This is a genomic window from Clostridium sp. TJA020, from assembly GCF_058310295.1.
Genome location: NZ_JBZEFC010000008.1, coordinates 1 through 57671 on the forward strand (window position 1 = coordinate 1; position 57671 = coordinate 57671).

Sequence of the window (57671 nt, forward strand, 5' to 3'; positions counted from 1 at the left end):
GACCAGGAAAAGAAGAAGAAGCACATGCTCCAAATGAAAAAACATGGAAAGCTGATTTAGTAAGATGTGCAGCAGTTTATGCAGCAGTACCAACAATTTATTGTAGAGATAATAAATAATTTTTAAAAATATTAGTTTAAGTAGTTTATTAGAACAAACATATAATTTATTAGAGAAAAGGGGAAAAGAAAAATGGCTATAATGGAAAAATATATAGAAAAATTAAACAGCTTAAAATTTGATGAAATGTATAATAATGATTTTATGTTAACTTGGGAAAAATCAGATGATGAATTAGAAGCAGTATTTACTATTGCAGAAGCTTTAAAGGATTTAAGAAAACATAACATATCACCAAGAATATTTGATAGTGGACTTGGAATATCATTATTTAGAGATAATTCAACAAGAACAAGATTTAGTTTTGCATCAGCTTGTAACTTATTAGGATTAGAAGTTCAAGACTTAGATGAAGGTAAATCACAAATTGCTCATGGAGAAACAGTTAGAGAAACTGCCAATATGATTTCATTTATGGCTGATATTATAGGTATTCGTGATGATATGTTTATTGGAAAAGGTAATACTTACATGAGAGAAGTATCAAAAGCTGTAAAAGAAGGACATGAAGATGGTGTATTAGAACAAAGACCAACACTTGTTAACTTACAATGTGATATAGACCACCCAACTCAAGCTATGGCAGATACACTTCATTTAATTAATGAATTTGGTGGAATTGAAAATCTTAAAGGAAAGAAAGTTGCTATGACTTGGGCATATTCTCCTTCATATGGAAAACCATTATCAGTACCACAAGGTATTATAGGATTATTAACTAGATTTGGTATGGATGTTGTACTTGCTCATCCAGAAGGATATGAAGTAATGGCAGAAGTTGAAGAAGTAGCAAAAGAAAATGCTAAAAAATCAGGTGGATCATTTACAAAAACTAATTCAATGGAAGAAGCATTTAAAGATGCTGATATAGTATATCCAAAGAGTTGGGCTCCATTTGTAGCTATGGAAAAACGTACAGAATTATATGCTCAAGGAGATCAAGAAGGTATAGATAAATTAGAAAAAGAATTATTAGCACAAAATGCTAATCATAAAGACTGGGCATGTACAGAAGAATTAATGAAATTAACTAAGGATGGAAAAGCACTTTATATGCACTGCTTACCAGCTGATATAACTGGAGTAAGCTGTAAAGAAGGAGAAGTTGATGGATCAGTATTTGATAGATACAGAGATCCTCTATACAAAGAAGCAAGCTTTAAACCATATATTATTGCAGCTATGATTTTCTTAAGTAAAGTAAAAAATCCACAAGAAGTTTTAGCTAAATTAGAAGCACAAAATAAAATGAGAGAATTTAAGTAAGAAATAATTCATTTAGGCTCTTATTAAATCAATTAAAAAAGAATTAGTAAGGGCCTAAATTTACTTTTAGGCTATAAATTTTAAATGGTATCAATTAGGGGGATAATTTATGAAAAAAATAGTAATAGCATTAGGCGGAAATGCATTAGGAAACAATTTAGAAGAACAAATGGTATCAGTTAAATCTACTGCTAAAGCAATTGTGGATTTAATAGAAGAGGGAAATCAAGTTGTTGTATCTCATGGTAATGGTCCACAAGTTGGTATGATAAATATTGCTATGAATGAATTTATTAAAAATAATCCTAAATATACTGATTGTCCAATGTCTGTATGTGTAGCAATGAGTCAAGGATACATAGGATATGATTTACAAAATAGTATAAGAGAAGAACTTTTAAATAGAAATATAAAAAAGGCTGTTTCTACAGTAATTACTCAAGTAGAAGTAGATCCTAATGATAAAGCTTTTGAAAACCCAACAAAACCAATTGGAAGCTTTATGACAAAGGAAGAGGCTGATATTGCTATAAAAAATGGAGAAAAAGTAATAGAAGATTCAGGTAGAGGCTATAGAAAAGTTGTTGCTTCACCAAAACCAGTAAGTATTGTAGAATTAGATACAATTAAGGCATTAGTTGAAGATGACCAAGTTGTAATAGCTTGCGGTGGTGGTGGAATTCCAGTTGTAAGAGAAGGAAATAGTTTACATGGAGCAAGTGCTGTAATAGATAAGGATTTAGCAAGTTGTACTTTAGCTAAAGATTTAGATGCAGATTGTTTAATTATTTTAACAGCAGTAGAGAAAGTTGCTATAAACTTTGGAAAAGAAAATGAAGAATGGCTTGAAGATGTAAATATTAATGATATGAAAAAATATTTAGATGAAGGTCATTTTGCTCCAGGTTCTATGAAACCTAAGGTTGAAGCGGCTGTTGATTTTGCTGAATCTAAACAAGGAAGATATTCATTAATTACCCTTCTTGAGAAAGCTAAGGATGGAATAGAAGGAAATACAGGAACTAGAATAAGAAATTTATAAACATTGATATAATATACATGTTTATGTAAACGTATAATATGTATATTAATTTATGGGGGGACTCTTATGCAATTAAATGAAAAATCTTTACTTTTCCAATTTAATGGAAGACCAAGTTTAAAAGAAATAATACCATTAGGGCTACAACATGTTGTAGCTATGATAGTAGGATGTGTTACGCCAGCAATTATAGTAGCAGGTGTATGTAATTTAGCACCAAATGATAAAATATTACTTATTCAAACATCACTTATATTTTCAGGAATTGCAACTTTAATTCAATTGTTTCCTTTATTTAGAAAGATAGGTTCAGGACTTCCAATAATAATGGGTGTTAGTTTTGCTTATGTACCAACTTTAACAGCAATAGCAGGTGAATTCGATATAGCTACTATATTTGGTGCTCAAGTAGTAGGTGGAGCTGTTGCTATTATATTTGGTATTTTTGTTAAGAAATTAGCCAAATTTTTTCCGTTAGTAGTAACAGGAACTGTTATATTTTCAATAGGATTATCACTATATTCTGTTGCTATTAAATATATAGCAGGTGGTGCTGGAAGTCCAGATTTTGGATCACCAAAAAACTGGGCAGTAGCCATGATTACTTTAGCAGTAGTTGTTTTTTTAAATCATTTTACAAAAGGTACATTAAAACTTGCTTCTATATTAGTTGGAATAGTAATAGGTTATATTGTTGCATTATGTCTAGGAATGATTTCATTTGATTCAGTTACTTCTGCTGGATATTTTGCAATGCCAAAATTTATGCATTTTGGTATGACATTTAATGCTACAGCGATTATTTCCATGGTTATAATGCATATTGTAAACTCAGTACAAGCTATTGGAGATCTTTCAGCTACAACAGGTGGTGGTATGGATAGAATGCCAACAGATGAAGAATTATCAGGTGGTATAATTGGAAATGGAGTATCAAGTATATTAGGATCTTTCTTTGGATGTATGCCAACAGCTACATTTAGTCAAAATGTTGGTATTGTAACTGTTAATAAAGTTATAAATAGATCAGTATTTGTTTTTGCATCTATAATAATTATTATATCAGGTATAGTACCTAAGTTTTCAGCTATATTAACTAGTATACCTCAATGTGTACTTGGAGGAGCAACTTTATCTGTATTTGCAACTATAACAATGACTGGTGTTAAGATGATTTCACAAAGTAAACTTACTAACAGAAATGTTGCAATAGTTGGATTATCAGTTGCACTTGGTGTTGGTATAGTACAAGTTCCTGATTCATTAGCATTATTCCCAAGTTGGGCTATTTCTATATTTGGTAAATCATCTATAGTTGTAACAACATTAGTTGCTATATTTTTAAATTTAGTTTTACCAAAAGATAAGGAGGAAACAACTCCAGAAAAAGATATAGAAAGTGCTGAAGAATTTGAGAAAGAACTTGAAGAGGAAAAAGAGAAAGTTATTCAAAAATAAAAATTAGTTTACATTTTAAATATTAGGTGTTAGTAAAGTGAATTGAATAACTTTCTAACACCTATTTTTATAAGAATAATTAATTATCAAGGAACTTGAAATATGAAGAATATATTTTTAACAGGAATTAGTGGTTGTGGAAAAAGTACTTTAATAAATAAAATATTAGATACTTTAAAAATTAAATATAGTGGTTATAGAACAAGACCTTATTTTATAAAAGATATAAATAAAGGTTTTTACATGGAAGGTTATATAAAATCTAAGAATAACTTCAGTCCTATTTCTGTAAAATTTGAAAATGAAAAACCTATTCCTATATTAGAGACATTTGAAGTTTTAGGGTGTGAAATATTAAGAGAAAGTATTAAGTATTCAAATACAAAATTAATACTTATGGATGAAATAGGTATATTAGAAGATGGCGCATTAGAATTTAAGAAGGAAATTATAAATTGTATTGAATCTAAAAAAATAGTATTAGGAGTTATTAAAAAGAAAGATAATAGTTTTTTAAACTATTTAAAGAATAGGGAGGATATAATCGTTTTTGATATAGAAAATAAAAATAATCAACAATTAGATGAAATATATTTTTATATTTTAGAAGAAATAAAAAAATATATGGGAAGGTGATGAGTATTATGAGGAGATATAAAAAGTTTACAGCGTTAATATTATGTATGATATTTTTTATGGGAGTTTTAGGTGGATGTAGCAGTTCTTCTAAAGATAATAAAGAAAGCAAAAGCAATATTGTAGTTACTGATGCTTTAGATAGAAAGGTTGAAATAAAAGGAACACCACAAAAAATTGCATCATCTTATTATATATCAACTGCTTTATTAGTTTCACTTGGAGTTCAAGATAAGTTAGTTGCAGTAGAAGGAAAAGCTAAAACTAGAGAGCTTTATAAAATGGCAGCTAAAAATATACTTGATTTACCATCAATAGGAAATGCTAAAAATATAAATGTTGAAGAAATTGCAAAGCTTAAAGCTGACTTAGTTATAATACCAACAAGATTAAAGAATTTTATTCCTAAACTTGAAAAACTAAATATACCAGTAATAGCTATTGAGCCTGAAACATTAGATGGTTTTATTAACACTGTAAATGTTATTTCTAAGGCTGTAGGAAAAGAAGAAAGAGGAAAAGAGCTAGTTGATTATTATAATAAAACTATAGATAAGGTAAAAGATTTAACAAAGAATATTAAAGATAAAAAATCAGTTTATTTATCAGGAACTAGTAATGTACTAAGAACTTGTACAGGAAAAATGTATCAAAATTATTTAATAAATACTTGTGGTGGAATAAATGTAACATCAAATTTAAAGGATGGATATTGGGCTAACATATCAGTTGAAGAGCTTATAAAATATAATCCTGATAAAATTTATATAGTTGAATATGCAAAATATTCAAAAGATGATGTTTTAAAAGATAAGAGACTTCAAGGTATAAAAGCTATAAAAAATAAACAAGTATATGTATTCCCATCAAAAATAGAACCATGGGATTATCCAACACCTAGTTCAGCACTTGGTATGTTATGGACTGTTAATAATTTATATCCTGAAGTATATTCAAGTAAAGATTATGAAAAAGCAGCAAAAGATTTTTATAAGAAGTTTTATGGTATTGAAGTAAATAAGGAAGACATAGGTTTATAATGAAAAAGCATAAAAAGATAATATATATAACAGTATTATTTTTACTTATATTTATTACTTTATTTACAGGTAGATATAAGGTTGATTTAAAAGATATTATAGTTAATTTTAGAGATAGCCAAGATTTTATGATTTTATTCAACATAAGATTACCAAGGTTAATTTTAGTTGTTATAAGTGGAGCTGCTTTGGCTTTGGCTGGAATGGTATTTCAAAATATATTCCAAAATCCATTAATTTCACCAGATGTGTTAGGATTAACTTCAGGGTGTTCATTAGGAGCTGTTATTGCAATACTTTTTATGGCAGCAAATCCTATAGCTATACAATTAAATTCTTTTGTTTTTGGAATTTTATCGGTAATATTTTCATTAGTCTTAGCTAAAAATGTTAAAGAAAATAGAATGTTAGCTTTAGTTATATCAGGAATTGTAACAGGTGCATTGGCATCTGCGCTTATAATGATATTTAAGTATTTTGCAGATCCATATAAGGAATTACCATCAATAGAGTATTGGCTTATGGGAGGTTTTCATAATAGTACATGGAAAGATGTTTTTTATGTACTACCAATAGTTGTAATTTGTGTAATTGCAATAAATTTAATTAAGTGGCAATTAAAGGTTGTTACTATGGGGGATACTCAAGCCAAACTTTTAGGTGTAAATTTAAAAAGAATTAGAATATTAGCTATATTATTTTCTACATTACTTGTATCTTCAGTAGTTTCTGTTGCCGGTATAGTTAGTTGGATTGGACTTTTAGCTCCACATATAGTAAAGCTTCATTCAAGCAATGATATAACAAAAACAATATTTTTAACTCTTTTAATGGGAGCAATTTTACTTCTTGTAGCTGATACTTTGGCAAGATCAATAAGTAGTACAGAAATACCTATAAGTATATTAACATCTTTAGTTGGAGCGCCATTTTTAGTGTATCTTATTAACAAAAGGGGCGATAAAAATAGAATTTAATGATAAGTTAATATTAAAAAATTTAAATGTTAATTATGGAAGTTTAAAAGTTTTAAAAGATATAAATATGATTTTAAAGCCAGGTGAAGTAAATACGCTTATAGGATTAAATGGAGCAGGTAAAACAACTCTTTTAAAATCTATATGTGGAATATTAAATAATGTATCTGGAGATATATTTTTCAATAATATAGATTTAAGAAAATTAAAAGATAAGGAACGAGGAAAAATGATATCTTTTATTCCTCAAAATATTCATAGCAATCAGGATTATTCGGTAGAAGATATAGTTACTATGGGTGTTACTCCTTATTTAAGCATGTTTGAAATGCCGTGTAGTGAACATTATGAAAAAGCTAGGGATATTTTAAAAGAATTGAATTTATATCATTTAAAGGATAAATGTATAGGCGATTTAAGTGGTGGTGAAAGACGTATGGTTTATTTAGGGCGCGTACTTATGCAAAGAAGTAAAATTGTACTTTTAGATGAACCAAATACATTTTTAGACTGCGTAAGGCAACATGATTTATTTAAGTTTATGATAAAGTTAATTAAAGAGAAAAACTTAATATCTTTATTTACATTACATGATATAAATTTAGCTCTTAGATATAGTGACAAAATATATATATTAAATGAAAATACAATTACACAAGTTATAGATTGTAGAAAAGAAGGGTATCAACAAAAACTTATTAATGAGCTTAGAAGAGTTTATTCAAAGGATTTTTCTATAATGGAAACAAAAGTAGGCCCCATGCTTATATATTAAATAAAAATTACCTCGTAACCTTAAATTGTTACGAGGTAATTTTTATTAATAGTGAACTCTTATAATCCAAAATTTCATATTTTTATCACTCCAACCTAAATCCCAAGGAACATCATTTCTATCAGTGTTATGACAAGTTACTAAAGGATATCCTTTAGAATCCAATCCTGTAACGACAGAAACATGTGTAATATCACCTTTTTTTTCGTATGCAACAAAATCACCAGGTAATAATTTAAATGAGAGTTTATAAACATTTTCATAATTTCCTCTAGCAATTAAGCTAGCTCTTCCGCTATAAAGCATATAGTTAGTAAATGTTCCAGCATTTATCCAAGGGGCTGTTGCACTTCCTTTTTCATCATAATTCCAAGTACGATTTTTAGGAAATTTTCCGCCTTCATATAAGGTTTGAGAAGCAAAATTTGCACAATCTCCACCTTCTGCATTGAAGTCTCTATAATTTTTGTTATATATTAATCCAAGTTTAGTATCATGAGCTAATCCACAATATTCTTTAGCATAAGCAATTGCACCTTTTCTTTTTTCGTTAAGATTAGAAAGATTTCTTGGAACTTGATTATTAATATATTTAGTTATATCGTTGGTTTTTAAAGATTCTAATTTTAATGAGTCTGCAAATGGATCTTTATACCATTCTTTAACAATTGACCATTTATTATTTTTTCTAACTATTTTAAGATAGTGATATGTTCCTATTTTAGATTTATTTATTTCCTTGGGAATATCTTTATAAACATAGTTATATTCTGTATTACATATTATAGCAAAGGAAGCTTCATCTTTTTTTATTGTAGATTTTTTTATTAGTATTTTTGGCTTTATAAGAGTAAATTCAACACCTTGTTTCTTAGCCCAATTATCTATATATTTAACTTTTTTTTCTTCGTATTCATATGCCCATTTTCCATACTTAGTTGATGTATCATATAGAGATTCTATTCCTTTTAAATCTTTTGTAAGTGTCCCTTTACTTCTAGTTAAAAATATATTTTTAACTAATTCATTCATTTCTTCTTTAGATGGCATATTTTCTAAGGAATTATTATCAGTTTTATTAAGGTCATCTTCTAAAAGTTTTGAAAAAGTAGTTGTATTATTTAATTTGTCTTCAATTAAGGAAATATAATTTTTATTTTCATCAGTTAAAGGAACTCCTTCAAACCAATTATCAGAAGAATTATTGTTTGCAAAGTACTTAGCTTTTAATATTATTTCAGGTCTATATTCAAAGTGAAGTATATCAAAGTATCCCCACTTTCCACCCCAAATAAAATTATTATCTTCAAATATTTTAACTAATCCTCTTGGATATTCAGATAATCTTTTTTCACCATTTTCTTTTGAAGTCCATTTCCAATAATCTCTATCATCACGTTTTAAATCAATAGCTATTCCATAAGAATGAGGACTTAATCTTGAAGTGCCTGATATAACTCTATAATTATAAGTTCCACTTGCAGGATATAATATATTATTTATATCAGTTCTTGTTTTACCAAGATTTATTGCTTCTCTAAGAGCATTTTCTAAAGATTTATTTGCATTATTTTGTTTATTGAATTGATAATTTGGATATCCATATTTTAAGTTAATTAAGTTTTTTTCAATAGAAGTTTTAGAGGAGCCATAAACTTCATTTAAGAGGCCGTAATGTCTTATTCTACCAGGATTAAATTCTTTAGATATAGTATCAGTTTTATCAAGTGGATAAACTTGTTCTAACATATCTTGTATATCAGGATTATTAAGTTTTTCATTTGGAGATTTTTCTTTTTTATCATCATAAATTATTTTTTTACCTGATTTTAAAATTAAATAAACTTTACTATCTTTAAGCTCTAAATCTTTTATATATCCTGGATAAGCTAACATTATAGATAATATGTCTTGTTTCATTTCTGTTAAATAATCTTTATTTTCTGAAGCTTTTGGTATAAGTTCAATGCTAAGACTAATGGATAAAAATAAAATAAATACTCTAAAAATTTTCTTCATATTATTACCTACCTTTTTTTAAAAGTATCAAAAATAGTTTAACCTTAATCAAATATTTTTATATATGGTAAAATAATAATAAAGTTAAAAATTATAGATGGAAGAGAGAAAAGATTATGAATTTACAAAATGTATATGAAGAATATAACAATGCGAGTAAGGAATATATAAATTTAATTAATAATATAGTTAAGGATGATTTAAAAGAATTTAATTATGAAACATTAGTTAGTCTAAAAGAATACAAAGAAAAGTTTGAAGTTTTAATGGAACGAGCTAGTGAAATTATAACAGGGGATGAAAATGAAATTAATTTAAAGGATTTAAAATATTTAATTTTAGATACAATATTTTTATCTTCAGATCTTATGTATTTTTATGATCTAAAAGAAACTGAAAGATTTAAAATGAGATTTGCTAATTTTTTAAATAAAAGAAGAAGAGCAGAATTTGGCTTTTAATAAAATATATATAAAGAAATTATAATATGAATAAATAGATTTTAAATTTTTTATAATAATATATTTTATAAATAATATTTTAAATTTAAAATTAATAATATAAAGTAATTTAGGGGGATTTAAATGAATGCTATAAAACACTTTAAAACAATAACTAATCATAAATTATTAGTTATGAAATATTGTTTTAAAATTGGACTTTATAAGCAAGGAATACTACATGATTTATCAAAATACTCATGGATAGAATTTAAAGCAGGAATAAAGTATTATAAAGGAATTGAAAGTCCAAATGGTATACAAAAGAAGGTAGAAGGGGTGTCTACTGCATGGTTACATCATAAAGGAAGAAATAAACATCATTTTGAGTATTGGATAGATTACGGTGTTAATCCTAATGATGGATTACAGGGAATGAAAATGCCTAAAAATTATGTAGTTGAAATGTTTATTGATAGAATGAGTGCTTCAATGAATTATCAAAAGAAAAAATATACTGATAAAAGCGCCTTAGAATATTATGAAGCAAGAAAGCAATATTATTTATTACATGAAGATACTAGGATTTTATTAGAACTTCTTTTAAAGAAATTAGCTAATGAAGGAGAAGATAAAACTTTAAAATATATAAAAAATGTAGTTTTAAAAGATGATTTTGTAGTTTAATTTTACAAATAAATTTATTTTTTAGGAGATATATTTATGAGATATGGTATCCTTTCCTTTATTTAAGGAAGCTTTTAATTATTTTAATGAAAATCCTTATAAATTTAATTGCTATCTTGATAATATATGTATATATAAATGGGAATATAACACTTGGAATTTACATAAAGAGTTTATTATAAAAAATAAATTTAAATTTTAAAAATAATTTAAATATGTTTTTTTATTACCGCAAATTATGTATAATAGTATAATCATAATTTAGGGGGAACAGCATGAAATTATTTTTAAAATCGTTATTAGGAATATTATGTATTTTATTAATATTAGTTATAGGTTATGTTATATTTATGATTGTATCTGATTACAGACCAGAAGCTGAAGAAAAGGTACAAATAGATAATAATCAAAAGAAAATATTAGAGTTTAAGAAGGAATATACGTTAACAACATTTAATGTTGGCTATGCAGGAATGGACAAAAATGTTGATTTCTTTATGGATGGTGGTACTATGTCAAGGGCCATAAGTAAAGAAGCAGTTTTAGAAAATTTAAATGGCATAGAGAATATAATGAAAAATTTAAATTCAGATTTTTATTTTTTACAAGAATTAGATAAAAAAGCAACTAGAAGTTATAAAGTAAATGAATATGAAAGTATAAAAGATAAATTCACAGATTATAGTACTTCTTTTGCAAAAAATTTTGATGTAGCATGGGTTCCGCTTCCATTAACACATCCACATGGTCAAGTTTTAAGTGGAATAATGACTATGTCAAAATTTGATTTTAATTCAGCAACAAGATATGACTTACCAGGAAAAGAAAGTTTCTTTAGACAATTAGGTGATCTTGATAGATGCATGTTAGTAAATAGAGCAAAACTTTCAAATGGCAGAGAACTTGTTTTAATAAATGCACACCTTTCAGCTTACGATAAAGGTGGAAAAGTTAGAAAAGTACAATTAGGATTTATTCAAGATTTTGTTGTTAATGAATATAAAAAAGGAAATTATATAATTCTTGGTGGTGACTGGAATCATGAACTTCCAGGAACTAATGCATTTAATTTTAAAACAACAGAGTCACATCCAGATTGGCTTCAAAAGATACCAAATAATTTTGTACCTTCAGGTTTTAAGATTTATGCAGATAAAGATACACCAAGCAATAGAACTGTTATGAATCCATATGTTGAAGGTAAAAACTTAAGATCAGTAATTGATGGATTTATGGTGTCAGATAATATAGAAGTTAAAAGTGTTAATGGAAAAGATTATAATTTTAGATATAGTGATCATAATCCAACAACACTTACATTTAGTTTAAAGAAATAATATAAATAAAGAATATAAAGTTTTATAAAACTTTATATTCTTTATTTTTTTTAGTTAATTATATATTGAATAGATAAGTTCAAATTAATAAATATTATTTTAGAATATAAAAGAGGTTTATAGATTATGATATTTACAAATTTATTGATATTTTGTTAATATATACATATATATAATATAGAAAATAAAGATAAAGAGGATATTTATGTTATTTTTTAAGTATGAAAAAAATAAAAGATTAAAAAGATTATCTATATTTGGATTTATTATATTATTAGTTGGAATATTTGCTCCTAAACTAGATAGATTTATTTATGAAAGAGATAGATATTTAGATTTGGTTTTAGATGATAATATAAATAATATAGATTTAAACTTAGAATTTGATAAAATATTAGATTTATTAAAAATTAATAATATCCCAAAAGTAAGGGAATTTTTATTGAATTATGATAAGTATGGAAAAATAAATAGTTTAAAAATAGATTTAATTGAAGAAAATAATAATGAAAAAGTTAATTATATTATAGAGTACTTACCTAGTGAGTCAAGATGTTATGTTAAAAAAAGTATATTAGATTATTGTGATAATAATCAGTATATGTATTTAAATAATTTTTTAGATGGAATAATGATACTAAAAAATATAAAACTTAAAATTGATAGTGATTTATATGAAATCAAATGTAGTGATGCAAGTTATATGTGTAGAGAAATAAATGATTCTAATATAAAGGGGGTAAGTATTTATGGGAAAAAAGGAGTTTATGATTTATATAAAGAGTATGAATATTTAAATGGTATAATTATTAATCACTATGGATATGATGATGAAATTATAAATGAAGATGGAATGATTATTAGACCATTTAGTACAAAAGTTAGAGTAGAATATATTATGTATATGTAAAAGTGTTGATAAATTCAATGGGTTATTATATAATAATTATTATTAAATAGTAATTTGGAAGGTGATAAAATGGAAAACAAAGTTTTAGAAGTTGGAATGATGGCACCGGATTTTTCTTTAATGGGTTCAGATGGAAAAGAACATAAATTAAGTGATTATAAAGGAAAGAGAGTAATACTATATTTTTATCCAAAAGATAATACTCCAGGTTGTTCATTAGAAGCACAAGATTTTAAAGCTCATCATGAAGCATTTTTAAATAAAAATACAGTTATTTTAGGTGTTAGTAGAGATTCATTAAAATCTCATGATAAATTTATAACAAAATATGATTTACCATTTATACTTTTATCAGATGAAAATGAAGAAGTTTGTAAGTTATATGATGTTTTAAAAGAAAAGAATATGTTTGGAAAAAAAGTTTTTGGAATTGAAAGAAGTACATTTGTTATAGATGAAGATGGAAAAATTCAAGATATTTTTAGAAAAGTAAAAGTAAAAGGACATGTTGAAAGCTTATTATAAATTTATAAGGTTTAATTAAAGTTAAAAAGCTAAGTAATAAAATTAAATTTTATTACTTAGCTTTTTAAATAATATTATAATAAAATGGATTATAATAAGGGTATATTTTTCTATTAAATTTATTAAAAATATATAAAATCGTAAAAAAATATTAATTTTATTATTATTTATAGAAAAATATATTTATATATGTCCTTTTTTGATATATACTATTAGTGGTATATATTTTATTAGTGTACTATATTCAAATAATGGAAAAGGGGATAAATAGATGATCGAATTAAAACATGACCTTGGATTAATAGCATTAAAAAGTTGTACTGAGCTAGGTAATGCTGTAGATAAATATATCCAAACTAAAACAAATACTAGCGAATCTTTTCTAGTTCCACTTGATGAAATAAGATTTGCAAATGGTGAAGGAAAAGTTAAAATTTCTGAAACTGTTAGAGGTAAAGATATTTATATTTTATGCGATATTGGAAATTACAGCTGTACATATAAAATGAATGGATTTGTAAACCATATGGGACCAGATGAGCACTTCCAAGACATAAAGAGAACTATCTCAGCTATAAAAGGAAAGGCTGCAAGAATTACTGTAATAATGCCTCTTTTATATGAATCAAGACAACATAGACGTAAAGGAAGAGAATCTCTAGACTGTGCATTAGCACTTCAAGAACTTGAGAGATTAGGTGTAGATGAAATTATAACTTTTGATGTTCATGATCCTAATGTACAAAATGCAGTTCCTTTATTATCATTTGAAAATATATATCCAACTTATGATATAGTTAAATCACTTGTAAGCAATGAAAAAACTTTAGAGCTTCATAGTGAAAATTTACTTGTAATAAGTCCTGACACTGGAGCTATGGATAGAGCTATTTATTATTCAAGTGTATTAGGAGTAGATGTAGGTTTATTCTATAAGAGAAGAGACCATTCATTAATAGTTAATGGAAAAAATCCTATAGTTAAACATGAATATATGGGTAGAGATGTTGAAGGAAAAGATGTATTAATAGTTGATGATATGATAGCATCAGGAGAATCAGTTCTTGATATAGCATCAGAGCTTAAAAAGAGAAATGCAAGAAACGTATATGTAGCAACAACATTTGCATTCTTTACAGAAGGACTTGAAAAGTTTACTGATTTCTATGAAAGAGGAATAATAAGCAAGGTTTACTCAACTAATTTAACATATGTTCCACAAGAATTAAGAGATTCTAAGTGGTTCCAAGCTGTAGACCTTTCAGAATTCTTAGCAAGAATTATAAATAGATTAAATCATGGAAAATCAATAGCTAAATATATGGATGCAACTGAAATAATACGTGATTTATTGGATTAGTTTAAATATAAATTAAAATAAAACTACTATAATTTTTAAAATTATAGTAGTTTTATTTTGTTTAAGGTAATATTTTAGTATGGAAAAATACAAATATTAAATATAGCATTACTTAAATAATGTAAAAATATTAATATAATAATAGGAATGAGAGTAATAACTTATTATATATATTTATTAGAAGATTGAGGAATAAGTAAATGAAATATATATTTATAATCTAATGTTATAAATTATATTGGAAGAAAACTTAAATAAAATACAACTAAAATATTTAAAAATTATAATTTATTAAGATAGAATGAACATAAATTTAAATATAAAATAGGAGCTTAAATTTTAAGCTCCTAATAAATACTAAGCTTTTGTCTTAAATTCATTAGAACATTTTTTACATGTAACAATGACATTTTTATGAATTCTAGGTAAGCGAAGCTTTTGTCCACATCTAGGACAGGAAATTATTTTGAATTTTCTTTTTTGATTTAATTTATATTTAAGCATATTAAAAGCTTGAGGTATATAATCTAGTGTTATCCTAGGTAAATTATAAGGAATACTTTTATTAAATTTACTAAGTATTTTATTTATTATAGAAAGAAATTTATTTAATTCATTTGTTCTTTTAAATATATTTTTTGAAAAAGTTCTATAAATTACAAATATATTTAAAATTAAACCTAAAAAATTAGTATAGTAATTAAATCCAAGAAAAAAACTTATAATAAGTAGAAAGATTGATAGCAAATCAATACCATATGCACCATAAAATATATTCATATATATTCTCCTTTTATATAAAATTATAATATGTTCAATTTATAATAGGTATTTTAACATATTATAATAAAATTTGTAATAATTATTTAAATACAAAGAAAAAGCTATTAGTTAATTAAATCTAATGGCTTTTTTGTATTATTTTTTATTCTAAATTTTTATATTTAAAAGAATATTTTGTATTTAAAATATATGATTATTTTAAAATCTTCATAAAATCTACAAAATTCAAATTTAAAATTAAATCATAATTTTAGTGAAGGGATTGGTGTTTTGAATAAATTTAAATTAATATCAATATTTATATTTATATTTTTTACAGGAATTTTTGTTGGAATAAAAGCAAACTTTTATTTAGGAAAAAATGAAAAAAAGAAAGAAGTAAAAGAAAATTCAATTTATGAAAGAATTAAAGCAGAGGGAAATATAATAAATAAAAGTTTTAAAAATGATAAATTAGACCCTTTAATAACTATTGCTGAAAAACAAAGTAATTTTAATATTAAATTAGATGGAATAAAAAAAGATGAGAAGGTTGTTTTAATAAATACGTATACTGGAGAAAAAGTTGAGTTTAATACTGATGGAGAAGGAATTTTTTCAGTTGATACGAGTCTTGAAACGGGGAAAGATTATGTAATTCTTATGAATAATAAATTAATTGGTTCTATAAAGATTATAGATAGTTTTAAAAATATTAATATAGAAGAAGTTTATAATCAAAGCTTAAAATCAATTAGTTGTGGCCTTTAGGAGGGAGTATATGAATTATATAATATTATTTTTAGAAGGAATAATAACCTTTATTTCACCTTGTATATTACCTATGGTACCTATATATATTTCATATTTTATGGGAAGTAATACTGATAACGGAAATAATAAAAACAAAGGATTTATAAATTCTTTAGCTTTTGTAATTGGATTTGCATTTATATTTACTTTATTAGGTGGGATGGCTGGTAAGTTTGGAAATTTAATTAATGAATATATGAATATTTTTAATATAATATCTGGAATATTATTGATAATATTTGGACTTAATTATATAGGAATATTAAAAGTTAATATTCTTCAAAGAACTTTTAGAATAAATAATGTACTAAAAAGCAATTCAATAATTTCATCACTATTATTTGGTTTTGTATTTGGAGTTGGTTGGACTCCATGTGTTGGACCATTTTTGGGGTCAGCAATGATGTTTGCAGCAAATTCAAGTCATACATTACAAGGAGTTAGTATGCTTTTAGTATATAGTTTAGGTCTTGGAATTCCATTTATATTATCAGCATTATTAATTGATACTTTAAAAAGCACATTTAATTTTATAAAAAGAAATTATAAAGTTATAAATAGAATTTCTGGAACAATACTAATTATTATAGGAGTCTTAATGATGACTGGATACTTAAATAAGGTATTAGCATTATTAACATTTTAAGGAGGAAGTTTTTTTGAATAATAAAAGTAGGATTATATATATAGTTTTGACTCTTTTTATATTAATTATAGGTAGTTTTATAGGTTATAAATATTTATCTAAAAGTTATGAAAGTACTCAAGAAGGAAAACAATTTGTAGAAAGTGGATTTACAGAAAAAGTTAAAGAAGAAACAGTAGAAAAGGCTCCAAATTTTATTGCTTTTGATAAAGATGGAAAAGAAGTGAGGCTTTCAGATTTTAAAGGGAAAAAAGCTGTTGTTGTTAATTTTTGGGCGAGTTGGTGTCCACCATGTAAAGCAGAAATGCCATATTTTAATAATGCAGCAAAGAAATATAAAAATAATGATTTAGAAATATTAATGGTTAATCTTACAGATGGAATGAGAGAAACTAAGGATAAAGCTCTTGAGTATGTAAAAAAAGAGGGTTATAATATGAACATATTGTTTGATGAACAGTTAAATGGCGCATCAGCTTATAATGTTCAAGCATTACCAAGAACATTATTTATAGATAAAAGTGGAAATATACAAAATGATTATACAGGTCTTATAACACAAGAAATACTTAATGATAATATAGAAACTATTATAAGTTAATCATAAATAATAAAAGTCAGTGCTAACTTTTAGTAGTGCTGATTTTTTTATTTTAAAAATATAATTTAAAAGGTGATTTTATGAATAAAAATAAAATACTTGTTGTTGATGATGAAATTAAAATAGTTGAAGTAGTAAAAGCTTATCTTGAAAAAGATAATTATGAAGTTTTTATAGCTACTGATGGGAAAAGTGCATTAAAAAGTTATGATGATAATAAACAAGATTTAATAATTTTAGACTTAATGTTACCAGATATTACTGGGGAGGAAGTATGTAAAATATTAAGGGAGAAATCAGATGTTCCAATAATAATGCTTACTGCAAAAGTTGATGAAGAAAATATATTAAATGGATTTAATATTGGAACTGATGATTATGTTATTAAGCCTTTTAGTCCAAAACAGCTTATAGCTAGAGTAAATGCAATAATAAAAAGAGTTAAGAATAGTAAATCAAAGTTATCATTTAATAATGGAGATTTGATAATTGATAAAGATAGTTATGAAGTATTTAAAAATAATAATCTAATAACTCTTACTCCATCAGAATATAAAATACTTCTTCAATTAGCTGAAAATAAAAATAAAGTTTTTACGAGAGGGGATATTATAAGTAAAACTATGGAAGATGACAGTTTTGTTTATGATAGAATAGTTGATTCTCATATTAAAAATATAAGAGCAAAAATAGAAGATGATAATAAAAAACCAAAATATATTTTAACTGTACATGGAATTGGATATAAGTTTGGTGGTGATTAAATTTTGAATAAATTAAAATATAGATTTACATTAATATTTATAGCGTTTTCTTTGATTTTAGTTTTTATGATTAGTATAATTGCTAATATTTTTATAAAGAAAAATTTTAATAGTTACATAGAAGATAGTATAAATGAAAAAAAGTCAGATATTATTTCAAATGTAACAAGTTCATATAAAAATGGAAGTTTTAATAAAGAAAATATAAAAACTATTGGTTTAAATGCTGCAAAACAAGGTTTTATAATAAAACTCATAGATAATAATAAAAATGTAATATGGGATGCAAGAAAAGTAAATAAGCTTCTTTGTGAATCAGTTTTAGAAAAAAATAAAGAAAATACAAATAAAATAAATCCTAATATAAATGGTGAGAATACTATAGAAAAAATAATTATAAAACATAATAAACAATCTTTAGGAATTTTACAAATAGAATATATAGGGCCATTTTATTATAATGATTCAGATTTAATCTTTTTTAATACATTAAACAATGTTTTAATTGGTATTTTAATATTAGCAATAATTTTTTCTGTAATTATTGGAATACTTCTGTCACATACAATAAGTAAACCTATAATAAAAGTTATAGATGCTACCAAACTAATTTCGGAAGGAGAATATTCAAAAAAGATTATTTGTAAAAATAAAATTCAAGAAATAAATTCAATGGTTAATTCAATAAATAAATTAGCATATAAATTAAGTGAAGAAGATAAGCTTAGAAAAATATTAACTAAAGATATATCACATGAATTAAGAACACCATTAACTACAATACAAGTACAAGTTGAGGCTTTAATTGATGGTATTTTAGAGCCAACAGAAGAAAGACTTAAAAGTATTTATGAAGAAATCCAAAGGCTAAATAGATTAGTTAAATCTTTAGAGAATTTATGTAAATATGAAAGTGATTTAATAAAGTTAAATAAAGAAAAAATTAATATAAAAGAACTTATAGAAAATTTATGTATAAATTTTGAAAAGCAAATTTTAGACAAAAATATAAGTTTAAAATTAAACTTAGAGAATAATTTTATAAATGCTGATAAAGATAAATTTAGTCAAGCTATAATAAATATATTATCAAATAGTATAAAATATACAAATGATTACGGTCATATAAATATATCATCTTATGAAGAAAATAATTATGTTTATATATCAATAAAAGATGATGGTATTGGTATAAGAAATGATGACTTAAAATATATATTTGAAAGGTTTTATAGAGTTGATAAATCAAGAAATAGTAAAACTGGTGGGGTTGGAGTTGGATTAACTATAGCAAGAAGTATAATGGAAGCTCATGATGGAGATATAAAGGTTATTAGTAAGTTTAATAAAGGAAGTGAATTTATATTAACTCTTAAAAAGGATAAGTGTTTTTAAAAGTTGAAATGACTAGATAAAAATAGTATCATAATCATATAATGGAAAATAGTGAGTTAATATACATAAGTTTATTAACAATTTTAAATTGTATTAATTAAATTTAGAAATTAATATAAATTATTTTTTAAGAGGAGTATATTTGTTTAATCTCCTCTTATTCTTTATAAAAAGGGAGGAGAGATTATAATGAATGGATCAAAAATAAAATATTTTAATAATTATGGAAGTAGTGAAAAAGATATAAAAGAATCAACTACCCTTTTAAATAGTGTAAAAGAGATAGGATATTTTAAAGGAGAAAATAATAAAGATATTTATTATGAAAAATATATTTTACCAGATGAAAAAGGAAAAATAGTAATAAGTCACGGATTTACAGAATTCTTAGGTAAATATGAAGAGATAATTTATTATTTCTTAAAAAATGGATATTCTGTTTTTGGTCTTGAACATAGAGGTCATGGGAGATCAGGATGTTTTGGTAAAATTGATAAAACTCAAGTAACTGTAGAAAAATTTGATTATTATATTGAGGATTTAAAGAAATTTCTTGATGAAATAGTTAAAGGAAGTCCAGAAAATACATATTTATATGCTCATTCAATGGGTGGGGCTATAGGTTGTATATTTCTTGAAAGATATAATGGATACTTTAAAAAGGCTATATTAAGTACTCCTATGTTTAGAATAAAAACAGGAAAAATATCTAATAAGCTAGCAAAATTAATATCTGGAACTATGGTTAGAGTTGGAAAAGGTGAAGACTTTATATTTGGACAAAAATGTTTTGATGAAAAGTTTGATTTAGAATCAGCAGCAACTTCAAATGAACACAGATATAGAAATTATCATAATAAATTAATGGAAAATGCAGAGCTTAGAAGAGGTGGGGGTTCATTTACATGGTTAAGTGAATCTATTAAAGCAACTGAATATTTAATAGATAGAGAGAATATTTCAAATATAGATGTTCCAATATTACTTTTTCAAGCTGGGAGAGATGATTTTGTAGAGGCTGAAGGTCATAATAAGTTTAATGAATTATGTAAAAATTGTAATTTAGTTAGATTTGATAATGGTAAACATGAATTATATTTAGAAATGGACGAGATATTGCACGAGTATTTAGATATTATATTTAATTTTATAGGATAATGTATTAAAGAGAAATTTGGGGAATAGTCAATTGGATTTTTTGAAAATTAAATGATAAAGTTAATATATAGATAAAGCCGCACACTTATTTTAGTGTGCGGTTTTATCATATAATTTATATAGGAGGGATTAAATATGAAAACAAATTATCATACTCATAATTATAGATGTAATCATGCAGTTGGAACAATTAAAGAATATGTAGAAGAAGCTATTAAAGAAGGATATGATGTTATTGGATTATCAGATCATTTACCGCACCCTGGAAAAAATATAGATAACGAAAATAGAATGAAATATGAAGACCTTCCAGAATATTTTAAAGAAATTGATAAAGTAAAAGAAATGTACGGTGATAAAATAGAAATAAAAAAGGGAATTGAGTGTGAGTATTTTCCAGATTTTTTATGGCTTTATGATGAATTAAAAGAAAAATTTAAGGTAGATTACTTAATACTTGGAGCACATTTTTTTCCATACAACGGAAAATGGTTTTACATAGGTAGTTATTTAACACCGGATAGTTTAGAAAAGTATGTTGATTTTGTATTAGAGTCAATGGAAAGTGGACTATTTGCATACATAGCTCACCCAGATTTATTTGGAAGTGGATATAGAGACTGGGATGAGCATTCAATAAAGGCGTCAAGGAGAATATTAAAAAAAGCAGAAGAACTTGATATGCCTATAGAGATAAACATAAATGGATTTAAAAAAAGAAAAATAAAATATAATAATGGTGAAAGATATATGTATCCAATAAGAGAATTTTGGGAACTTTCCAAAGAATATAATGTAAAGAGAATAATAGGTGTAGATGCACATAAACCTGAAGACATGAGAGATTTTAAAATAGCTGTAGATTTTGCAAATGAATTAGGATTAAAAATAATTGATAAAATAGAATTAAATAAATAATAAAATATAGAGTAGATATTTTTATCTACTCTATATTTTATTAAATTTTATTTTTTATTTAAATATTCTTCTAAAGTTATATTTTGGCTATTTATTTCTTTAGCAACATCTTTACCAACGTATCTTAAATGCCATGGCTCGTAATTATATCCAGTTATATTTTCCTTTCCTTTAGGATATCTTAAAATAAAACCAAATTTAGTCATATTATCTTTTAACCATTTGAAGGTTTTGGTATTTTCAAAACCGTCATTTAAGTTACTATATTCATTTGATAATACATCAACAGCAAGTCCGGTTTGATGTTCGCTATGACCAGGCTTGGCTACATATTTTTCTGCATGTTCAATTCCATTTCTTTCTTTACTACTATTAAATACTGATACTTGGTAATCATAAGATCTATAACCTGATATACCTTTAAGTATTATTCCATCTTTAGCAGCAGCTAAAAACATATTTTCAAGAGCATTAGCCGCATCTTTTCTAAGTGGTTGTTTCATACTAAGAGAATAATTATTGTAAGTAGCTTTAGGCATTACAAGGTCAGAAGGCTTATATGAACTATCTATAGAATATTTTTTGTTTACTAATAAAATATTAGCTACAGATGAGGATGTCTTTATATCTTTTTTCTTTGACTCTGTTTTATTATTTTGTGATATTTCAGTTTTTGGGGGTTTTATTATCTCTGGAGTTTCATTATTTTTATTTATGTTATTTTTATAAATATATCCACTTATTAAAGTTGTTAATCCAAGAGTTATAAAAAATATTAATATTAGAATTATAAATTTATTTCTTTTTTTATATCTTTTTCTTCTCATAAATGTTCAATCCTTACTGTTTATATTTTTCACAAAGAGAAATTTAATAAAGTTTATATAATATTAAGTTAAAATCAATAAACAGTTAAATTTTTCTAAATCCATATCTTATTTTATATTATAGCACTTAATAATAAAAGTATTTTTATCATTTTAAAAATATTTTAAATATATATTGTAAAAATATTGTAAAAATAGAAATAAAATGATAATATTTAATTGTAGGGTGAAAATGTTTTCAAATTTTCAAAAAAATGAAAAAAATATTCATTTATCTATTTGTATAAACATAATAATATTTTTGAGAATAGTTTTACTATATAGATTATTAAATTTTAAAATAATTAGAAAAACAGTCTTTAAGATAAAGGCTACTTTAATAAGTTAAGAATAGAGTAGTTAAAAGTATTTAATTATAAACATTATTTATAATTTTTAAATTAATTATGATATTTAATAACATTAAAATATGTTAATTAAATAAAAGATGAAGGGGGATTTTTAATGAAAAAATTAAAGTTATTATCAACTGTACTTCTAGCTACTCTTACTTTAGGTATGTTTGCGGGTTGTGGCGGAAGTAAAGATAATGCAGAAGGAAATGCTAGTACAAATGGAAAGCAAACAGAAATAACATGGTGGGCGTTTCCAAATTTTGAAACAAAAGATGGAGTTGTAGGTAAATATGAAGAAGAAATAGCGAAAGCTTTTATGGAAAAAAATCCAGATATAAAAGTTAATGTTGAAATGTTATCTTTTAATGGTGGGGGAGAAAAGATAAATGCAGCTATAGCTTCAAAATCAGCACCTGATGTTTTATATGATGCACCTGGAAGAATAATTGATTATGCAAGAATAGGGGCTTTAGCACCGGTAGATGATATGATTAAAGAGTTAAATGGAGATGTATCAGAAGCAATATTACAAGGTTGTAAACTAGATAATACTTATTATATGTATCCTTTTAATACTACAAACTTTATGATGGCAGCAAATAAGCAAATGTTTGAGGAAGCTGGAGTATTAGACAAGCTTCCGCTTAATAAAAAAGATAGATTATGGAATGTTGAAGAATTTGAGGAAGCATTAAAAGCTATAAAAAAAGCTAAGCCAGATGTAACACCTTTAACTTTCTTTAGTAAAAGTACTGCAGGAGATCAAGGTACAAGAGCATTTGTTGCAAATCTTTTTGGAGGAAGTGTTATGAATGAAGATCAAACTGCATACACTTTTGATAGCAAAGAAGCTATAAAATCTATGGAATGGGTTAAAAAAGCTATAGATGAAGGATTAATAGCAAAAGGATCAGAAGCATTAGCTTCAAATGATTCAATTGATTTATATCTTCAACAAAAAGCAGCAATTACAATTCTTTCTTCAACTGGATTAGTTAAGAGCAATGAATCAAAGAAATCACAACCTTTTGATGATATATTATTACCAATACCAGCACCTGAAGGAAAGCTTGCTTTAGAATCACTTATAGGTGGATTATGTGTATTTGATAATGGTGATGAAGATAAAATAGCTGCTTCAAAGAAATTCATAGATTTCTTATGTAATGATAAAGAATGGCAAGAAAAGAATTTAAAAGCAACAGGAACTTTCTCTGTTAGAGATTCTGTGAAAAATTTATATGATGATGAAGAAATGAAATTTGCAGAAGCAATGGGAAATTATACAGCTAAATATTATAATACTGTAAATGGATTTGCTGAAATGAGAACTCATTGGTTCCCAGCACTTCAAGAAATAACTTTAGGTCAAAAATCACCTGAAGAAGCTTTAAAAGAGTTTAATAAAAAGGCAAATGAAACTCTTAATAAAAAATAATAAAAATAATTAATTTTAGGGAGTGAAAACACACTCCCTTATCACTAAATGTGAAAGCAAGGGGGTTTCTTAAGTGAGTGCTGAAGTAATCGAAAAGAAAAAGGTTAAGCATAGTAAATTAGCAAAAAAAGAATGGGTTGCAGCTTATATTTTTTTATTACCTGCAGCTATATTTTTTATAGGTTTTGTAATAATTCCTATGATAGGTGGAATAGTGATGAGTTTCTTTGATTATAATCCAAAGAGTGCTACCTTTATAGGAATAGAAAATTATATAAATATATTTAAAGACGAAATATTTAGAAAATCATTATGGAATACTTTAGTTTTAGTTATAGGGAATGTTCCTATAGTAGTAGTTTTTTCATTATTTGTTTCAATGACAATATTTAAAAAGTCAGCAAAGATAAGATCTTTTTTTAGAGGAGTTTTTTATTTACCAGCAATAGCATCAGTTGTTAGTATAACTGTTGTTTGGGGATGGATTTTTCATCCTAATTATGGAATATTAAATTATGTTTTAAGTTGGTTTGGGATAGATCCTCAAGTTTGGCTTGGAAATCCAAGTATAGCAAAGTGGGCAATACTTATGGTTTTAGTTACATTATCTGTTGGACAACCTATAGTTTTATATATGGCATCTCTTGGAAATATACCTAAGGATTATTTAGAAGCAGCCGAAATAGATGGGGCTAATTCAAGTCAAGTTTTTAAAAATATAACATGGCCATTATTAAAACCAACAACATTATATATCGTAATAATAACAACAATAAATTCATTCCAATGTTTCTCATTAATTCAACTATTAACAGCAGGAGGACCTAATTATGCAACTACAACAATTATGTATCAAGTATATGAAAGATCATTTACTTTAGGTCAATATGGACTTGCATCATCAATGGGAGTAGTTTTAGCAGTTATAGTAATGTCAATATCAATAATTCAATACAAATATTTAGGTTCAGATGTAGAGTATTAGTTGGAGGTGATTTAAGCTATGTTTGGCAAAAAGAAAGAAAAAGAAGTTTTATATGATTGGAGAAATCAATGGACTCCAAAAAATATAGTAGCTTTTATAATATTGTGTTTATTTACAGTAATTTTTATATTTCCATTTTATTGGATTATAACTGGAGCATTTAAAGATCAAGGTGCAGCAATTGCGATACCACCACAATGGTTTCCACTAGAGCCGACATTTGCAAACTGGGAAAGCCTTGCAAAACAGCCATTAGCTAGATGGACTTTTAATAGTTTTTTTATAGCCATTGCAACAACATTTTTAGTATGCTTAACTTCAGCTTTAGCTGGTTATGTTCTTGCTAAAAAAAGATTTCCAGGAAGACAAATTGTATTTTGGTTATTAATAATAGCTATGGCTCTTCCAAAACAAGTTATAATGGTTCCTTTATTTAACATATTAACTAGTTTAGATTGGATTGATACTTATAAGTCACTTATACTTCCAGCTGTGGGATGGCCATTTGGAATTTTTCTAATGAAGCAATTTAGTGAAACTATACCTAGTGAACTTATAGAAGCATCAAAAATTGATGGATGTTCAGAAGTTGGAATATTTAAAAATATTGTTATTCCAATTGTTAAACCAGGTATTGGAGCACTTGCAATTTTTACATTTATAAGTTCATGGAATGATTATTTTATGCAGTTAATTTTAATAAGAAGTAAAGATATGCAAACACTTCCTTTAGGAATAGCTACAATGCAATTAGAGTTTGCAACAGACTATGGTTTAATGATGGCTGGAGCAGCACTTGCATCAATACCTATGATTATAATATTTATAATGTTCCAAAAATCATTTACTCAAGGTATAACAATTGGAGCTGTAAAAGGTTAAGGTATAAGATGTGTAAAGAGTATAAATAAAAGATTTTTATAAAAAGAAAATTTATTATATGAGGATAAATTATACTATTTAAATTAAAGTTACGAAATTAATTTTGTTATTAGTTATATTTGGGGAGGGATGAGTATTTTATTTATATGACAAAATTAGTTTAAATAAAGATATTATTATATTCCAAGAATTTTTTATTAATCCTATATAAGATAGGTTGAATGATGGAATTTATAATTGAAAAATATACAATTTAAATTTATTTATTAAGGGGAGAGGTTTATGTCAGGATTAGTATTAAAAAATATTGATAAGGTTTATGAAAATGGGTTTAAAGCAGTTGATAATTTTAATTTAGAAATAGAAGATAGGGAGTTTATAGTTTTTGTTGGACCATCAGGTTGTGGTAAATCAACAACTTTAAGAATGATTGCAGGTCTTGAAGAAATAACAAGTGGAGAATTATATATTGATAATAAAGTAGTTAATGATGTTGCTCCAAAGGATAGGGATATTGCAATGGTATTCCAAAATTATGCATTATATCCACACATGACAGTTTATGAAAATATGTCATTTGCATTAAAGCTTAGAAAGACTCCTAAAGCAGAAATTGATAAAAAGGTACGTGATGCAGCAAGAATTTTAGATATAGAACATCTTTTAGATAGAAAACCGAAGGCTTTATCAGGTGGACAAAGACAAAGGGTTGCTATGGGAAGAGCAATAGTTAGACATCCAAAAGTATTCTTAATGGATGAACCTTTATCAAACCTTGATGCTAAGCTTAGAGTTCAAATGAGAACAGAAATAGCTAAGCTTTATAATGAATTAAATACAACATTTATATATGTAACTCATGACCAAACTGAAGCTATGACTCTTGGAACAAGAATAGTAGTTATGAAAGATGGTTTAGTACAACAAATAGCATCACCAAAAGAGATTTATGATAATCCAAGTAATTTATTTGTAGCATGTTTTATTGGTAGTCCTCAAATGAATATATTAAAAGGTAAAACATATGAAAAGAACGGAAAAGTTTATTTAAATATGTTAGGAACTGATGTGGAACTTTCAGAAGAAAAAGCAAAAATAATAAAAGAAACTAATAATTTAAATAAAGATGTTTTAGCTGGAATAAGACCAGAAAATATGAGTTGTAAAAAAGAAGATTTAGAAACTTCAGAATCAATATTTAATGGAGAAATAGAAGTTTCAGAAAATTTAGGGGCAGAAACATTTTTATATTTAAAGGGAGAAGAAGGAAAAGCTATTGTAATAAAAACAGCAACTGCTGATAATATAAATACTAAAGGAAATGTTAAGTTTGTAATAGATTTAGATAAGCTTCATATTTTTGATAAAGAAAGTGAAAAAACTATATTTTAATAAAAAAGGTGATAACTAAATGTTCTAGTTATCACCTTTTTATAAGTTTTAATTAGTTAGAGAAATAAATTTAAGGTGAACCTTTTAAAATAAAATGAATACAATAATATAAAGGGATACAAAAAAGAAGAAATGTCTTTTAAAGTATCCCTTTTATGCTATAAGAGAGTAGGTGTTTATTATGGAAAGATTAGAAAGAATCTTTAAGGAAGCATCTCTTAGAGCCGTAATTTTCTCAAAAAATAAACTAGGCATAAGACTAGATTTTTCAGAAGATAGTTTAAGTTTATTAGATGATATATTAGAAGCCTTTCATAAAGCAAATGAAAATAATGATTTTGATAATGATAAACTTATAGATTTATCAATGGTATTTGGTGGATATCTTGGAGAAGTTATAAGTAAAAATATTGGAGGTATATGGGAAGAAAATGATAATAAGACAATATTTTTAGAAGTTAATAATCAAAAGGTACTTCCATTAAATATAATATATAAAAGAATAAATATTGGGGAACGAGCATCGGTAAAGAGATGGTATTATAAGTTTAAGGAGAAAATATGTTAAAAGGGATAATATGTTTAATCTAGCTAGTGTAAATATTTATACTAGCTAGATTAATTTTTGTTGAATATATAATAACATTATTTTACACTTAACTTAAGTATAATTTTTAAGGGGGATATTTATGATAAAGAATGTTATTTTTGATATTGGAAATGTTATATTAGAATATAATCCTAAAAGGTATTTGAGAGAAAAAATAATGGATTTAGATTTAGAAAAAATATTGTTTAAGGAAATCTTTCAAAGCAAAGAATGGGAAAGGTTAGATAGAGGAACTATAACTGAAGAAGAGGCTATTAATGAAATAATAAAGAGAAATACTACTATTGAACAGGACATAAGAAAAGCATTTGAAAATTGGTATGAGCTTTTATTACCAATAAAAGAAACTATGGAGGTTATAAAAATATTAAAGAGAGAAGGTTATAACATATATTATTTATCTAATTTTCATAAAAATTCTTTTGAGGTAATTAAACAAAAATATAATTTTTTAGAAGAATTTAATGGAGGTATAGTTTCTTTTAATGAAAATTTACTTAAACCTGAATTTGAAATTTATAAAAAACTGCTAGAAAAATATAATTTAAAAGGAGAAGAGTGCGTATTTATTGATGATATAGAAATAAACATAAATGCAGCAAAGAAAATTAATATTAATACTATATTATATAAAGACTATGATAATTTAATTAAAGGATTTAAAAATTATGGGATAAAAATTAATGAAAAAGAAAATACATAAATGGATGATTTTTACAAAAGAATATTGTATAATGTAATAAAAAGTTTATATTAGAATATAATTATTTTGTGGGGGAAAAATACTTTCAGGTATTAAAAGGAGGGAATATTCATGGATGTAAATTTAATTCCGAATATTGATAATTATGTGGCAAAGTATATGGATGAAAGAGGTTGTAGCTTTGAACAGGCTTGTGAGGAACTAGAGCTAGATAAAGAAGCAATTTTTACTCAAAATTATAATAGAGAATTTGAATAAAAAAGGATGCAATTTAGCATCCTTTTTAGTTTTTGAAAAAAAATATACTAAAGGATATAATATAATAATAAAGACTTAAATTTAGAAAAGAGGTAAAAGAATGAAAATAAATAGAAATGATAATTGCTGGTGTGGTAGCGGTAAGAAATATAAAAAATGTCATGCTGAATTTGATGAAAAATATGAAGCATTAAAAAGACAAGGTTTTTTAATGCCACCTAGAGATATTATAAAAAATAAAGAGCAAATAGAGGGAATAAAAAAGAGTGCTAAAATAAACAATGAAATACTTGATTTAGTTGGAGAAAAAATAAAAGAAGGAATGAGCACAGCTGATATTGATAAAATAGTTTATGATTATACAATAAGCCAAGGAGCTATTCCAGCTCCACTTAATTACGGAGGTTTCCCAAAGAGTGTCTGTACATCAATTAATGAAGAAGTATGCCATGGAATTCCAGATGAAAATATAATATTAAAATCAGGAGATATAATAAATGTAGATGTTTCAACTATAAAAGATGGATATTTTTCAGATGCATCAAGAATGTATATGATAGGTGAAGTATCTAATGAAGCAAAAAGATTAGTTGAAGTTTCAAAAGAGTGTTTACAAAAAGGAATAGAAGCAGTTAAACCATGGGGATTTTTAGGGGATATTGGTGCTGCTGTACAAGAGCATGCTGAAAAAAATGGATATTCAGTAGTTAGAGAATTTGGTGGCCATGGAGTAGGATTACAGTTCCATGAAGATCCTTTTGTAGCTCATGTAGGTAGAAAAGGAGAAGGAATGGTATTAGTTCCAGGGATGACTTTCACAATAGAACCAATGATAAATGAAGGTAGATATGAAGTTTTTGTTGATGCTGATAATGATTGGACTGCAATAACAGAAGATGGTTCTTTATCAGCTCAATGGGAACACATGATTTTAGTAACAGAAGATGGTATAGAAATATTAGCTCACTAAAAATAAATATATTAAATAAAGGTGGAAAACTTAAGTTTTTCACCTTATTTTTTTGAATGTTAATAAAGTGTAAATATATAAAAAAGAAATAATAAATTTCTAAATTTAAACAGTGGATATATATATTGAATGTTGTATAATAGTCAAGTAATATAGAGAATTTAAGGTGATTGAATGAATAAGAAAAAAAGATTAGGAGATCTTTTGGTAGAACTTGGATATATAACAGAAAATCAAGTTCAAGAAGCTATAAAAATTCAAAAGACAACTAATAAAAGATTAGGACGTATATTTGTAGAACTTGGATATATAACAGAAGAAAGTTTATTAAACATATTAGAATTACAACTTGGAATACCTAGAATAAATTTAGAACTTATAGATATTGATATGAATGCTGTATCAACTATATCAGAAGGTTTAGCTAAAAAGTATAATCTTATACCAGTAAGATTTAGAGATAATCATCTTGTTGTTGCAATGTCTGATCCACTTAATATATTTGCTGAAGAAGATGTAGAATTATCATCTGGATATAAGATTGAAATTGGAATAGCTATGGAAGAAGAAATATCAGAAGCTATTGCAAAATATTATTCAAAAGATTACATGTCAAAAGCCGAAGCAAAATTAAACGAAAAAGAAGCTGAAGAAATAAAGGAAAGTGTTTCAATTGATGAGGATAATAAATCTCCTTCTGTTAGACTTATAGATAGAATAATAGAAAATGCAATTAGAAATGATGTAAGTGATATACATATAGAACCACAAAAAAATAAAATAATCATAAGATATAGAATAGATGGAAAACTTAGAAAACAATTTGAAGCTCCAAAAGAACCATTAAATTCAATGGTTACTAGAATAAAATTGCTAAGTGGAATGGATATTGCTGAAAGAAGAATTCCTCAAGATGGAAAAATAGTTATAAATATTGATAAAAGAGATATAGATTTAAGAGTATCTATTTTGCCATCAGTAAATGGAGAAAATCTAGTAATTAGAATATTAGATAAAAGATCTTTTGAATTTACTAAAGAAAATTTAGGATTAACTGTAGATGACATAAATTTAGTTAATAAAATTACTTCAAATCCATATGGAATGTTTTTAGTTACTGGGCCTACCGGATGTGGAAAAACATCAACATTATATTCAATATTAAAGGATTTAAAAACAGAAGAAAATAATGTTATAACTTTAGAAGATCCTGTTGAATATACAATGGACGGGATAGTTCAGGTTAATGTTAATAATAAAGCTGGACTTACATTTAATTCAGGATTAAGGTCAATTCTTAGACAAGACCCTGATGTTATAATGGTTGGAGAAATAAGAGATGAAGAAACAGCCACTATGGCTATAAGAGCTGCAATAACTGGTCATAGTGTTTTAAGCACTTTACATACTAATGATGCGCCAGCAGCTATTGTAAGGCTTATGGATATGAATGTTCCACCTTATTTAATTGCTGCATCTTTAAATGGAGTAATAGCACAAAGGTTAATGAGAAGATTATGTAATAATTGCAAAAAAGAATATATAGCAAATAATTATGAAAAAGAACTTTTAGGTGTAAGTAAGGATGAGAATTTAAAACTTTATAAACCAGTTGGATGTGTAAAATGTTCTGGGACAGGTTATAAAGGGCGAATTGGAATATTTGAAATAATGGAAATAAATCAAAACATAAGAGAACTTATAGCTAATAAAGGAAATTTTTATGAAATTAGAGACGAAGCTAAAAAAAGTGGAATGAAAACTTTATTTGAAAGTGGAGTAGATATTGTAAAAAATGGTACAAGTAGCATGAATGAATTAATGAGAATAACTTTAATAAAAGAATAGAGGAGTAAAATAATTATGCCTTTATACAAATATGAAGCAAAAGACCTTAATGGTAAGCTATTAAAAGGGAAAATAGAATTAAATAATGTTGATGAGTTAAGAAAAATTTTAAAGCAAAAAGGATTTTATTTAACTAAATATGATACAGGAAGACAGTCTTTAAATATAGATTTTGATATGTTAAAAAAAATACCTAAGAAAGATATTTCTATATTTTGTAGAGAAATGTATTTTGCATTATCATCAGGAATAACAATAATTCAGAGTCTAGAAATAGTGAAAGATCAAATTGAAAATAAGAAGCTAAAAAGTATACTTAGAAATGTTTATGATGAAGTGGGCAAGGGTAAGCTGTTATCTGAAGCTTTTAAAAAGCATAAAGATTTACCAAACTTATTTGTATATATGATAGAAGTTGGTGAAGAAACAGGGAAGATAGATGAAATAATGAAAAGTCTTGCAGATTACTATGATAATCAATATAAACAAGAAAAGAAAATAAAAAATGCACTTATATATCCTAAATTTTTATTTATATTTTCAATACTTATAGTTTTAGTACTTGTTACTTTTGTAGTTCCTATATTTGTGAAAAACTTGTTGTCAGCAAATATAAGCTTACCAATACCAACACAAATAATTGTGTGGATTAGTAATTTTATGAAAAGAAATTGGATTTACATAAGTTTGGCGGTGTTATTATTTTTAGTAATTAAAAATAATATTTTAAATAAGAATAAAGCGTATAAAATGTTTAGAGATAGATTTATAGTAAAATTTAAATTTATAAAAAATATGACTATGCAAATTTATACAGCAAGATTTGCGAGAACTTTTTCTATATTATTTGGTGGTGGAATAAGTGTAGTTAGATGTATAGAAATATGTTCAGACGTTATAGGAAATGAATATTTAAAGAAAAAATTAATCGATAGTAAAGAGTTAATAAATAATGGATCTAGTATTGCAGAAAGTCTAGAAATTAGTAATGCATTTCCTAAGATGCTTATTCAATCTATAAAGGTTGGTGAAGAATCAGGAAGTGTTGAAGAGATATTGGAGAAAGCTTCTCAATTTTATGATTCTGAATCAAATTTTGCATTAGAAAAATTAACAAATTTAGTTGAGCCAGTAATGATTGTAGTATTAGCAATATTAGTTGGATTTATTGTTATATCATTATTATTACCTATGTTCTCAATGTATGACACAGTACAAATAAATTAGTATTAGAGATATTAAGCTTTATTAGCTTTAAATAAAACAATATTTTAAGGAGGAATAAGTTATGAATAAACTTATGAAGAAAAAGAAAAAAGGATTTACACTTATTGAGCTTATAGCAGTAATTGCTATACTTGCAGTGCTTGCAGTAATCGCAGTTCCAAGAGTAATATCATATGTTGAAAAATCAAAGAAAGTTGCAATACAAACAGAAGCATCAACTATATATAATGCTGCAGAAGCTGCATATAATGATGGAAGATTAAAATTTAAAGATGGTAATCAATTAGTTGGAGGAACAGGTGCTAAGTCTTTTGATGAAGTTACTGTAAGCAACGCAGTTACAGCACTTAAATCACAAGATTTATTAAGTGGAGATACTAAGTTTGATAAATTAGGAAGTGATAGAACTTTAGAAAATTTAAAAGATATAATGAATACAGATGTGAATAATATACAAATTAATGGAGATGGAGTTTATACTGGAATATCAAACCCAAAAAGTACACCTGGAAAATAATATTAAATAAATTAATATAAAAATTAAAAGGCTGCTTTGACAGCCTTTTAATGAATTATGTTTAAAGTGAGTGATTTTATGAGGAAAAAAGGATTTACACTTATTGAGGTTATTGCAGTAATTGCAATACTTTCAGTACTTGCAGTAATAGCAGTTCCGAGGGTAATACAATATGTAGATAAATCAAAAAAAGTTGCAATACAAACAGAAGCAAAAAATTTATATGATGCAGCAGAGAGAGCACATAATGAAGGAATTATCATTCCTGAGGATGGAAGTGTTCAAGGAGATACGGAAAAGAAAAATATAATTTTTGATAACATGAACTTATTTCAAAATGATTGTAATAATGGGGCTAAATCAGTTATAACAATACTGGAAGAAAAAAATTATATAAGCAAAGAAGAAGGAAAAAAAGCAGAAAAGAAACTTTCAAATGCATATTACATAGGATTATTGAAACAAGTAATTAATGCTGACACTAATAAAATTGTATTAGATAAAAATGGGTGTTTGAATAACTGGAGCGGAATTCCTATAAAAGATGAAAATACTAAACAACAAAACAATAATTAAAAAGAATATAGATATAAAGTTATTAAAGTTAATAAAATAGTTATTTAATATTAATGTTTTAAAATTTAAAAAAGTGGACAATTATTAAAATATAAAAAATTTATATAAAGGAGTTTAAATGATAGGTTTAATATTTTTTATATTTGGATTAGTATTTGGTAGTTTCTTTAATGTTTGTATTTATAGAATACCAAGAGAAGAAAATATTGCATATCCACCATCACATTGTGCAAAGTGTGGCAGAGAACTTAAGGCATATGAGCTTATACCAGTTCTAAGTTGGGTTATTTTAAGGGGAAGGTGTAAAGGCTGTAATGAAAAAATAAGTATTATATATCCTTTAATTGAATTAATTACAGCATTTATGTTTTTAATAATGTATTTAAATTTTGGATTAACTATAAATACATTTAAATACATAGTTTTATTTTCAATACTTATAATAGCTTCAACTATTGATATAAAAACAAAAGAAGTTTATTTTAGTGTATCTTTAGTTGGATTTTTATTTGGTATATTATTTTCAATAATAGAAATAATAAATGGAAAACCTTTAAAGGAAGGAATAATTAGTATACTTATACCTCTTATTATAGTAGGAATAATATATTTAATTTCAAAAAGATTTGATGGCTTTGGAGCAGGTGATTTAGAAGTATATCTTTTTGTTGCTCTTTATTTAAGTCCTATATTAATGGGAGTCACATTGATAGTTTCTATAATTTTAGGTGGAATATTAGCTATATTTTTATTAATAATAGGTAAAAGAAAAATGGAGATGCCATTTGTACCTTTTATTGCATTAGGTACTTTTATTTCGGTATTATGGGGGATTGATATATTAAATGTATATTTAAATACATTTATATAGGAGGATAATAATGTTTAGACTAGGAAGCAAAGATAGTATTATTTTAACTATTAAAGATGAGTTTATAGATATTTTGATTGGAAATAAAAAGAAAATAAAATTATATGATTCTATACCAATAGAAGAAGGAATGTGTATAGAGGGAACAATAAAAGATGTAGTTGGATTATCAGAAATATTATTAAAATATTTTTTAGAAAATGACATAAATGAAGATAAAGTATCTTTTGTTATATTTGGAAGTGATGTTGTAACTAGACATATTCAATTACCAAAGATGAATAGTGAGAATTTAAGAGAAGCAGTTGAATACGAAGTTAAGGAATTAGTTCAAAATAACGAAAATTATTATATAGATTATGAAGTAATAAGAAAAGAAAATGGAATAAATAATCCTAAAGTAGATATATTAGTTGCTGCATGTATAAAAGATAAAATTAATAGTTATGTAGAATTAAGCAAAGCTTTAAATAAAAAGTTAGAAATAATAGATGTATTAACAAATTCAATAAATAAGGTTTTATTAAATAGTACATTAGAATATAGAGGAAAAACTGTAGCATTATTTTATTTAGGTTATAGTTTTAGTATTGTTTCTATAGCAAATGATGGAGTTATGAATTTAGAGAGAAATATACCATTTGGATTCCAAAATATTATAAGAGAATATAGAAGAAATAATGATTTAGAAAATACAGTTACATATAAGAGTTATTCAAATAAAAATAAATCAAAAAGAATAGATATAAAATCATTTGAATTAATAGATACATTTAATAAATATCCAAAAATAAAGGATTCGGTAGATAATTTATTATCTATAGTAGATAAAACAATTAAATTTTATAATTCAGGTAAGGGATATAACAAAGTTAATGAGATAGTTATATTATCTAGTTTGGAATTAAATAATACAGCTATAAAATATATAGAAGATTACTTTTTAATAAAAAGTAAATTAATAAGAAGTACAGAAGACCTAGGTCTTGAAGTTAAAAATACAGATAAAGAGTTTGGAAGATACTTACCTCTTTATGGATTATTTTTAAGGAGAAATTAAAATGAGAAAACAATTAAATCTTAATCCAAAAAGTATAGAAAAACATAAGAAAAAATGTATAGAAAAAGTACTAATAGCTGTTTATTTAATAATTATAATTTTATTATTTATAAATGCAGGAGTTATATATTATAATAATAAATCTTTAGAAAGAAATAGTGAACTTTTAAAGTCAGAAATTAAAAATTATAAAGAACAAGGTAGTAATTATAACAATATATCCAATGATATAAAAAATAAAGAAGCATTTATAAACAAAGTAAAAAACATAGATAGAAATGTTTCAGCATGGGAATATTTAAATAATCTAAAAAAATACTTTCCTCAAAATGTATCTTTAGAAAGTATAACTTTTAAAGAAGATGGAATAAATATGGTAGGAATTGCAAATAGTGATGAAGATATAACTATATTTTTAGCAAATCTTCAAATGAGCAAATTATATAAGGATTCAAGACTTATATCAACTGAAGATATAGAAATTAATGATTATAACGATAAAGATAAAGTTGAAAATATTAATAATGATAAAAATAATAATAAAAATAATGATAAAGATAAGAAGGTAGAAAAGAAAGAAGATAAGAAACCAAAGGTAATAAAAAAGGTTAGATTTACTATTTCAACAGAAGGAGTAAAAACATATGAAGAAAAGTAAAGGGGAATATAAGTTTATAAAACATTTAAAAGAATTAAGTAGAAAAGAAAAGTTACTTTTATTTATAAGCATATTAATATTTAGTTTTTTAATAATTGAAGAATTAGTAATAAAACCTTTAGATAACAAAAATAAAAATTTAGAAGCTGAAATATTAAATCTTAATAATCAAAAATCAGATGCTCTTTATGGAATAACTAAACAAGATAAACTTAGAATTAAGTTAAATGATGTTACATATAATTACAATAAAATTTTAAAAAAACTTCCTAAAACAGAGAAACAAGCAGATATTCTTAAAGATTTAACAATTATAGCTGGAGTAACAGATATAAAGATTATTAATATAAATTTTGAAAAAAAATATACAGTATTAAATGATAAAGAGAATTCAAATGATAAATCAAATAGTGAAAAGGAATTTAATTTAATAAATGATGATAATTCAAACAATGAAATAAAATTAAATAAAGATGATGTAATAGTACATAGTGCAACATTAACTGTAAATGGAAGTTTTGAAAATATAATAAGTTTTATTAATAAGATTGAAACAAATAAAAGAAAAATAAATATAGATAGCTTACAAATTAACAAGTTAGATTCAAATAAAAAAGAAAATAACATACTTCAAGGGACTATTCAAATAGAATATTATAATTTAAATTATAAGGAGAATGAGAAGTATGATTTTAATAAAGGAACATACGGTAAAAAAAATTATTTCAATTAAAAAAAGAGGAATAAGCCTTGTTGAAGTTGTAGCAGCACTTTCAATATTTATAATTCTTTTTATTGCAGTGAGTGGACTTATAATGAGTGCAATTAAAAGTGAAAATTCAACTAATAATTCAATAAAAGCAACAACTGTAATACAAGGTGTAAGAGATGTTTTATATAATGAAAATAACAATTTTTTTAAAGATTATTTATTAAATAAAGAGGTCAAATTTGAAATAAATGATATTTACTCTATTCAATGTATGTTAACAGGTGATATTCGGGATGGAATTATAAAGCCAGTTAATAATACGTATACTTCTATAAATAGTGAAGATGATCCTATTAAATATATAGTTTATATTGATACAACTTCATCAGAAGAAAATAAAGGGTTATACTTTATAACAATATCAGTAATTGTACTTAATAAGTATCAATATTATTATTACGATAGTGGTGAAAAGAAGCCAAATGCTGAAGTAATAAATTTAAAAACAAAAGGGGTACAATCTTTAAGTGAACAACTAATAGTAAGACCTATAAATGAAGGAGTAGTTATTAAAAAATAAACTTTAGAAAAGAGGTTCTCTATATGAAGAAAAAAGGATTTACTTTAGTTGAATTAATAGCAGTCATGTCTATAATGTGTGTGATTTTAATTGCTATTTTTGGAATTTATATAACTGGAATAAAGAGAGCTGAAACTACAAAAATAAATGCTGATATTGAAAATGAATATAGAAACTTTTATAAGGTTATAAAGAATTCTATAAAAGAAGATAGAGATTATATAAAATTATTTTATGATGATAATACATCAAGAGGATGGACTTTATCAGATTTAGATAAACAAAATAATAAGTTTAATAATGAATTTAAAAATAGTAGATATGAGTTAAAAGAGGCATATTTAGTTATTAAGAATAAAAAGAGTAATATTGATAATATATTAATTTCTTTTGAAAAAGAAGGAGTAAGAACTTTTTATATGATACAAGTAAATTCAAAAGATGTAGAATATAAATTAGATCCTGATAATATTTTAAATGGGTCAGTTAATATTATTGGAAACATAGTATCTTATAGAAAAATATGTGATAATGTAACTAAATTTAATGTAAATGAGAATAAAGGAACGTATTATTTTTATTTACAATATACAAAAAAAGGTATATCAAGAGAGTATAATTTTTCAGTAAATAAATCAAATGAAAGAATAATTGAGGTTAATATTAATTAATATAATAAAACTATTAAATAAGTTATTAATAGGGATGTGTGAATTAAATGAAAAAACGAGGTTCAGCATTGGTAGTTGTTTTGCTTACCTTAACAGCATTAGTTATAATAGGTTTGGCTACTTATTCTTATATAGTTAATACGAGCAAATTAAATAATGATGAAAATAATAATGAAGCATTAAAAGGTGCTACAATGTCTGCACTTAGTATAGGTGAATATTATTTAATAAATAAACAAAAATATAAAAATATAAAGGTAGGACAAGGTGCTTATTTTACTGGTAATGATATTAAAGATATATTAAGTGATGATAATTTTAAAAATATATCATATGTAAATAAAAATGTTAGATTAAGTAATGATAATTATAAATATTATGTGAAAGTATATAATGAGGGAAATAATGAGTTTAACATTAATGCAACAGTAACTTTAGGTAATTTAAAGAGCAGTAAAAATAGTATTGTAAAAATAGAAGATGAGGAATTAAAAGGAAAAGATTTCTTTAATGTTTTAGATAATAAAAAAATAGGTATGTTTAATATTTTAGGTGGACATAAATTTTCAGTAGAAGATTTAAGTGGTTCTATTGAAAATGTATCATATAATTTCTATGGACTTGACAATAATGTTAAATTACCAAGTTTATTAAAAAACGGAATTAACCTAAATAAGAAAAATGAAAAAACAAAGAGTTTAAATTTAATTCTTAAAAAAGGAGATATAAGTGTAAGTAATTTAAATGAATTAATAAACAAATTAGAAAATCATAATATATTCGGAAGAAAAATGAAGGTTGTATTAATAAATGAAGGTTATGAAAAGGATGAGAAATATAAAATAAAATATTTCAAATCTATAGAAGAAGCAAAGAGTGAATTTAAAGATTATTCTGCTATTTTAATAAAGTTAAATAGAGATTTTTTAAATGCAGATTGGCATGATTCATATTTGTTAGTTTGTAACGGTAATTTAGATATAGAAAATATAGGTGAGAGTAATTATGGTTTAGAAGGTGATGAATTATTTATTTACTCAAGTGGAAAAGTAGAGTTTAATGAAGTTAAAATTGGAACGCACAATCATTTATTTATGAATGATGATGTATATATGAGCATTGTATCTAAAAATGGAATAAACATAGAAGATTCTGATATATATTTAAAAGGAAGTTTTAAAGATATAAGTAATAATCTTAAAAATGTTTTAAAAAAATTAATAAAATAGGCTGAATTTATTTAATCAGCCTATTTTTTTATATAAAAATAAGACAAAAAATAACAAAAACCTCTTTAAAATGTTGCTAAAGTGTTAATAATATGATAAAATTTTAAATAACAAAAGAGGAGGAATGGGATTGAGAAAGATTGCTTTATTAACAGATAGTAGTTCAGATTTAAGTTTAAGGACTTTAGAAGAAAATAATATAAAAATGGTACCATTAAGAATAATATATAAAGAAAAAGAATACTTAGATAAAATTACATTAACTTCAAAAGAACTTTATAAAAGGTTAAAAGAAAATGATGAAATACCAACAACATCTCTTCCTGATTTAAAGAATATAGAAGAAGTTATAGATGAGTTAAAAGGATCAGGTGTTACAGATATAATTGTGGTAACTGTTTCTAGTAAATTATCAGGAACATACAACTGTATAAGATTAGTTACTGAAGAATATGATGATATAAACTTTCACTTTTTTGATACAAGAACTTTAGGATATCCTCAAGGTGTTATAGCTTTAGAAATTTCTAAAATGATAAAAGAAGACAAGCCTCTTGAAGAAATATTAAATTCACTTGAAGATATAAGAAAAAGAACACATGGTTTCATAACATTTCAAACATTAGAGTTTTTAACTAAAGGTGGAAGAATTGGAAAAGTTGCAGGAACTATAGGAGAAATGCTTCATTTAAAACCTATTGTATCATCAAATGATGAAGGCGAATTATATAATTACGCAAAAGCAAGAGGTAGAAAAAAAGCTTTATCAAAAATGAAAGATATTGTAAATAGCTATTTAGATAAAGGAAAATGCAAAATATGGGTACTATCAGCTGATGCTGATGAAGATGCAAAAAAATTTTTTGATGATATAAAAGGACACAAAAACATAACAAATATATCACTAGAAGAAATAGGTGCTGCTATGGGAATACATACAGGGCCAGGAGCTTTAGGAGTAGCTATATTAGAAGAATAATTTAAGGGGGAATATTTCCCCCTTTTTTTTATGTATTTAATTATACAAAATAAAAATTTATTTATATTTATTATGATATTTTTAATAATTAATTTAAATAGAATTAATTAGTTTGAATTATAATAATAAAAAGTGTATATTTATAATAGATTATTTATACAAATTTAACACAATTATTTGAAATATATAATATAGGAGGAGATTGACTAAAGGTTATGGTACATTTAATTTTATATTTTACTGTTTATAGTATACTAGGTTGGATATGTGAATGTGTATATTGTGCAGCTATAGACAGGGTTTGGGTAAATAGGGGCTTTCTAAATGGACCTGTCTGTCCTGTATATGGTTTTGGATCATTATTAGTTATTGGATTATTAGATAGATTTAGTTACAATATATTATTGTTATTTATAATGGCAGTTATAATAACTACAGCAATAGAATATATAACAGCTGTTATTTTAGAAAATGCATTTGATTTAAAATGGTGGGATTACTCAAATTATAAATTTAATTATAAAGGACGTATATGCGTCTTGAATTCACTTTTATTTGGTGTATTATCAGTATTTTTAGTAAAGGTATTACATCCTTTTATAATATCAAAAATAAGTTTAATTCCTACAAAATATGCATTAATTTCAGCAATCGTAATTATTATAATATTTATAATTGATATAATAGCAACAGTTACGTCATTAGTTGATATGAATGAAATGCTTAAAAAAATAACTCAAATTAATATTGAGCTTAAGGGACTTGGAATTTCAATGGATAAGTTAAATGATTTAGAATTTGATAAAATTGTAAATTTACTTAAAAAGACTAGTGATATAAAGGGAATTAAAAGTAAATTTGAAGATACATATAATTATTTTAAAAAGATGCAATTAAGGTCAAGTACTCAAAATAGATTAATAAAAGCTTTTCCTAATATGAAATCAAAACGTTATGGAGAGCAATTTAAAAAGTTAAAAGATAGTATTATAGATTATTGGAATAAAGATTAAATTTAACAATTTATTAAATCAAAGCCATCTCTAAAGGTATATAATAATATATAATTGGAGGTGGCTTTTTTTGAGAGAATTAATTCTTTATTTTACAATATATAGTTTTTTAGGGTGGCTAAGTGAGACTATATACTGTTTTATAATTGATAAAAAATTTACTTATAGAGGATTTCTTTATGGACCAGTATGTCCTATATATGGATTTGGAGCAATTATAGTTTTATCAGTACTTGATGGATTAAAGGATAATGTTTTATTTGTATTTTTTGGTGGTATGATATTAGCATCTATATTAGAATATATAACTTCATATATATTAGAAAAATTATTTAATATGAAATGGTGGGATTATTCAAAACACAAGTTTAATATAAATGGAAGAGTATGTCTTTTAAATTCCACGTTCTTTGGACTTCTTTCAGTATTTATTATAGAAGTATTACAGCCATCTATAAAAGATATTCTTACATCACTTTCTTCAAGTATTGTTTATTCGTTATCAGGTATTATATCTATAATATTTATTATTGATTTAATTTTTACAGTTACACACTTATTACACTTAAAGGAACATTTAGTAAAGGTTAAAGATATTAAAGTTGAATTAAATAAATTAGGTATTCAATTTGAAAAGTTTAGTGAGAGTGAAATAAATAAATTAAAAATTGAAATTCAAAATAGAAGAACTAATAAGGAATATGATAAATTATTAGATTTAAGTAATAGAATAAAAGAACTTAAAAGAGAAGCTAAAATTAATAGAAGATTATTAAATGCATTCCCAGACAGTAAGCATTTATATGATTATAAGGCATTAAATAATATTAAAAATCTTATTAAAAAATAAATTTTGTGAAATTTAATTAGGATGGAACAAAAAGTTCTATCCTAATTTTTGTTGTTAATAGTATTTAAACTATGTATAATAGGAATGAAACTTTATAAAGATGGAGTGAACATATAATGAGAATGAGAAGAAAACCTTGGGCTAGACCTGAGCTTGAAGCATGTGACTTTTTTATAGTAGATACAAAAGAACTTAAAGGAAAATGGAATAAATCATTTAAAGAAGAACAACCTTTATATTTAGAATTAGGATGTGGAAAAGGAACATTTATGGCTGTTCATGCATCAGAAAATCCTAATATAAATTATTTAGCTATAGATATAAAAGACGAAGTTTTAGTGCTTGCAAAAAGAAATATAGAAGAAGCGTTTAAAGAAAAAGGTATGGAAATAAATAATGTTAAGCTTATGGCACAAGAAATAGCATTAATAAATGATATGCTTGGAGAAGATGATGAAATTAATAGAATATACATTAATTTTTGCAACCCTTGGCCTAAAGAAAGACATAAAAAAAGAAGACTTACTCACACTAGACAATTAGAGAGTTACAAAAAATTTCTTTCAAAAGATGGAGAAATTTGGTTTAAGACAGATGATGATGAATTATTTGAAGAATCTTTAGAATACTTTAAAGAAAGTGGATTTGATATAAAATATATAACTTATGATTTACATAATAGTGGTTTCGAAGGAAACGTAGTAACAGAACATGAAGAAATGTTTACAAAAGAAGGAATAAAAATAAAATTTTTAATAGCTGTAAGAAATTAAAAATATTAATAAATAATAATAATTGTAAATAAAGTAATAATAAGTAATATGATTTGTTGAAATTATAAAAAATAAGGTGCATAATAACTAATGAAAAATGTATAAATTTAAATTTTGAGGTAGAGGCGCAAATTTTAATAGTAATATTAATGAGGTAAGCACTATGATTTAATATGAAAGGAAAATTTGCCGAAGTGTATAATTGATGCTTTAAGATTATATGCTGGTTTTGTGCAGAATATGTATAAGACTGTCACAAATTTATTTTGTGGAGGGCTATCATTCAAAGGCATAATTAGTTTAGTATATTATATTGAAATGAACTTATTTACCCTGAGTGAAGTTTTTCCTCAGGGTTTTATTTTTATACTAAGCTAAGGAGGAAATAGACATGAATGAGACAGAAAGTAATGAGCTAAAGAGAGGATTAAAGGCAAGGCATTTAAACATGATTGCATTAGGTGGTTCTATAGGAACTGGAATATTTCTTGCAATGGGCGATAGTATACATGTTGCAGGAATTGGAGGTTCTATAGTAGCTTATGGTCTAATAGGGATAATGGTATATTTTTTAATAACAAGTTTAGGGGAAATGGCTACTTATATGCCTGTTTCAGGATCCTTTGGAGTGTATGCTACAAAATTTATAGATCCTGCATTAGGCTTTGCATTAGGATGGAATTATTGGTACAATTGGGCTATAACTATAGCGACAGAAATGGTTGCAGGTTCACTTGTAATGAAATATTGGTTTCCAAATGTTCCAGCAATAGTTTGGAGTATTATTTTTTTAGTTTTAATAGTAGGATTAAATTTATTATCATCTAAAGCTTATGGTGAATCAGAGTTTTGGTTTGCAAGTATAAAGGTTATTACAGTAATTGTATTTATAGTAATTGGTACACTTATGATATTTGGAATAATGAAGGGTGATAGTTTAGGTTTTAAAAATATATTTTCAAATGGAGGACCTTTTGTTGGAGGATTTAAATCAATATTTTCGATATTTTTAATAGCTGGATTTTCATTTCAAGGAACTGAACTTATAGGTATTGCTGCGGGAGAATCAGAAAATCCTGAAAAAACAATACCGAAAGCAGTACATACAATATTTTGGAGAATTTTAATATTTTATATAGGAACTATAATTGTTATAGGGTTAATAATTCCATCAGTACAAGCTGGAGTAAATACAAGTCCTTTTACTATGGTTTTTGAAAAGGTTGGAATAGCAGGTGCGGCATCTTTAATGAATGCAGTAATATTAACTTCTGTTTTGTCAGCTGGTAATTCAGGAATGTATGCATCAAGTAGAATGCTTTATTCAATGGCTAAAGAAAATATGGCACCAAAGGTTTTTTCAAAAGTTAACAAAAAAGGGGTTCCTGTTAACTCTGTTATTTTAACTACAATAATAGCATCAGCATGTTTTTTAACAGGATTTTATGCAGAAAGTACAGTTTATGTTTGGCTTGTTGCTGCATCAGGACTTGCAGGCTTTATAGCTTGGCTTGGTATAGCATTATGTCATTATAGATTTAGAAAAGCATATGTAAAACAAGGAAAAAATATAAATAAGTTACCTTATAAAGCAAGTATATTTCCAATTGGACCGATAATAGCATTAGTACTTTGTGCAGTAGTTGTTATTGGACAAGGTTTTGTATACATTAAACCAGAAGGAATAGAATGGATGGGGTTAATATCATCTTATATAGGAATACCATTATTTTTAATTTTATGGATTTCATATAAAATTAAATATAAAACAAAATTAGTTAAATTAGAAGATGTGGATTTAGAAAGAAATATTATAAATAATAAAGAAGTAACTGAAAATAGCATTGATTTAGTTCTTGAAGAAAGTTAAAATTTATAGAAATATTTTATATTAAATAAAATTTTAAGAAAAAAATAAGGAAAAGGTTTTCAAAAAATGCTATTATATGATATAATATTTTTAAAAGCAAAAGGAGGAATGGTTTATGACACAAAATGTACCAACACCACATAATGGAGCAAAATTAGGAGATATAGCAGAAACAGTGCTTTTACCAGGGGATCCACTAAGAGCTAAATATATAGCAGAAACTTTCTTAGAAAACCCTGTTCAATATAATACAGTAAGAGGAATGTTTGGATATACTGGAACATATAAAGGAAAAAGAATTTCAGTTCAAGGAACTGGAATGGGAATTCCTTCAATAGGAATTTATAGTTATGAATTAATACATTTCTATGGAGTTAAAAATCTTATAAGAATAGGTTCAGCAGGAGCTATAAATGAAGATTTAAAAACTCGTGATATAGTAGTTGGAATAGGATCATGTACTGATTCAAATTATGCAAGTCAATACAACTTACCAGGAACATTTGCACCAACTGCAAGTTATGAATTAGTTGAAAAAGCAGTTAATACTGCAAGAAATTTAAATATTGATGTTAAAGTAGGAAATATATTATCAAGTGATGTTTTCTATGGTGATGAAGGATTAGAAGGATTAAGAAAGTGGCAAAAGATGGGCGTTCTAGCAGTAGAGATGGAATCAGCTGGTCTTTATATGAATGCAGCAAGAGCTGGAGTTAATGCTTTATGTATATTAACTATTTCAGATTGTCCTTTCACTGGTGAAGTAACAACAGCAGAAGAAAGACAAACTTCATTTACAGAAATGATGAAAATAGCATTAGAATTAGCATAATTATAATTTGTTTATTAAAAAGCTTATACCAATATGGTATAAGCTTTTTTGTGTCACTTTTATATATATAAAATATAATGTAATGAGAAGTAATATTAGAAAGGTGAATTTTATATGAATCCATTGTTAAATATGTTATTTGGAATGGGTAATCAGATGGGAGGCTTTGGAGGAAATCCATTATTAAATATGTTATTTGGAGGAATGGGTGGAAATCCAATGGGTAGACAAATGGGTGGACCTATGGGAATGAATCCTATGATGAATCAATTAATTAATGGAATGCAACAAATGGGAAATGGAATGAATATGCAAGGTCAAAATCCATTAATGAGTATGTTAATGAATGGAATGGGAAATATGAATGGTATGCCTAATATGAACAATATGGGTAATATGAGAAATCAAAATAACAGAAATAATAGAGGAAATTTAGGTAGAAATAACATGCCTAATATGAATGGTATGGGAAATTTTAATAATATAAATGAAGAACAAATTAGAAATATGATGGAAATGTTTATGAATAACATGAATAATTCTTCAAATAATTATAATATGAATAATAAAAATTCTAATAGAAGAAATAGAAGATAGTTCATATAAAATTAGCTCTTTTATCTTTAAAAGTAATGAGGGCTAATTTTAATATTTATAGATATTTATTTTAAAAATACATAGAGATTTAAAGAAGTAGATATTTGTTTAAAAATTTAATATTTAATGTTACATAATTTAATTAACATTAAAGAAAAATGTGATTCAAATCACATTTATATATTTTAATAAGAGTAAAATATATAGTAATTTGAGATAATTACTAAGTATTTAAAAGGATATTTTTTTAATTAAATCTTTTAGTATTTATCTTAGTATAGATAAGGGAGGCTATATCATGATAGAAATTACAGATATAGAAATTGAAGAAATATTATCAGGAGAAGATAATTTAAAAGATTTTGAAAAGTTCTTAAAAGAATTTGGTATAGAAGATACATTTGAAGATGTAACTATTAAGCATACTAAGGAAAAGTTAGAAATGTTATTAGCTATTGCAGAAGAAGGGAAAAATTTAGAATTATCAAGTAAAAAGAAAGAGTTAAAGAAACTTTTAGATAATTTAAAGGGAGAAAAAGATAAAAAAGCTGGAATGAAAGCTTTAAGGGAGATTTATTCAGCTTACAGAGATTATGATTTAAACGAAAAAGAATTAGATAAAAAATTAAAACATGCATTAAAAGAAGTTAAAAAATATGAGCATTTTAAAAAACATGAAGAAAAAATTGCTGAAAAGTGGATTAGAAATTTAAATAAAAAAGGTAATAAAATAGAAGAGTAAGTTTTAACGGAGCGTTTTATGCTCCGTTTTTTTATATTAAAAGTATTATTTAATTAAGGCAAAAGTTTTAATTATATATAAGTTATTTTAAAAACAAAAAGTCATAACCATTTAAAATTATGCTTTTATTTGTATATTCTATTAATCTAGTTATTTCTTCATTTTTAAACTCAATATTTCTAATAAATAGTTTGTTTAATGTTAATGAAGAAAGTAATATTATATCAACAGTTATATTTAAATTTTTATCCATATAAGATTTTGATAATATATAGTGATAATTTAGTAGTTTAGTTAATAATTGTTTTATTCCATCTTCAAGCTTGTAAGGAAATAAAAATTTATTAGCAATAAGAACTATTAATATTCCAAACAATATAAATATAATTCTGTTTATTGTTATAACATTAAGATTTGTATTTAATGATGAAACACATATTGAACAAATAGCAGTAAATGTTGATAATTTATAATATTCTTTAAATCCGTATGTTAAGTATAGACATACGATTAAAGTTATTATTGTAATAATATTGTTATTAAAAATAGTCAAAAGTATTATTATAATTGATATTCCAAAAAAGTTTCCTATAAGCCTTTCTTTACCTTTTGATATTGTTTCTTCATAATATGGTTGCATAACTGACATTATAGTAATTGATACCCAAATAAATTTATAAATTGAATACATATTGCCTATATATAAAGTAAGAGTTAAACAAATTGATATTCTAAGGGCAAAATTAAATCTTATTGAGCCCAATTTAAAATTAGATTTAAGATATGTTTTAAATTTATCTAAATCAGATCTTTCCCATTCTTTATATATATTATTTCTTTCTTTAAAGTTTATGTTAAAGAGTTTAATTAAAGTTAAATTTAATGTTTTTAGTGTAGATAGTATGTTATTATAAATGTTTTTGTATTCATATTTTACTATAAACTTATTTAATGTTTGTATGCACAAATAAAATGAATCTTTATTGTCTATAGATTTTAAAAAAGAATCTAATAAGACTTTTAATTCTTTAAAAAATAATCTATCTTCTAAAGTAACATTATTAGAATTTTTATAATAATCTTTCAAAAGTATATTAAGTTTTCCAAGTATTAAATACATATTAAAATAAAGTTTTCCAATATTAGTAGTTAAAAATTTTTTGTATCTTGTTTTATAAATAGTATAACTTAAACTTCTCATTTCTTTAGAAAAGTTTAAATAAATAGTATTATCAAATTTATTTTTACTTAAATTATTTAATTGTTCACTTAAAAGCATAAAAGGATGATAAATAATATCCTTTAAAATATTTTTCTTAAATAATAAAGAAGTAATTAGTGAGAAAGAAATTGCTATAAAAACTCCTAAAAATATAGTTAATATTTTTATAAAATACTCATTAAATGAGTGAATTGATGATGCTTGAGCAAAAATATATATCATCATAAAAGGTTTATATATTTTGGGATTATATCGCACTGTTAAAAAATATGCAATAGAAAATATTGCAATGAAATTTATTATAATTCCAATGTGAGAAAAAATAGAAGCTATAGTTGATATAGTTACTATTATTGTAATAGAAAACAATAATCTAATAATTTTAGTTAAAGGTTTTACAGTTAAGTTTTCAAAAGATAAGGCTATTGATATTAATGTTATTGGGAATATTAACATAATATTTTCTACACCAAAAAGAATTGCAATAGAAAATAATGTTAAATTAGCAATAGACCCATATTTAATCATTGATTTTGTATTTAAATTTAATTTTGCAAATAATGACTTAAACATAAACAAAACCTCCAGTTTAATATAAAAATAGTATATACAAGAGAAAAATTTATATTATAAAAGTTTATTAACATAAGTTAAATGAAACTCATATAATAATATAAATTTAATGGGGGAAGGTTAATATGATTAATAAAAAAAGAAAATTAGTAGTAATTATAACAGTTATACTAGTTCTAATATTTAATAGTTTAATTTACTTTTTTTATGATTCCTTAAATAATAAAATAAATGAAAATAATGAAATGAAAAATGACATAAAAATATTAAATGATTTAAAAGATGAAGTTATTAAAATGGCGCATTCAGAAAAACTTTGGATTGCTACTGGTAAAGATGAATATAAATATAAATTTGAGGATGAAATAATAACAGTTAATACAAAGCTAGATAATTTATATAACAATGGTAAGATAGATATTAATGCAAAGATTGAGTTAAAGAAATCTGTTGAAAAATATAAAAATTTATCTTATGAATTAAGTCTTAAGGAAAGTAATGGAGTTATAACGAAAGAGCAAGAAAAAGCTATTTTAGAACTTAATGATCTTCAAATTAATATATTAAAAAATTTAACTGTTGCAATTTCAGGAGTAGATAAAGCTTTAAATGAAAGTAATAATTTAATATTAAATAGTAGTGAAAATCAAAAAAACTTTTTACAAATAGTTAGTTGTTTCATAGGAGTTATAGTATCTGCAATATCTTATATTTTTAATAAGAAAACCCCAAAAGAACAAATTGATAGTACAGTAAAAGTTTTAGATTGTATCTTTGATGAAGAAAATAACAAAGATAAAAATAAAGAGCCTACTAATAATGAAAGTAATAAGGAGATTACATTAGTAAATAATAATAATAATAATAATAATAAAGTGATACCAGGAAATAAATATAAAGAAATTATTTATAAATTAGAGGAGATATACAAAGTTATAATTAAATATGAAAATGATTTAGAAGAAGCTAAAGTTAATTTAGGTAAAATTGAAATAATAATAAAATATTTAAAAGAAAAAATAGAAAATCAAGACTGTAAAAAAGAAGATGAAAAATATTATATTAAAGATTTAGAATATGAATTTGATAGATTAAATAAATTAATTTCTTCATTAGAAGCTTATTATACTTTAATAAGAGAAGAAGTTAATGGAATAAAAAGGGACTAAATAAATAGTCTCTTTTATTTTTATTATATAATTAATTAAATTTTAAAGAAGAAATTAATGAATCGACATTAAAATACAAATTTGAACAAAATATAAAATTTTTTTAAACAAATATTCATAAAAATATTGAGATTATAATACAAACTATTATATAATTGGGGTGTAAAATTTATTTCAAAAAAAATTTACGTATTTTTAGGAGGGGAATTAATGAAAAGAAAATTTTTAGCACTTGCACTTTCATTAGTTATGGCGATGGGATTAGTAGCATGTGGAAATAGTGGAGATTCAGAAAAATCAGGTGGAGCATCTGATAAAAAAGCAAATTTAAAAGTAGGTATGGTTACAGATTCAGGTACAATTGATGACAAATCATTTAACCAAGGAACTTGGGAAGGAATAGTACAAGCTGAAGAAGAGCTTGGAGTTTCAAAAAAATATTTACAACCAGGTGGTGAAAAGCCAGCTGATTATTTAAAGGAAATAAGTAATCATTATGAAGCAGGAAATAAATTTATAGTTACACCAGGATTTAAGTTTGAAACTGCTATTTTTGAGGCACAAGATAAATATGAAGATGCTAAGTTTGTAATTTTAGATGGTAATCCACATAGTGGTGAAAAGGATGCCAAACCAGTAGTTAAACCAAATACAGTATCAATCTTTTTTGCTGAACATGAGTCAGGTTTCTTAGCAGGAGTTGCATCAGCAGTTCAAATGAAAGAAGCAAATTTTGGATTCATTGGTGGAATGAAAATACCAGCAGTTCAAAAATTTAATTGGGGATTCCAACAAGGTGTTAAATACGCTAATGAAAATTTAGGAACAAAAATAAAAATTGATAAGAGTAATGTAGTATATGAAGGAACATTCAATACTTCATCAGCAGGACAACAAATTGCAGCAAAAATGTATGATAACGGTGTTGATGTAATATTTACAGCAGCAGGAGGTACTGGTGTTGGTGCTATAACAGAAGCTAAAGCTAGAGCTCAAAAGGGAGAAAAAGCTTGGGTTATAGGTGTTGATGTTGATCAATATTCAGAAGGTTTATATAAAGATAAAGATGGAAATGAAAAATCAGTTATTTTAACTTCAGCTACAAAAAATATTAAAAAATCAACTTTTGATATGATTAAAGCTGAATTAGATGGAAAATTCCCAGGTGGACAAACTTTAATCTATGATGCTAAAAATGATGGTGTTGGATTACCAGAAAAAAATCCAAATTTAAGTGAAGAATCTATTAAAGCATATAAAGAAGCTTATGACAAAATAAAATCTGGTGAAATAAAAGTTTCAGCAGAACAAGGTAGTTTAATAGAATAATTATTTATAGTTAAGGAATGGGGCGGAAAACTGCCCCTTTTAAACTATATAGATTTTGTGGGGAGGATATAAATGGAATATGCAGTAGAAATGCTTAATATTCGAAAAGAATTTCCAGGTATTGTTGCAAATGATAACGTAACATTAAAGTTAAAAAAAGGGGAAGTTCATGCTCTATTAGGGGAAAATGGAGCTGGTAAATCAACACTTATGGGAATGCTTTTTGGAATGTACCAGCCAGATAGAGGAACTATTAAGATAAATGGAAAAGAAGAAAAAATAACAAATCCAAATAAAGCAAATGATTTGGGAATAGGAATGGTTCATCAACACTTTAAATTAGTGGAAAATTTTACGGTAACAGAAAATATAATACTAGGATGTGAGCCTAAAAAAGGATTAGTAGTAGATATAAAGAAAGCAGCAAAAAAAATAGAAGAACTTTCAAAAAGCTATGGATTAAATGTGGACCCATATGCAAAAATTGAGGATATTTCTGTTGGTATGCAACAAAGAGTTGAAATATTAAAGATGCTTTATAAGAATGCAGATATATTAATATTTGATGAGCCAACAGCTGTATTAACACCACAAGAAATAGAAGATTTAATGAAAATAATTAAGAATCTTATAAAAGAAGGAAAATCTATAATATTAATAACGCATAAATTAAAAGAAATAAAAGCTGTATCAGATAAATGTACAGTAATAAGAAGGGGTAAATATATAGGAACAGTTGATACTAAAAAAACATCTGAGGCAGAAATGGCTAAAATGATGGTTGGTAGAGAGGTTTCTTTTAAAGTTGATAAGAAAAAAAGTGAGCCTAAAGAAGAGGTATTAAAAATAGATGATATATCAGTAAAAAATAATAAAAAAGTTCTTGGACTTAAAAACTTTTCGTTATCAATTAGAAGTGGAGAAATAGTTAGCATTGCTGGTGTTGAAGGAAATGGTCAAAATGAGCTAGTTGAAGCTATAACAGGTCTTAGAAAAGTAGAGAGTGGAAAAGTTATATACAAGAATGAAGATATAACGAATGAGAAAACAAAAAAGAGAATAGATAAAGGAATAGCACATATACCAGAAGATAGACATAAAAGAGGTTTAATACTTGATTATACGCTAGAAGAAAATATGATTATTGAAGTATATAATAAAGAACCATTTTCAAAGAGAGGAATACTTAATAAGTCTGCAATTAGAAAATATGCAGAAAAAATACTTAATGAATTTGATGTAAGATCAGGTGAAGGTCCTATATCAAAGGCTAGAACATTATCAGGTGGTAATCAGCAAAAAGCTATTATAGGACGTGAGGTTGAACTGAACCCAGATCTTTTAATAGCAGTGCAACCAACTAGAGGACTTGATGTTGGTTCAATTGAATATATTCATAAAAGATTAGTTGAACAGAGAGATAAAGGAAAAGCAGTACTTCTTATATCATTAGAACTTGATGAAGTACTAAATGTTTCTGATAGAATTGCAGTAATAAATGGTGGAGAGCTTATAGGAATTGTAAATTCAGATGAAACTAATGAAAATGAAATTGGATTAATGATGGCTGGAATTAAAGGAGGGTCACAAGATGAAAACTAATAAAGGTATAGTATCCATATTAGCTATAATATTAGGACTTATAACAGGTTCACTTTTAATGCTAGCTCTTAATCATAATCCAATAGAAGGATTTTCATATCTTTTTCAAGGCGGACTTAAGAGTGTAGAAAGAATTGGTAATACTATAGCAACAGCTACACCATTAATACTTACAGGACTATCTGTTGCTTTTGCTTTTAGAACAGGTCTTTTTAATATAGGTGCAGCTGGGCAAATGCTATTTGGAGGATTTTGTGCTACTTTTATTGGACTTACAGTAGATGCTCCAAGAATTGTGCTTTTACCTTTAATGATATTAGTAGGTATATTAGGAGGAATGGCAGCTGCTATAATTCCTGGTATATTAAAATCAAAGTTTAATGTTCATGAAGTTGTTTCAACTATAATGATGAACTGGACTATATACTGGTTTGTTTATTACATGGTACCAAATATGATGAAGGGACAATATGAAACAGAATCAAGACCACTTTCAGAAGGGGCAACTCTTAAATTAAAATGGCTTTCAGATATATTTGATGGGTCATATATAAATTTAGGAATAATTTTAGCTCTTTTTGCTATAGTAATTATTTGGTTTATATTAAATAAAACAACATTAGGTTATGAACTTAAAGCTGTTGGATTTAATAGATTTGGTGCAGAATATGCAGGTATACCAGTAAATAAAAATATTATACTTTCAATGATGATAGCAGGAGGACTTTCAGGACTTGCTGGAGTTATTGAATATGCAGGAAATTCAAATATTATTCAAGTAGGTGTTCTTCCAACACAAGGCTTTGATGGCATTGCTGTATCACTTCTTGGAGCAAATACACCAATAGGAGTACTTTTTGCTGCATTATTCTTTGGTATTTTATATACAGGTAGTGGATTTATGAGTGCTATGACAGAAATTCCACCAGAAATTGCTGATACTATAATGGCTACAATAATATATTTTGCTGCAACTAGTATAGTAATAGAAAGATTTATAAATAAATTGAAGATAAAAAGAAGAGACAAAGAATTAGAGAATAATGCAAAAGAAGGGAAGGTGAAATAATATGTTAGAAATGTTTGGACAAGTATTTCCTTATGCAATTGCATTTACAATACCGCTTTTAATAACAGCACTTGGAGCTCTTTATAGTGAAAGAAGTGGAGTTACTAACATAGGGCTTGATGGACTTATGATAATGGGTGCATTTGTTAGTGCATTTACTATAGTTACTCTTCAAGATAAGTTAGATGGTAATTTACCGCTTTGGTTAGGTATTTTAGCTGCTGTTATAGCTGGAATTTTATTTTCACTTCTACATGCATTTGCAAGTATTCATTTAAATGCAGAGCAAATAATAAGTGGTACAGCTATAAATATGATTGCAGGAGCACTTACAATATTTTTAGCTAGAAATATAACAGGTAGTGGAAATATAAGAATAAGACAAGGATTTATACCAAATGATATACCTGTTTTAAGTGATATACCAGTTATAGGAATGTTTTTTACAAAAACTTATGCATCAACATGGCTTGTATTAATTATTTTATTAGTAGCAACTTTCATATTATACAAAACACCATTTGGAATGAGGCTTAGAGCATGTGGAGAACACCCACAAGCTGCAGATGCTGCAGGAATAAATGTTTATAAAATGAGATATATTGGAGTTATGATATCAGGAGCATTTTCAGCATTAGGAGGAGCTATAATAATAGTTACTTATGCTGGAGAATTTACAGGAAACGTTGGAGGTCTTGGATTCTTAGCTCTTGCGGCTTTAATATTTGGACAATGGAAGCCTCTTGGAATTTTAGGAGCAACACTTTTCTTTGGTTTTGCAAGTACAGTTGCTAATGTATCACAAGTTATACCAGAGCTTGCTTCAATACCACCTGTTTTATTAAAAACTTTCCCTTATATAATGACATTAATTGCATTAGTTATTTTCTCAAAAAGCTCAAGGGCACCGAAGGCTGTTGGAGAACCTTTTGATAAAGGAAAAAGATAAAATTTTTAAAGGTTTATAAGAACTTTAATGTTCTTATAAACCTTTTATTATTAATATGAATGATTTATATTATTTTGATATAATTTAACTTAAAGAAATTTTTAAGAGGAGATAATAAAAATGAGAAAGACAATAGGAATATTTGCTCATGTTGATGGTGGTAAAACAACATTTTCAGAACAAATTTTATACCATACAAATAGTATTAGAAATAGAGGAAGAGTAGATCATAAAAATTCTTATTTAGATAGTCATGAAATTGAAAAGAGTAGAGGAATAACAGTATTTTCAGATGTAGGAACTTTTAATTATAAAGATTCAGAATATTATTTAATAGATACACCAGGTCATATTGATTTTTCTCAAGAGATGGAAAGAACTATATGTATATTAGACTATGCAATTTTAATAATAAGTGCAGTTGAGGGAATACAAGGCCATACGGATACAATATGGAATTTATTAAAACATAATAATATTCCAACCTTTATATTTATAAATAAAGTTGATCGAGTTGGTGCTAATGTAAATAAAATAATAGATGAAATAAAATTAAAGTTTGATGAAAATGTTATTTATATAGAAAATTCTTTATCTAAAGAATTAAATTTAGATTTTATAGAAAAGATAGCTGAAAGTGATGAAAGGCTTTTAGAAATGTATTTAGAAGAAAATTTAAATAAAGAATTATGTATAGATAAGGGAAAAGAGCTTATAAAAAGTAGAAAGTTATTTTTATGTTATAGTGGTTCTGCACTTTTAGATAAAGGGATAGTAGAGTTTTTAGACGATTTTAATAATTTAACATATACTTCTTATAATGAATTTGGAGAGTTTAAAGGTAGAGTTTTTAAAATAAAACATGATGAAAAAGGCAATAAATTATCATTTATAAAGTGTCTAAATGGTACATTAAAAGCAAAAGATGAGATAAATTTTAAAATTATTTTAGATAATTTTAAAGAAAAAATAAATGAAATAAGACTTTATAATGGAAATAAGTTTAAAGTAATAAATGAAGTAAAAGCAGGAGAGGTAGCTTGTATTTTAGGAGCAAATAATTTACAAAGTGGAATGTCTTTAGGATTTAATGATGATATAAATTATGAAATGATTCCTACTTTAAAAGTTAAAGTTATATATGATGAAAAAATTAATAGTAATGAGGTTTTAAAGATATTTAAAACATTAGAAAGTGAAGATAATAGTTTAAATGTCAACTTTGATGAACGTCTTAAAGAGTTACATTTGGATATAATGGGAACAGTTCAACTTGAAGTTTTAAAAGATATTTTAAAAAATAGGTTTAATCTTAATGTAGATTTTGATAAACCAGAAATACTTTATAAAGAAACAATAATTGGAGAAACGTTAGGGTATGGTCATTTTGAACCACTAGGACATTATAGTGAAGTTAATTTAAAAATAGAAGAAGGTGAAAGAGGTAGTGGTATAACATTTATAAATAAATGTCATACTGATGATTTAACTATTGGAAATCAAAATTTAATAAAAACACATATATTTGAAAAAGAACACAAAGGAATATTAACAGGAAGTCCAATTACTGATTTGAAAATAACTTTATTAACTGGTAGGGCGCATAATAAGCATACTACTGGAGGAGATTTTAGAGAAGCTACAAAAAGAGCTTTAAGGCAAGGGCTTGATGAAGCAAATAATAAGCTTTTAGAACCATATTATAAGTTCAAGATTGATGTGAATATAGAGTTAATAGGAAGAGTATTATCAGATATTCAAAAGAGAAAAGGTGAATTTGATGAGCCTATAAATAGTGGGGATAGAGTAATAATAACTGGTAGAGGACCAGTAAAAACTTTTATTGATTATAGTTTGGAGTTTATAAGTTTTACAAAAGGAAATGGATTTTTAAGTTTAGTATTTGATGGGTATGATTATTGTCATAATGAAGATGAGGTAATAAAAAGTAAAGGGTATGATAAAAATAGTGATATAGAATATACTAGTTCATCAATATTCTGTTCAAAGGGTCAAGCTTATGTAGTTGATGGAAAAGATGTAA

Annotated in this window: 57 protein-coding genes, 1 pseudogene and 1 riboswitch (1 of these 59 running past the window's edge); of the genes and pseudogenes, 53 read left to right on the plus strand and 5 right to left on the minus strand. The window is 25.2% G+C overall.

Going from position 1 to position 57671, the window contains the following annotated elements; translation table 11 throughout:
* Positions 1-192 precede the first annotated feature (192 nt).
* The 7 genes from ygeW (at position 193) to AC4FQ1_RS11190 (ending at position 7314) form a co-directional block, all read left to right on the plus strand.
* Positions 193-1386 carry a knotted carbamoyltransferase YgeW gene (ygeW, locus tag AC4FQ1_RS11160; protein ID WP_303130700.1) on the plus strand — a complete coding sequence of 398 codons (1194 nt, stop codon included), beginning with the start codon at positions 193-195 and terminating at the stop codon, positions 1384-1386.
* Between the two features lie 109 nt (positions 1387-1495).
* Positions 1496-2428, plus strand: a complete 933-nt coding sequence (arcC, locus tag AC4FQ1_RS11165; protein WP_491169687.1) for a carbamate kinase — start codon at positions 1496-1498, stop codon at positions 2426-2428.
* 66 nt (positions 2429-2494) lie between these two features.
* Positions 2495-3886, plus strand: coding sequence for a uracil-xanthine permease family protein (locus AC4FQ1_RS11170; protein ID WP_303130697.1), 1392 nt, complete (start codon positions 2495-2497; stop codon positions 3884-3886).
* A gap of 102 nt (positions 3887-3988) precedes the next feature.
* Positions 3989-4522 (plus strand): nucleoside-triphosphatase, encoded by a 534-nt coding sequence (locus tag AC4FQ1_RS11175; protein ID WP_491169688.1) that lies wholly within the window; start codon positions 3989-3991, stop codon positions 4520-4522.
* Positions 4523-4530: 8 nt separating this feature from the next.
* Positions 4531-5562, plus strand: a complete 1032-nt coding sequence (locus AC4FQ1_RS11180; RefSeq protein WP_491169689.1) for an ABC transporter substrate-binding protein — start codon at positions 4531-4533, stop codon at positions 5560-5562.
* Positions 5562-6539 (plus strand): FecCD family ABC transporter permease, encoded by a 978-nt coding sequence (locus AC4FQ1_RS11185; RefSeq protein WP_491147511.1) that lies wholly within the window; start codon positions 5562-5564, stop codon positions 6537-6539. Before AC4FQ1_RS11180 ends, AC4FQ1_RS11185 begins: the two co-directional genes overlap by 1 nt.
* A gap of 10 nt (positions 6540-6549) precedes the next feature.
* Entirely contained in the window at positions 6550-7314 is a 765-nt protein-coding gene (locus AC4FQ1_RS11190) for an ABC transporter ATP-binding protein (protein WP_491169760.1), read from the plus strand.
* Between the two features lie 45 nt (positions 7315-7359).
* On the opposite strand, the gene AC4FQ1_RS11195 is transcribed toward AC4FQ1_RS11190, so the two are convergent.
* On the minus strand, positions 7360-8460 hold the full coding sequence (locus AC4FQ1_RS11195) for an amidase domain-containing protein (RefSeq protein ID WP_491169761.1): 1101 nt from the start codon (positions 8458-8460) through the stop codon (positions 7360-7362).
* Positions 8437-9333, minus strand: a pseudogene (locus AC4FQ1_RS11200) (M15 family metallopeptidase); the annotation flags it as partial. The pseudogene AC4FQ1_RS11200 and the gene AC4FQ1_RS11195, both read right to left, overlap by 24 nt.
* Before the next feature lie 116 nt (positions 9334-9449).
* Between AC4FQ1_RS11200 and AC4FQ1_RS11205 the strand changes: the two are divergent.
* From AC4FQ1_RS11205 to AC4FQ1_RS11230, 6 genes are all read left to right on the plus strand, one after another.
* Positions 9450-9794: a hypothetical protein gene (locus tag AC4FQ1_RS11205; protein WP_303130688.1), complete on the plus strand. Its 345-nt coding sequence runs from the start codon at positions 9450-9452 to the stop codon at positions 9792-9794.
* Between the two features lie 123 nt (positions 9795-9917).
* Complete coding sequence (locus AC4FQ1_RS11210; RefSeq protein WP_491169690.1) at positions 9918-10460, plus strand: DUF5662 family protein; 543 nt, start codon at positions 9918-9920, stop codon at positions 10458-10460.
* Between the two features lie 275 nt (positions 10461-10735).
* Positions 10736-11797 (plus strand): exonuclease/endonuclease/phosphatase family protein, encoded by a 1062-nt coding sequence (locus AC4FQ1_RS11215; protein ID WP_303130685.1) that lies wholly within the window; start codon positions 10736-10738, stop codon positions 11795-11797.
* A 205-nt stretch (positions 11798-12002) separates the two neighbouring features.
* Positions 12003-12707, plus strand: coding sequence for a hypothetical protein (locus tag AC4FQ1_RS11220; RefSeq protein WP_491169691.1), 705 nt, complete (start codon positions 12003-12005; stop codon positions 12705-12707).
* Between the two features lie 69 nt (positions 12708-12776).
* Positions 12777-13232, plus strand: coding sequence for a peroxiredoxin (locus tag AC4FQ1_RS11225; RefSeq protein ID WP_303130683.1), 456 nt, complete (start codon positions 12777-12779; stop codon positions 13230-13232).
* A 271-nt stretch (positions 13233-13503) separates the two neighbouring features.
* A complete protein-coding gene (locus AC4FQ1_RS11230; protein WP_491147504.1) occupies positions 13504-14592 on the plus strand; it encodes a ribose-phosphate pyrophosphokinase in 1089 nt (362 codons plus the stop codon).
* Between the two features lie 357 nt (positions 14593-14949).
* On the opposite strand, the gene AC4FQ1_RS11235 is transcribed toward AC4FQ1_RS11230, so the two are convergent.
* Positions 14950-15372 (minus strand): zinc ribbon domain-containing protein, encoded by a 423-nt coding sequence (locus AC4FQ1_RS11235; protein WP_491169692.1) that lies wholly within the window; start codon positions 15370-15372, stop codon positions 14950-14952.
* A 273-nt stretch (positions 15373-15645) separates the two neighbouring features.
* On the opposite strand from AC4FQ1_RS11235, the gene AC4FQ1_RS11240 reads away from it, so the two are divergent.
* From AC4FQ1_RS11240 to AC4FQ1_RS11270, 7 genes are all read left to right on the plus strand, one after another.
* A complete protein-coding gene (locus AC4FQ1_RS11240; RefSeq protein WP_491169693.1) occupies positions 15646-16125 on the plus strand; it encodes a hypothetical protein in 480 nt (159 codons plus the stop codon).
* Positions 16126-16135: 10 nt separating this feature from the next.
* Positions 16136-16813 (plus strand): cytochrome c biogenesis CcdA family protein, encoded by a 678-nt coding sequence (locus AC4FQ1_RS11245; RefSeq protein WP_491169694.1) that lies wholly within the window; start codon positions 16136-16138, stop codon positions 16811-16813.
* Positions 16814-16826: 13 nt separating this feature from the next.
* Entirely contained in the window at positions 16827-17414 is a 588-nt protein-coding gene (locus tag AC4FQ1_RS11250) for a TlpA family protein disulfide reductase (RefSeq protein WP_491169695.1), read from the plus strand.
* Between the two features lie 80 nt (positions 17415-17494).
* Positions 17495-18178 carry a response regulator transcription factor gene (locus tag AC4FQ1_RS11255; protein ID WP_491169696.1) on the plus strand — a complete coding sequence of 228 codons (684 nt, stop codon included), beginning with the start codon at positions 17495-17497 and terminating at the stop codon, positions 18176-18178.
* Positions 18179-18181: 3 nt separating this feature from the next.
* Positions 18182-19573, plus strand: coding sequence for a HAMP domain-containing sensor histidine kinase (locus AC4FQ1_RS11260; protein ID WP_491147496.1), 1392 nt, complete (start codon positions 18182-18184; stop codon positions 19571-19573).
* A 189-nt stretch (positions 19574-19762) separates the two neighbouring features.
* Positions 19763-20731, plus strand: coding sequence for an alpha/beta fold hydrolase (locus tag AC4FQ1_RS11265; protein WP_491169697.1), 969 nt, complete (start codon positions 19763-19765; stop codon positions 20729-20731).
* A 135-nt stretch (positions 20732-20866) separates the two neighbouring features.
* Complete coding sequence (locus tag AC4FQ1_RS11270; RefSeq protein WP_303130878.1) at positions 20867-21649, plus strand: histidinol-phosphatase; 783 nt, start codon at positions 20867-20869, stop codon at positions 21647-21649.
* A 47-nt stretch (positions 21650-21696) separates the two neighbouring features.
* On the opposite strand, the gene AC4FQ1_RS11275 is transcribed toward AC4FQ1_RS11270, so the two are convergent.
* A complete protein-coding gene (locus tag AC4FQ1_RS11275) occupies positions 21697-22476 on the minus strand; it encodes a M15 family metallopeptidase (protein ID WP_491169698.1) in 780 nt (259 codons plus the stop codon).
* Positions 22477-22980: 504 nt separating this feature from the next.
* Between AC4FQ1_RS11275 and AC4FQ1_RS11280 the strand changes: the two genes are divergently transcribed.
* The 27 genes from AC4FQ1_RS11280 to AC4FQ1_RS11410 all read left to right on the plus strand — a co-directional run bounded on the left by AC4FQ1_RS11280 (position 22981) and on the right by AC4FQ1_RS11410 (position 47714).
* Positions 22981-24309 carry an ABC transporter substrate-binding protein gene (locus AC4FQ1_RS11280; protein WP_491147489.1) on the plus strand — a complete coding sequence of 443 codons (1329 nt, stop codon included), beginning with the start codon at positions 22981-22983 and terminating at the stop codon, positions 24307-24309.
* A 73-nt stretch (positions 24310-24382) separates the two neighbouring features.
* The gene (locus tag AC4FQ1_RS11285; protein ID WP_491169699.1) at positions 24383-25294 is read left to right on the plus strand and encodes a carbohydrate ABC transporter permease; all 912 of its coding nucleotides are present in this window, start codon (positions 24383-24385) and stop codon (positions 25292-25294) included.
* 18 nt (positions 25295-25312) lie between these two features.
* A complete protein-coding gene (locus AC4FQ1_RS11290) occupies positions 25313-26176 on the plus strand; it encodes a carbohydrate ABC transporter permease (protein ID WP_303128158.1) in 864 nt (287 codons plus the stop codon).
* Positions 26177-26458: 282 nt separating this feature from the next.
* Positions 26459-27568: an ABC transporter ATP-binding protein gene (locus AC4FQ1_RS11295; RefSeq protein WP_491169700.1), complete on the plus strand. Its 1110-nt coding sequence runs from the start codon at positions 26459-26461 to the stop codon at positions 27566-27568.
* Positions 27569-27749: 181 nt separating this feature from the next.
* Entirely contained in the window at positions 27750-28136 is a 387-nt protein-coding gene (locus tag AC4FQ1_RS11300; protein WP_303128154.1) for a hypothetical protein, read from the plus strand.
* A gap of 121 nt (positions 28137-28257) precedes the next feature.
* Positions 28258-28881: an HAD family hydrolase gene (locus AC4FQ1_RS11305; protein WP_491169701.1), complete on the plus strand. Its 624-nt coding sequence runs from the start codon at positions 28258-28260 to the stop codon at positions 28879-28881.
* 111 nt (positions 28882-28992) lie between these two features.
* Positions 28993-29139, plus strand: coding sequence for a hypothetical protein (locus tag AC4FQ1_RS11310; protein ID WP_491169702.1), 147 nt, complete (start codon positions 28993-28995; stop codon positions 29137-29139).
* Positions 29140-29239: 100 nt separating this feature from the next.
* Positions 29240-30109, plus strand: coding sequence for a methionyl aminopeptidase (locus AC4FQ1_RS11315; RefSeq protein ID WP_491169703.1), 870 nt, complete (start codon positions 29240-29242; stop codon positions 30107-30109).
* 174 nt (positions 30110-30283) lie between these two features.
* Positions 30284-31957: a GspE/PulE family protein gene (locus AC4FQ1_RS11320; RefSeq protein WP_491169704.1), complete on the plus strand. Its 1674-nt coding sequence runs from the start codon at positions 30284-30286 to the stop codon at positions 31955-31957.
* 15 nt (positions 31958-31972) lie between these two features.
* Positions 31973-33184 (plus strand): type II secretion system F family protein, encoded by a 1212-nt coding sequence (locus tag AC4FQ1_RS11325; RefSeq protein ID WP_491169705.1) that lies wholly within the window; start codon positions 31973-31975, stop codon positions 33182-33184.
* 61 nt (positions 33185-33245) lie between these two features.
* Entirely contained in the window at positions 33246-33701 is a 456-nt protein-coding gene (locus AC4FQ1_RS11330; protein ID WP_491169706.1) for a type IV pilin protein, read from the plus strand.
* Between the two features lie 57 nt (positions 33702-33758).
* A complete protein-coding gene (locus AC4FQ1_RS11335; RefSeq protein ID WP_491169707.1) occupies positions 33759-34277 on the plus strand; it encodes a type II secretion system protein in 519 nt (172 codons plus the stop codon).
* Positions 34278-34395: 118 nt separating this feature from the next.
* A complete protein-coding gene (locus tag AC4FQ1_RS11340) occupies positions 34396-35148 on the plus strand; it encodes a prepilin peptidase (RefSeq protein ID WP_491169708.1) in 753 nt (250 codons plus the stop codon).
* Positions 35149-35158: 10 nt separating this feature from the next.
* A complete protein-coding gene (gene pilM, locus AC4FQ1_RS11345; protein WP_491169709.1) occupies positions 35159-36208 on the plus strand; it encodes a pilus assembly protein PilM in 1050 nt (349 codons plus the stop codon).
* Between the two features lies 1 nt (position 36209).
* Complete coding sequence (locus AC4FQ1_RS11350; RefSeq protein WP_491169710.1) at positions 36210-36866, plus strand: PilN domain-containing protein; 657 nt, start codon at positions 36210-36212, stop codon at positions 36864-36866.
* On the plus strand, positions 36853-37599 hold the full coding sequence (locus AC4FQ1_RS11355) for a hypothetical protein (protein WP_491147469.1): 747 nt from the start codon (positions 36853-36855) through the stop codon (positions 37597-37599). Before AC4FQ1_RS11350 ends, AC4FQ1_RS11355 begins: the two co-directional genes overlap by 14 nt.
* Complete coding sequence (locus AC4FQ1_RS11360; RefSeq protein ID WP_491169711.1) at positions 37553-38158, plus strand: type IV pilus modification PilV family protein; 606 nt, start codon at positions 37553-37555, stop codon at positions 38156-38158. Before AC4FQ1_RS11355 ends, AC4FQ1_RS11360 begins: the two co-directional genes overlap by 47 nt.
* A gap of 23 nt (positions 38159-38181) precedes the next feature.
* Positions 38182-38829 (plus strand): type II secretion system protein, encoded by a 648-nt coding sequence (locus tag AC4FQ1_RS11365; protein WP_491169712.1) that lies wholly within the window; start codon positions 38182-38184, stop codon positions 38827-38829.
* A gap of 47 nt (positions 38830-38876) precedes the next feature.
* A complete protein-coding gene (locus tag AC4FQ1_RS11370) occupies positions 38877-40058 on the plus strand; it encodes a hypothetical protein (protein WP_303128118.1) in 1182 nt (393 codons plus the stop codon).
* A gap of 130 nt (positions 40059-40188) precedes the next feature.
* Positions 40189-41037 carry a DegV family protein gene (locus AC4FQ1_RS11375; RefSeq protein WP_491169713.1) on the plus strand — a complete coding sequence of 283 codons (849 nt, stop codon included), beginning with the start codon at positions 40189-40191 and terminating at the stop codon, positions 41035-41037.
* 215 nt (positions 41038-41252) lie between these two features.
* Complete coding sequence (locus AC4FQ1_RS11380) at positions 41253-42050, plus strand: putative ABC transporter permease (protein WP_303128110.1); 798 nt, start codon at positions 41253-41255, stop codon at positions 42048-42050.
* A gap of 70 nt (positions 42051-42120) precedes the next feature.
* Complete coding sequence (locus AC4FQ1_RS11385; protein ID WP_491169714.1) at positions 42121-42900, plus strand: putative ABC transporter permease; 780 nt, start codon at positions 42121-42123, stop codon at positions 42898-42900.
* A 116-nt stretch (positions 42901-43016) separates the two neighbouring features.
* A complete protein-coding gene (gene trmB, locus AC4FQ1_RS11390) occupies positions 43017-43673 on the plus strand; it encodes a tRNA (guanosine(46)-N7)-methyltransferase TrmB (protein ID WP_491169715.1) in 657 nt (218 codons plus the stop codon).
* A gap of 112 nt (positions 43674-43785) precedes the next feature.
* Positions 43786-43960: riboswitch (Lysine riboswitch) on the plus strand.
* Positions 43961-44064: 104 nt separating this feature from the next.
* A complete protein-coding gene (locus tag AC4FQ1_RS11395) occupies positions 44065-45543 on the plus strand; it encodes an amino acid permease (protein WP_303128098.1) in 1479 nt (492 codons plus the stop codon).
* A 115-nt stretch (positions 45544-45658) separates the two neighbouring features.
* Positions 45659-46375 (plus strand): purine-nucleoside phosphorylase, encoded by a 717-nt coding sequence (gene deoD, locus AC4FQ1_RS11400; protein WP_491169716.1) that lies wholly within the window; start codon positions 45659-45661, stop codon positions 46373-46375.
* A gap of 114 nt (positions 46376-46489) precedes the next feature.
* Positions 46490-46972: an RNA-binding protein gene (locus AC4FQ1_RS11405; protein ID WP_303128094.1), complete on the plus strand. Its 483-nt coding sequence runs from the start codon at positions 46490-46492 to the stop codon at positions 46970-46972.
* Positions 46973-47270: 298 nt separating this feature from the next.
* Complete coding sequence (locus tag AC4FQ1_RS11410) at positions 47271-47714, plus strand: hypothetical protein (protein ID WP_491169717.1); 444 nt, start codon at positions 47271-47273, stop codon at positions 47712-47714.
* Between the two features lie 82 nt (positions 47715-47796).
* Here AC4FQ1_RS11410 and AC4FQ1_RS11415 read toward each other — a convergent pair whose 3' ends face one another.
* Entirely contained in the window at positions 47797-49509 is a 1713-nt protein-coding gene (locus AC4FQ1_RS11415; protein WP_491169718.1) for an FUSC family protein, read from the minus strand.
* 125 nt (positions 49510-49634) lie between these two features.
* On the opposite strand from AC4FQ1_RS11415, the gene AC4FQ1_RS11420 reads away from it, so the two are divergent.
* From AC4FQ1_RS11420 to AC4FQ1_RS11445, 6 genes are all read left to right on the plus strand, one after another.
* Positions 49635-50678 (plus strand): hypothetical protein, encoded by a 1044-nt coding sequence (locus AC4FQ1_RS11420; RefSeq protein WP_491169719.1) that lies wholly within the window; start codon positions 49635-49637, stop codon positions 50676-50678.
* 210 nt (positions 50679-50888) lie between these two features.
* Positions 50889-52007 carry a BMP family lipoprotein gene (locus AC4FQ1_RS11425; RefSeq protein ID WP_491169720.1) on the plus strand — a complete coding sequence of 373 codons (1119 nt, stop codon included), beginning with the start codon at positions 50889-50891 and terminating at the stop codon, positions 52005-52007.
* Positions 52008-52079: 72 nt separating this feature from the next.
* Positions 52080-53609 carry an ABC transporter ATP-binding protein gene (locus tag AC4FQ1_RS11430; protein ID WP_491169721.1) on the plus strand — a complete coding sequence of 510 codons (1530 nt, stop codon included), beginning with the start codon at positions 52080-52082 and terminating at the stop codon, positions 53607-53609.
* Positions 53599-54678: an ABC transporter permease gene (locus AC4FQ1_RS11435; protein WP_303128082.1), complete on the plus strand. Its 1080-nt coding sequence runs from the start codon at positions 53599-53601 to the stop codon at positions 54676-54678. Before AC4FQ1_RS11430 ends, AC4FQ1_RS11435 begins: the two co-directional genes overlap by 11 nt.
* Before the next feature lies 1 nt (position 54679).
* A complete protein-coding gene (locus tag AC4FQ1_RS11440) occupies positions 54680-55627 on the plus strand; it encodes an ABC transporter permease (RefSeq protein WP_303128081.1) in 948 nt (315 codons plus the stop codon).
* A 120-nt stretch (positions 55628-55747) separates the two neighbouring features.
* Positions 55748-57671: the 5' portion of a GTP-binding protein gene (locus tag AC4FQ1_RS11445; protein WP_491147453.1), read on the plus strand. 26 nt of this gene lie beyond the right edge of the window; the window shows 1924 of its 1950 coding nt (coding positions 1-1924); it begins with the start codon at positions 55748-55750; the stop codon falls past the right edge of the window.

Excerpts from the sequence above, each read along its gene's own strand:
- ygeW (WP_303130700.1), top strand. The coding sequence starts at position 193 with ATGGCTATAATGGAAAAATATATAGAAAAATTAAACAGCTTAAAATTT.
- arcC (WP_491169687.1), top strand. The coding sequence starts at position 1,496 with ATGAAAAAAATAGTAATAGCATTAGGCGGAAATGCATTAGGAAACAAT.
- AC4FQ1_RS11170 (WP_303130697.1), top strand. The coding sequence starts at position 2,495 with ATGCAATTAAATGAAAAATCTTTACTTTTCCAATTTAATGGAAGACCA.
- AC4FQ1_RS11175 (WP_491169688.1), top strand. The coding sequence starts at position 3,989 with ATGAAGAATATATTTTTAACAGGAATTAGTGGTTGTGGAAAAAGTACT.
- AC4FQ1_RS11180 (WP_491169689.1), top strand. The coding sequence starts at position 4,531 with ATGAGGAGATATAAAAAGTTTACAGCGTTAATATTATGTATGATATTT.
- AC4FQ1_RS11185 (WP_491147511.1), top strand. The coding sequence starts at position 5,562 with ATGAAAAAGCATAAAAAGATAATATATATAACAGTATTATTTTTACTT.
- AC4FQ1_RS11205 (WP_303130688.1), top strand. The coding sequence starts at position 9,450 with ATGAATTTACAAAATGTATATGAAGAATATAACAATGCGAGTAAGGAA.
- AC4FQ1_RS11210 (WP_491169690.1), top strand. The coding sequence starts at position 9,918 with ATGAATGCTATAAAACACTTTAAAACAATAACTAATCATAAATTATTA.
- AC4FQ1_RS11215 (WP_303130685.1), top strand. The coding sequence starts at position 10,736 with ATGAAATTATTTTTAAAATCGTTATTAGGAATATTATGTATTTTATTA.
- AC4FQ1_RS11220 (WP_491169691.1), top strand. The coding sequence starts at position 12,003 with ATGTTATTTTTTAAGTATGAAAAAAATAAAAGATTAAAAAGATTATCT.
- AC4FQ1_RS11225 (WP_303130683.1), top strand. The coding sequence starts at position 12,777 with ATGGAAAACAAAGTTTTAGAAGTTGGAATGATGGCACCGGATTTTTCT.
- AC4FQ1_RS11230 (WP_491147504.1), top strand. The coding sequence starts at position 13,504 with ATGATCGAATTAAAACATGACCTTGGATTAATAGCATTAAAAAGTTGT.
- AC4FQ1_RS11235 (WP_491169692.1), bottom strand. The coding sequence starts at position 15,372 with ATGAATATATTTTATGGTGCATATGGTATTGATTTGCTATCAATCTTT.
- AC4FQ1_RS11245 (WP_491169694.1), top strand. The coding sequence starts at position 16,136 with ATGAATTATATAATATTATTTTTAGAAGGAATAATAACCTTTATTTCA.
- AC4FQ1_RS11255 (WP_491169696.1), top strand. The coding sequence starts at position 17,495 with ATGAATAAAAATAAAATACTTGTTGTTGATGATGAAATTAAAATAGTT.
- AC4FQ1_RS11265 (WP_491169697.1), top strand. The coding sequence starts at position 19,763 with ATGAATGGATCAAAAATAAAATATTTTAATAATTATGGAAGTAGTGAA.
- AC4FQ1_RS11270 (WP_303130878.1), top strand. The coding sequence starts at position 20,867 with ATGAAAACAAATTATCATACTCATAATTATAGATGTAATCATGCAGTT.
- AC4FQ1_RS11275 (WP_491169698.1), bottom strand. The coding sequence starts at position 22,476 with ATGAGAAGAAAAAGATATAAAAAAAGAAATAAATTTATAATTCTAATA.
- AC4FQ1_RS11280 (WP_491147489.1), top strand. The coding sequence starts at position 22,981 with ATGAAAAAATTAAAGTTATTATCAACTGTACTTCTAGCTACTCTTACT.
- AC4FQ1_RS11290 (WP_303128158.1), top strand. The coding sequence starts at position 25,313 with ATGTTTGGCAAAAAGAAAGAAAAAGAAGTTTTATATGATTGGAGAAAT.
- AC4FQ1_RS11295 (WP_491169700.1), top strand. The coding sequence starts at position 26,459 with ATGTCAGGATTAGTATTAAAAAATATTGATAAGGTTTATGAAAATGGG.
- AC4FQ1_RS11300 (WP_303128154.1), top strand. The coding sequence starts at position 27,750 with ATGGAAAGATTAGAAAGAATCTTTAAGGAAGCATCTCTTAGAGCCGTA.
- AC4FQ1_RS11305 (WP_491169701.1), top strand. The coding sequence starts at position 28,258 with ATGATAAAGAATGTTATTTTTGATATTGGAAATGTTATATTAGAATAT.
- AC4FQ1_RS11310 (WP_491169702.1), top strand. The coding sequence starts at position 28,993 with ATGGATGTAAATTTAATTCCGAATATTGATAATTATGTGGCAAAGTAT.
- AC4FQ1_RS11315 (WP_491169703.1), top strand. The coding sequence starts at position 29,240 with ATGAAAATAAATAGAAATGATAATTGCTGGTGTGGTAGCGGTAAGAAA.
- AC4FQ1_RS11320 (WP_491169704.1), top strand. The coding sequence starts at position 30,284 with ATGAATAAGAAAAAAAGATTAGGAGATCTTTTGGTAGAACTTGGATAT.
- AC4FQ1_RS11325 (WP_491169705.1), top strand. The coding sequence starts at position 31,973 with ATGCCTTTATACAAATATGAAGCAAAAGACCTTAATGGTAAGCTATTA.
- AC4FQ1_RS11330 (WP_491169706.1), top strand. The coding sequence starts at position 33,246 with ATGAATAAACTTATGAAGAAAAAGAAAAAAGGATTTACACTTATTGAG.
- AC4FQ1_RS11335 (WP_491169707.1), top strand. The coding sequence starts at position 33,759 with ATGTTTAAAGTGAGTGATTTTATGAGGAAAAAAGGATTTACACTTATT.
- AC4FQ1_RS11340 (WP_491169708.1), top strand. The coding sequence starts at position 34,396 with ATGATAGGTTTAATATTTTTTATATTTGGATTAGTATTTGGTAGTTTC.
- pilM (WP_491169709.1), top strand. The coding sequence starts at position 35,159 with ATGTTTAGACTAGGAAGCAAAGATAGTATTATTTTAACTATTAAAGAT.
- AC4FQ1_RS11350 (WP_491169710.1), top strand. The coding sequence starts at position 36,210 with ATGAGAAAACAATTAAATCTTAATCCAAAAAGTATAGAAAAACATAAG.
- AC4FQ1_RS11355 (WP_491147469.1), top strand. The coding sequence starts at position 36,853 with ATGAAGAAAAGTAAAGGGGAATATAAGTTTATAAAACATTTAAAAGAA.
- AC4FQ1_RS11360 (WP_491169711.1), top strand. The coding sequence starts at position 37,553 with ATGATTTTAATAAAGGAACATACGGTAAAAAAAATTATTTCAATTAAA.
- AC4FQ1_RS11365 (WP_491169712.1), top strand. The coding sequence starts at position 38,182 with ATGAAGAAAAAAGGATTTACTTTAGTTGAATTAATAGCAGTCATGTCT.
- AC4FQ1_RS11370 (WP_303128118.1), top strand. The coding sequence starts at position 38,877 with ATGAAAAAACGAGGTTCAGCATTGGTAGTTGTTTTGCTTACCTTAACA.
- AC4FQ1_RS11380 (WP_303128110.1), top strand. The coding sequence starts at position 41,253 with ATGGTACATTTAATTTTATATTTTACTGTTTATAGTATACTAGGTTGG.
- trmB (WP_491169715.1), top strand. The coding sequence starts at position 43,017 with ATGAGAATGAGAAGAAAACCTTGGGCTAGACCTGAGCTTGAAGCATGT.
- AC4FQ1_RS11395 (WP_303128098.1), top strand. The coding sequence starts at position 44,065 with ATGAATGAGACAGAAAGTAATGAGCTAAAGAGAGGATTAAAGGCAAGG.
- deoD (WP_491169716.1), top strand. The coding sequence starts at position 45,659 with ATGACACAAAATGTACCAACACCACATAATGGAGCAAAATTAGGAGAT.
- AC4FQ1_RS11405 (WP_303128094.1), top strand. The coding sequence starts at position 46,490 with ATGAATCCATTGTTAAATATGTTATTTGGAATGGGTAATCAGATGGGA.
- AC4FQ1_RS11410 (WP_491169717.1), top strand. The coding sequence starts at position 47,271 with ATGATAGAAATTACAGATATAGAAATTGAAGAAATATTATCAGGAGAA.
- AC4FQ1_RS11415 (WP_491169718.1), bottom strand. The coding sequence starts at position 49,509 with ATGTTTAAGTCATTATTTGCAAAATTAAATTTAAATACAAAATCAATG.
- AC4FQ1_RS11420 (WP_491169719.1), top strand. The coding sequence starts at position 49,635 with ATGATTAATAAAAAAAGAAAATTAGTAGTAATTATAACAGTTATACTA.
- AC4FQ1_RS11425 (WP_491169720.1), top strand. The coding sequence starts at position 50,889 with ATGAAAAGAAAATTTTTAGCACTTGCACTTTCATTAGTTATGGCGATG.
- AC4FQ1_RS11430 (WP_491169721.1), top strand. The coding sequence starts at position 52,080 with ATGGAATATGCAGTAGAAATGCTTAATATTCGAAAAGAATTTCCAGGT.
- AC4FQ1_RS11435 (WP_303128082.1), top strand. The coding sequence starts at position 53,599 with ATGAAAACTAATAAAGGTATAGTATCCATATTAGCTATAATATTAGGA.
- AC4FQ1_RS11440 (WP_303128081.1), top strand. The coding sequence starts at position 54,680 with ATGTTAGAAATGTTTGGACAAGTATTTCCTTATGCAATTGCATTTACA.